Below are 57,671 nucleotides of genomic sequence, written 5' to 3' on the forward strand. Positions count from 1 at the left end.
GCAAGAATTTTTGCTGTGGTGAAACGTGAAACACCTTATGTAGATCTGATGAAATATGCTGCTTAAGAGCTAGTAAAAAATATGAAATTAAACTTGTTTAAGTCATAGAATACGCAAAGGTTTTTAAGATAGAAGAGGCCTCAAAGTTTATTCTGCTAAAGCAGAATTATATTAATTTCATGCAAAGGCGCGAAGACGTAAAGTGGGGGCCGCAAGAGATTCTTCGTTCAGAATGACAGGCGCGACTGACGTCCGAGTGAAGCTCGCGTGAGGGATAGAGGCGTCATCCTGCGGAGGCGGCACGCCCGAAAGATAGTTTCCACTCCTGCCCTTTAGTCCTCACCCTACCCTCTCCAAAGGAGAGGGAGCCGGGACGTAACACTCTTACCTAAAATCCCTGCCTTGATTTTTACGCGAAAAATTTAAGGCCAAGCTTCACTCATGAGCGGTTAACATTGTGTTTAATCGATATTTTAGCCAGCATGAGTGTAGCTGCTCCCCTCTCTTTTGGAGATGGGCCGGGGGTGAGGACAAAAAAACCACACAATCCTAAAACTATGTGGTCCTGTTATAATACGTTGCGCTTCAAATAAACAAATTAACGCATCAACCTATAAACTTTTTAGTAAGCAAGAAGCTCCTTCAGCGCCCCTTCAAACCTGCCTTTCGACAGGTACTGGTCTTCCAGCGCCTTGGTGAACGGTATGGCGCTCTCGAGGCTGCCTACGCGTTTCACAGGGCCGTCGAGGTACTCGAAGCATTCCTCCATGATCATGGCCGAGATGTCGCTGGCCACGCCGCCAAACAGCGTATCTTCCTGCAGTATGATGACCTTTCCGGTCTTCTTCACCGATTGGAATATCGTTTCCGTATCGAGCGGCTGCAGCGTGCGCAGGTCAATAAGGTCGGCTTTGATGTCGGGGTTCTTGTCCAGTGTTTCCAACGCCCAGTGTACGCCCGCGCCAAAGGAAATCACCGTTACGTCCTCCCCTTCCCTGAGCAGTGCTGCCTTGCCGAAAGGTATGGTGTAGTAATCTTTAGGCACGTCCTGGTAAGCGCTGCGGTAGAGCGCCTTATGCTCAAAGAACATCACCGGATTCGGGTCGTTGATGGCCGTCGCCAAAAGGCCCTTGGCATCATACGGGAACGCCGGGTACACCACCTTGAGGCCGGGGGTTTTGGTAAACCACGCCTCGTTGGTCTGTGAGTGGAACGGCCCCGCCTGAACGCCGGCACCGCAAGGCATACGCACTACCACGTCGGCGTTTTCCTGCCAGCGGTAATGCACCTTGGCCAGGTAGTTCACGATCGGGTTAAAGCCCGTCGATACGAAGTCGGCGAACTGCATCTCGATAACCGACTTGGCGCCGTTGATCGAAAGCCCCATGCCTGCCGACACTACGGCCGACTCGCATATTGGGGTGTTGCGCACGCGCTCCTTGCCGAACTGTGCCACAAAGCCGTCGGTGATCTTGAACGCCCCGCCATATTCGGCGATGTCCTGCCCCATGATCACGAGGTTGTCGTGGCGCTCCATCGACTGCCTCAGCCCCTGCTGGATGGCATCGATCATGCGTATGTTTTCCGTTTCCGGTGAAGGGTTAACCTCTTCATGCTGATACGGTTTGTAAACGTCATTTAATTCTTCGCTCAAACTGGCTTCAATGGCCGGTTCGGCGGAAGCCTGCTGGTAGTTCTCGTCGATTTCCTTTTTCAGTTCCGCGCGGATGGCAGCGTCGGCATCGTCGGTCAGCACGCCTTCGGCTTTCAGGAATTGGCGGTAGTTCTCCACCGGGTCCTTTACGGCCCAGGCATCCATCAGCTCCTGCGGCACATACTTGGTACCGCTCGCCTCCTCATGCCCGCGCATCCTGAAGGTCTTGAACTCCAGCAGCACCGGGCGCGGGTTTTCGCGCATCGATACGGCCAGCTCGTCCAGCTTCGTATATACCTCCAGTATATTATTCCCGTCGATGATGTGCGACTCCATGCCGTAGCCTATGCCTTTGTCGGCCAGGTTCTCGCAGCGGTACTGCTCGTTGGTTGGGGTCGAAAGGCCGTAGCCGTTGTTCTCGATGATGAACATTACCGGAAGTTCCCACACGGCGGCAATGTTGAGCGCCTCGTGGAAGTCGCCCTCGCTGGTAGCGCCCTCGCCGGTAAACACCGCGGTCACCTTACCCTCCTTGCGGAGCTTGTGCGCCAGCGCGATACCGTCGGCAACGCCAAGCTGCGGGCCCAGGTGCGATATCATCCCGATGATCTTGTACTCCTGCGTACCGAAGTGGAACGAGCGGTCGCGGCCCTTGGTAAAGCCGTTGGCCTTGCCCTGCCACTGCGAGAACAGGCGGTACAGCGGGATGTCGCGGCCGGTGAACACGCCCAGGTTGCGGTGCATGGGGAGGATGTACTCGTCCCTGTGCAGCACGGCGGCAACACCTACCGAGATGGCCTCCTGCCCTATGCCGGAGAACCATTTGGACACTTTGCCCTGGCGGATGAGGATAAGCATCTTCTCCTCAATGAGCCTTGGTTTTAATAATTTGGTATATAAATCGAGTAATTTCCCGTCGGATAACTGTTTTCTATCGAAATTCATCGCTGTTTTTTGAATAATCGTTAAAGCAGGTCAAAAGTAATAAAATAACAGGAAGTAGGTGAAAATGTTATGGGATTTTATTTTTGTTAAAATTGTAGGAGAATTTTTTGTAGGTTTATACTCGTCAGAATACTTACTTTTTATCAAAATTTCAAACTGCTAATATGAGAAAAATATTATTTGTACTAATAATAAACATATTTACGACTTTTTCGTATGGTCAAACTATTGAACAGAAAGCAAAAGTTTTTTTAGACAAGTTTAATAAAATGAATAATACCGAAAAGCGCATAGCAAGTAACTTACTCGTATCAGAATTAAACGCAATGGATCCTGAAACGAAAGGGCGATGGCTGTCAGCATTGGGATTCGGAAAAGAAAATAAAGAAAACGTAAAAAAAATATATCCAAAACCATGGACAATTGAGGAGGTTGAAAAAGAGGTCTTAAAAAAAGTTCATTTTGAATTAATTGAAGGTTCATTTATGGAGATGGGATATGATAAATCCAATCTTAATATTTTAGAACTAAAAATTATTAAAAAAATCAGCAATAAAGACTTGGCAGCATCTTATAATAACAATTTGCAAAAAGAAATTGATTCGATTGAGCAATTGATAAGTGATGAAAAAGCAGAGCGTACAAAAATAAAAGAAAAAATCCCGGAAGGCTATGCTGAACGTTATTGGCCTGATGATGAATGGGATGAGAATGGAAAAAAAATCAAGGACACATTAAAACCTCATTATAAGAGATTTCTATATTTAACCGATAATATAAAAACAAATATTAGAAAGTTGCCAGAAATGAAAGATAGTTTTGCAAAAGGTATAATAAATGAAATAGATTGGGAGGATGAAACAATTTCACATTTTTTAGTTGAAGCAATATTACAAGAAAAGGACGAATTGGATGATGCAAAAATACATGTGATGATAATTGCTGATTATAAACCCTATGACTTTTCAAAAAATGATTTCGAGCAGTTTATTTATGCTCGTCTTGTAGAATATGAAAAAGCCGAAGATCAATTTTATAGTCCATATTAACCTCCACCGCTAGCGCGAACTTCCAGTTCGTGACGGGCTGAGTGAGCACAACAACTATGAAAAAAATTACCCTACTAATCATCCTCGCTTTCCTGCTGGCGTCCTGTTCTCAGCACGAGTGCCAGTTATTCGATTACGGGGAAACCAGGATTGATACGCTGGACTATCAGGGCTATCGCCTTTTTACTGATGGCAGCGATACTGTGATGGTGGAGTTCCGGAATTTCGATGCTTACGAAACAGAGAAAAGTACAGGCGGTTTTGCGGCAAAGGGTGAATGTAAAAATGGCTTTAGTACCGAGGTTGTATGCAATACGCTAAAGAGCAGCTTCTGGATGCACTTTTTAAGGACGGATGAAGGCTATCTGTTCCGTATGAATACACCTCATGATAAACATACTGAAGAACTGCATTTTTCGTGGAAGGGCGAAATCGGGGTGAAACTAACAGGCCACTACGGCTTTACCGGTAAAAACAGTCCGATGGATAACATTTATATCAGCGATGGGGAACTCGTCGGCTTTTCAGTCGATACTACAAAAATATGGAGACGGGTTGATTCCACTCGCTAACGCGAGCTTCGGGCTCGTGCCGGACTGAGTAAGCAAATAGGCATCATTTTCCCTTATCATTCTTAAACCTGCCATCAAAAGCGAGCCGTTGTTCTGATATTACCATTATTTTTTTAGCATCGGGATGATTTGGATTAATAAGGTAATTGTATTCCTGCGGTACGATGGCGCTCGGTACTTTTAATACCGCTGCCTCATTTTGCCGTACAAAATCATCACCGATAAACTGTGTTTCAAGGGCAGGCGGCTTAGCATCCCAGTTTTCGGGAAGGGCGTCTTCAGGCAACTCCATGATAATAATGTCATCAGGAATTTCAACCTCCACATAAAACCTGTCTGTAGGAAGGTCTTTTGTCAGGTCCAGGTGTACCGAAACTTCCAGCATGGCAAGCGCGCGCGATTCGGCAGTATACACCATGCAAGTGTTTAGGCTGTTCCAGCGGTAGCCCTCTGTCATAGATGCACCCGTGCCTGTTAATGTGGTTGGCAGGTATTTTTCCCGCTCGATCCTGTAAACCCGCATCAGGCCAGGTTGCCAAATTCAAGCCTGTTAAGGCTGTTCTTCACTTCCTGTATCCCTGTTACCGAATCCAGCAGGCTTTCCGGCGTGTTGCCTCCAAGTGATGTGTTCGGTTTCTTCATCCACCTTTGGAACTTATCTTCTTCACCGTTAAACACCCGTTTACCAAAATCAATAAGTTCGGTCAGTAGCAAAATGATCTCACTTTCACGCTGGCCGAGCAGCGATTTTTCCCTTCGTTTTTTATTATAAGTGGTTTGTGGCAACCCAAAGATATGCAGTACATCTTTTACAGGCATATTGATACTACTGCCAATCACTTCAATGGCAGCGTAAGGCACACCACCCCTCATAATACTTACACGCTCCATTTTGGAAGTCCAGCTATACACTTTCCCTTCGGAAACGAGCTTCCATACAGGAAGCCCTGCTTTTACTTTTCCGGCGCGCTCAACGCTTTTTGCGGGATTGAAGATCTTTCTCTTTTTTTCAGTTTTCATGCAACAACATATTTACTGCTAATATACAACACATTTGTTACATTAGTACAATATTTTACAATTTAATTTTTTTTATATCTAAAGGCGACACAAAAAAATATATACCTTAGCCACACCAACTAATCAATTACACAAAATGAAAAAATTCGCTTTCCTCCTGCTGCTGGTTTCGTTTACCCTGCAGGCTAAATTTTACGAGGCAACAGTTCACATGACAGATGGCACTTCCAGATCCGGGTTTGCCGAGGCACCGGGCCACAAAGATTCCACACTAAAATTCAGGGCTTCCAAAGACGGCGATACCGAGAAAATCGAGAGCAGCCTCATCAGTACGGTCGACATCACTTTTGATAAGAAGACCGAAACGTTCTTCTGCGTTTATCCTGCCGTACAGACGAAAAAAGGCCCGAAAAAGGAAAGCAAGAAAAGATGGTTCGGCAGCGTGTACCAGGGCAAGACCAACTTCCTGTACATCTCGCTGGAAGGGAACATTGCTACCAGCACACCGGGAATGTATTACTACCTGCACACGCCGGGCGACGACTACACGATCAGCTTCCTGTTCGAGCTGTACGGCAACCAGAAAGTGGTGGGCGAAGAGAAAATGTACAAGAGAATGATCGAGGCCCATTTCCCTGACCGTTGCCCGGTTTTGGTGGAAAAAAGCAAGTCGGGAGAATTCAAGACCAAGGACATTAATGAAGTGATCGCTTTCTTTGAAGAAAACTGCGAGTAGCAACAATGGCCACAGAAGCCCAAATCCATAACTACCTTTCTTCCCTCCCCGAGGCGAAACGCAGCGACATGCAAACCCTTCACGACCGCTTCCTGCACCTCCTTCCGGGAGGCAGGCTGTGGTTCCTGGATGGCCGGAACGATGAGGGCAAGGTGGTTTCGAACCCCAACATCGGCTATGGGGAAATTACCATAAAATATGCGGACGGGTCGTCAAAGGAGTTCTTCAGGATTGGCCTGAGCGCTAACACCGCGGGGATATCGGTTTACGTGATGGGCCTTGAGGACAAAGAGTACCTGCGCAACACCCTCGGCGGCAGGCTGGGCAAAGCTACGATTACAGGGTACTGCATCAAATTCAAAAAACTGGCGGATATTAACAGGAGTGTACTGGAGGAAGTGATTATCCCCCGACTCATATAAAGGGACCATTCGTGTCCGGCAACACTCAAATAAGATGATTGTGAATTTGTAAGAATTATAATTTACAATTTCTTTTATCTATCCATTTTACTTACAAAAAAAAGTGTTATACAGTGTTTCCGCCCCTCCGGCGGAAACTGTTGTTTATGGCTTGTCCACAAGTCAAACATCTCGCTGAACACGCAGCAAAACCTAACCTTCTGGCTTGGGAGGCATTAACGGAACGCGTGTTAATTAAAGGTAAATAATATGAAAATACCAGAAATTCCACGTTAAAGTCATAACAATTTATTGATAATTTGCAGGAAAAAAGTTAACTTTTGATTTGTCAGAACAATAAATTAATTTGTAAGTTTATCCTGTAAGAAAATGACATGAAAACCTAGGCTCTCCCCAAATTTTGAGCTTGGGAACAAAAGGCCGAAAACTGTATTTTAAGAGCAACCGTTACAGTCCACGCCTTACTATTGCCGCCCCAAAACGATACTGTATTATTAGTTTTATTGAAGGCCTGACAAAAATCAGGCGCTATTGATAATTTTATTATTGCAAAAACTAATTATGCACAAAATCTGGAACACCCTGCACACTGTTGCCGTTGTCGGCACTGTAGTCGTATTAGTAACGTTTGTTGTGTCCCCGTTTGCGGGATGCGAGGCCGAAACGAGTGATTTTAATCCTCCTTTGGCTTCAGCCAACAAAATTGCGCACACACCGCCACCTTTTGACACATTGAAGTTTCATGCTTTCGACAAAATGTTCTTTGGCGACAAAAGTACCTCCTACAAGAAGTACCACATCATCGACAAAATGAAATATTCGGTTTCGTGTACCAAGGAGCTTCCCGATGGCAGGGTATACAGCCTGCTTTTGGTTGGCGATACCAAAATAGACAATACCGAAAATGCAGAAACGGTGCTTGAGGGGATCAAGAATATCATCACTGTGAAATATCCCAACTATGATATACTTCACCAGTACTACTTTATAAAAGACCCAAAAGAACGCGAAAGAAACCAGGCCTGTTTTTCATTGCGTGATAAGTTAAGGTACAACGAATACCATATTGGCACCTGCTATGAATATGCCGGATACAAGTGGGACCTTGAAAACAAACACATCCAGGTGGGGTATTTCATCAACCAGGGGTCGAAAGATGCAGGCCCTTTAATGAACGACCCACGCACCTATACAATGTATATCGAAATCACGAGTAAGATACTCGAGCAATTGGTACCTGAAAATGAAAACCCTGACCTAAGGAGGAAAATGGAAGCAAGCAAGTTCTAATCCACCCTTTTAGAAATAGACATAAAGCACAAAAAATCCCTCGATTGAGGGATTTCGTTATTAAGGCTTCTCGACTGCGCTCGAAGTGACAAGAGACTATGGTTATTGCTTAAAAAACAAATATCGGCCTTTCGCTCATCATGTCGTTCACTTCGTCGGCGATCTGCTCGAGGTTTTCCTCGTTGGTGTGGTCCACAATTACACGGTCGATGAAGTCAACGATGGTTTCCATGTCGGCTTCTACAAGCCCGCGGGTTGTTACTGCTGCCGTACCTACACGGATGCCGGAGGTTACAAACGGCGACTTATCATCGAACGGCACCATGTTCTTGTTTACCGTGATTTCTGCCTTTACCAGTGCATTCTCGGCTTCCTTGCCCGAAATGCCTTTGTTCCTAAGGTCGATAAGCATCATGTGGTTATCGGTGCCGCCGGAAATGATGTCATACCCGCGGTTTACGAACGCCGCAGCCATAGCCTTGGCATTTTTCTGCACCTGCATCGCATAACGGAAGAACTCATCCGACAGTGCCTCCCCGAATGCTACTGCCTTGGCAGCGATGATGTGCTCCAGCGGCCCGCCCTGGTTGCCCGGGAATACAGCGCCGTCCAGTAGCGACGACATCATGCGGATCTCGCCCTTCGGTGTTTTAAGCCCAAACGGGTTTTCGAAGTCCCTGCCCATCATGATCATCCCGCCGCGTGGCCCGCGAAGGGTTTTGTGCGTAGTGGTTGTAACAATGTGGCAATGTGGTATAGGGTCGTTCATCAGCCCTTTGGCGATAAGCCCGGCAGGGTGCGCGATGTCGGCCATCAGTAGTGCGCCTACGCTGTCGGCAATTTCGCGGAAGCGTTTAAAGTCCATGTCGCGCGAGTAGGCCGAAGCACCCGCTATGATCAGCTGTGGCTTCTCCTGTTCGGCTATTTCCTGTATCTTGTCGTAGTTGAGGCGGCCTGTCTCCTTCTCTACCCCATAAAATACGGGATTGTAGAGCTTGCCCGAAAAATTAACCGGCGAACCGTGCGTAAGGTGCCCGCCATGCGAAAGGTCGAAACCCAATATCTTGTCGCCTGGTTTCAATACCGCGGCAAAAACAGCAGTGTTGGCCTGAGACCCCGAGTGCGGCTGCACGTTCACATAATCGGCACCGAAAAGCGCTTTGGCCCTGTCGATGGCAATCTGCTCGATAACGTCCACCACCTCGCAGCCGCCGTAGTAGCGCCTGCCCGGGTAGCCCTCGGCATATTTGTTGGTCAGTATGGAACCTGCGGCTTCCAGCACCTGGTCGCTCACAAAATTTTCTGATGCAATTAGTTCAAGTCCGTGTATCTGCCTGTCCTGTTCTTCCAGGATAAGGTCGAAAATTTGTTCGTCGCGTTGCATTTTATAATTTTTCGTTAATTTGCCGTCAAAAATACAAAAAACGTTTGGTAAAACGACGGGGGAAACTATATTTGACAATTCAATAAAACAAATAAAACACATATCCATACTATGCCTATAACAGCAAATGACCCATCCCGTAAATCCTGGCTGGACGTACCCAAAGACAGCGATTTCCCTATACAGAACATCCCCTTTGGCGTGTTCATCACCAAAGACGATGTTGTAACCATAGGCACACGGATTGGCGATTATGCCATCGACCTGGGCGCAATGCAGCAGCTGAACTACTTTGAAGGCATCGAGCTGACCGACGACATGTTCATGCAGGACACGCTGAACGACTTCATATCCGATGGGAAAAAGACCTGGAGGCTGGTGCGCAACCGCATAGCCGAACTGTTTGATGCCAACAATGACGAACTGAAAAACAACGAAAACCACAAAGCCATCATCATCTTTAATATAGAAGATGTAGAGATGCAGCTTCCTGTGCTTATTGGCGACTATACCGACTTTTATTCGAGCCGCGAGCACGCCACCAATGTAGGCATCATGTTCCGCGACCCGGAGAACGCGCTGCTGCCCAACTGGCTGCACCTGCCTGTGGGCTACCACGGAAGGTCGTCTACCATTGTGCCTTCGGGCATACCGGTGCACAGGCCGATGGGCCAGACACTGCCGCCGGGTACCGACAAGCCGGTTTTCGGGCCGTCGCGCCTGGTAGACTTTGAGCTGGAAATGGCGTTCATCACTACCGATGCCAACGTAATGGGCGAATCGATACCGGTTGAGGAAGCCGAGGAGCATATCTTCGGGATGGTGCTGTTCAACGACTGGAGCGCGCGCGACATCCAGAAATGGGAATACGTGCCGCTGGGGCCGTTCCTTGCCAAGAACTTCGCCTCGTCGATGTCGCCGTGGATCGTGACCATGGATGCCCTGGAGCCTTTCCGTACCGAAGGGCCGGCGCAAACCGAACCGCAACCGCTGGAATACCTGCAGCAGCAGGGTGCGCACGCGTTCGACATTAAGCTACAGGTGGCCATAGAGCCGGAAGGCGGCGAAGAGACGGTGATTTCGAACTCGAACTTTAAATACATGTACTGGAGCATGGCCCAGCAGCTGGCGCACCACACCGTAAACGGATGCCGCGTGAACAGCGGGGACCTGATGGGCAGCGGCACCATATCCGGCCCGACGCCGGACAGCTACGGCTCGATGCTGGAGCTTACGTGGGGCGGCAAGAACCCCATCACCCTGAAAGACGGCACCGAACGCAAGTTCATCAATGACGGCGACAGCGTAATCATGCGCGGCTACTGTGAGAACGACGATGTGCGGATTGGTTTTGGCGAGGTATGCAGTAAGTTGCTACCGCCTTATAAGAAATAGATCTAAAAATGTAAAAGCCCCGGAAGGGGCTTTTTTTGTGGGCTTAATTTATTAGTGATAAATTTCCAAACTTTTGCGGGAATTACCTGTTTTTGTAAAACAGGTAATTTTACTTACCATAAATCAAAATAAAATTTTATTATTTGCACCGTTAAATAATTTATATAATTAGCTTTAAATATTTATATTTTTAAGCAAATATCTGATATGGAGATCATCAACTTCCAAAAAGTAGATTTAAGCACATATAAAAAATCATTTGATTGTAATGTATACAGCATTCACGTGAAGATAAACGACGTTAAAGGTAGTGCTGATGATATGATAAATATAATATCTGATTTAAGTTGGATTGAAAAACTAGGTGCAGTTGAGAAAAAGACATTTAAAGCTAATTCTGAAAAAACAGTTAAAAAACTTGTTGAAGACATTTTCAAAAAGATTGACTCAAAGGTAACATCAGATTTCGGAGAATATTTAATATCAGATATGGCAGGAAACGCATTACAGAAAGTACATGCACACATAAAGTTTCCAATTGCTGAATTATGGAAATCTAAGGTCACCGGAAATGATGGTTTTGATTTTCATACAGAAAGTCATACAAATTTAATTTGTTTTGGAGAAGCCAAATACAATTCGAATTCTAATCCATACTCAGCAGCTTTACAGCAAGTAAATGGATTTATAAAAGCAAAAAAGGATGATTCTGAGTTATTACAACTACAACCATTTTGTACTAGTGGCTGTATTGACAATTATATAAATAATAATCGCAAAGCTTATATTCTTGCATTTTCACTCAATACAAAAAATTCGAAGTTAGTTTTTAAAAACCTCATTAAAAGCATTGAGATTGACGAGTTATTTACTTTTCCTGAACTATACATTATTGGAATAGAAATATGAGAATAGCTAACTTAATTAATCCAAGCTCTGATATAAATAATACTATTGTTGGAATCTTAGACAGACTTCATGCAAATGGTCCTATATCATTAGAAGATTTAGAATCATTAGCCTATATTAAAAAGTTTCACGAGAATGTATTTACTTTATATGAAAGTAAAGTAATATATCTGCTTGGACTATTTTATAAAGTAAATGCACCAAATAGTATTTTAGAGGAAGTCTATGATATATTTGCGAAAAGTATTATATCAGAAACCGGCAAACCCTTTACACCAGTTCAAGCCGATGCATACAAGCACATTGAGAAGAAAATATTTTTTTCATTTTCTGCCCCTACTAGTGCTGGAAAATCATTCCTTTTCAGAGAGTTAATTAAAAGTGCAAAAGGAGATATTATAATTATAGTACCATCAAGAGCTCTTATAGCAGAATACATCAAAGTGATTAAATCTGATATTTTAAGAAATGTAAATGAGGTTTTAGTTCTACAGTTTATAGAAGATATTAATAAGGCCAAAACCACTCGCCGAGTTTATATTGTTACTCCGGAAAGAGGCAAAGATTTGTTTAAATACTTGGACAATTTTAATATAGAGCTATTCCTCTTTGATGAAGCCCAAATATCTGAAGAACCTATAAGAGGCTTAACATTTGATGCTTTTGTAAGACGTGTACATCGATATTTACCGCATGCTAAAAAAGTATTCACACATCCGTTTATTGACAATCCAAATGCTCAACTACAAAAACATAATTTTACTATTAACGCTGCCTCGAAAACTTATGAACAAAACGCTGTTGGCAAAATATTTTTATCATATAATAACGGTGAATTTAGCTTTTTTTCACCTTATTCAAATACTACAAAATCACATAGAGTAAATAATCATGTTGATGAAGTTGAACAAATACTTAAAAATAAAGGAAATGTCCTGATTTATATAGCAAAGTCAAAAATCTACAGTGGCGAATATTTGGATATTTTCAAGAAATACATTGATTTATGCCCACCAATTATTAATTCAGCAGCATTATCATTAATAAATGACTTAAGAGAATATATTGGTGCGTCAAAATATCATTCTAGAAATCATTCAATAATGATTGATTTAATTGAAAAGGGGATTGTTATTCATCATGGATCCATACCATTAAAAGCTCGACTAATTATTGAAGACTTTGTAAATAAAAATTTTGCAAGAATATGTTTTGCTACCTCTACCTTGATACAAGGCATAAATATGCCATTCGATATCGTATGGATTGATAATTTTAGATTTGAGGGTAGCGATGATCAAAAAAACTTAAATTTAAAAAATCTTATTGGTAGAGCGGGAAGAACAACTACAAAAAAAAATCTTTTTGACTTTGGGTATGTGATAATTAAAGAAAGTAGTTTATCAAAATTCTGTAATAGAATGCAAAACAAAGCAATGCTAAAAACTACATCCCTCCTAGAAAGTGATATTTCCGATATACCTGACGATCAAAAAGACTTAGTTACAGCAATAAAAAACGATACTTTCAATAATGAACTCAACATTACAAATGAACAAATAGAACGGTTAAATAAATCAAACATTGATAATCATATAAAAATTATACTTGACGGTATGCTCATAAATAAAAGGGCATTAAAAGCCAGCGAATATTATGATTTAGGACAAAAAAAACGGGAAGAAATAAAATTGGCTTTTAAAAATATATTTTTAGCACATTTAAGAAAAGACATTCTAACAAAAGCTGAACAAATTATATTAAGCACTTCTATTCCAATCTTATTATGGCAAATACAAGGAAAATCATTTCGAGAAATTGTATCGTTAAGATTAGCATATTTATCTCAGGAGAAGGAAAGAAAGAAAATTCAATCTGACCTAAAAAAAGGAAATATATCAAAGAAAGAAGCAAAAAATCTATTAAAAAAGTTATTTATTAAAAGATCGAATATTGCGACTTCACTACCCGACTCTAATGCTTCAAGTGCTACACTTTTTAAAAATGATACTCCTGTTTCTAAAATTCAATATGATTTAGTCGTTTTTGATACTTATGATTATATAGATAAAGTTATTTCTTTATCATTATCTGATCCATTATCAGCAGCATTTCAATTATATTACGAAAAAACAAATGATGAAAGAGCAATATATATGAAAAACTATATTAAATATGGAACTAATGATTTGACCGAAATTTGGCTTTTAAAATATGGCTTTAGTTTTGAAGAGATTGAAGAGATTCGCCCATATATCATTAGCATTGATGAAAATAGCATAAAATTTAATCCTTTTATTAATCTCGTAAATAGAAGAATAAAAAGGATTATTGAACGATATATCTAAGTTGAATAATTTTTCTTTTACAACTAACTTGTACCACTAACATTTGCTTAGTAGTCGTAAAGTATGTCTCCAAATCCTCACCCGTACCCCTCAAATTCTAAATAACATCCTCCATCCACGTAATTTCTCATGGCTAAAAAGGCAGCTTTGCTACATTTACTGCAAAAAACAAGCATGAAAAAAATTACCTTACTAGCACTACTGCTTTCGGGCATGGCCGCCGGCGCACAGGAATTCCAGTGGGTGCGCACCCCCGGCTCTACGGTAAACTTCAATCCTGACATGGTGGGGTACTCCTCTGCCGCCGATGCTTCGGGCAACATTTATTTTACCGGCTTTGCGGGCGAGCCTTATGCCTACAACGACATGATGGGCAACCTGTACTTCAACAAATATGACAGCAACGGAGGGTTGGTATTTTCTACCGTGATTGGCGGGAAAGCCTGCAACCACAACATGGTAACCGACTCGCAGGGCAACGTGATCCTGTCGCTGGGCTATGTGGGCAACATTACGATGGACGGCACTACCCTATCCACAACCGACCAGGGCGACCAGTTTGTACTGGCAAAATTCAGTCCGCAGGGCACGCTGCTGTGGCACAAGCCAATAACCACCGCGGAGGAGTTTACATGGACCTCAGAAATGAATGGCCTTACCGTGGATGCCAACGACAACATTTACATCGGCTACGGCAACTTCATGGACAGCTTCATCGACAAATATTCGCCCGATGGCGCAAAGCTGCTTTCGGTTGCAAACGAGAATGTGAGCCGCATCACCTCGGTAAGCATTGACAGCGAGGGTAACATCTATGCTGCCGGCTCGTGCGCCGAATTCAATGCTTTCTTTAGTGGTGTTTCTGTACCTACCGACATGCAATACAACACATTCGTCATAAAATACTCCCCTCAGGGCGCATACCAGTGGGTCAGGTTTGTAGAGGACATCACCTGCCCTGCGCCCCAGGTGGTGGCACGCACGCCCAATGAGGTCTATTTCAGCTCTTACCTTTTCGGTTCCTTTGAATTTGGCACCACCACTACCGAAGGGCCGCTGGATGGCATGTTTGATGACTTTTTCCTGGCTAAGCTTGATGCTTCCGGCAACTACCAGTGGGTGCGGGAGGTGTTGGGCAATGGCAGTGCTGCACAGGGTAACAGGAATTTTTTGGCCCTTGATACCGACGGCAACGTGTACTTTACCGGCTTTACCACAGGGACAATAAATTGGGGTAACGGCATTACGACAGTAAGCTCGCCCATGAACAGGGATGCCATTGTATTGAAATACAATCCGGAAGGTACTGTAATGTTAGCAAAAACTGCCGGCGGCACAGGCTATGACAATGCGGCCGGCATCTCGCTCGACACCTCCGGTAACATCTACCTGACGGGCATGGTTAATGGGCCGGCAGCGTTTGATGAGTTGGAAATTACAGGCGACGGGCAGTTTAACTACATCCCCTACCTTGCAAAGCTGTCCAACACCACTATGGGCGGCAGGGACATAGGGGCAAACGGCATATTCCTGTATCCCAATCCTGCTTCGGGCCAGGTTTTCCTTGAGGGCATCAATGGCACTGCAAGCGGGGCTATCTTTAATGCCATCGGACAGCAGGTCATGGCTTTTGAAACGGACGGCACATCGCCCATTACTATTGACCAGCTCCCATCGGGTATGTATCTTTTGAAGGTGTCTGGGGGGGCAGCGGTGCGATTTGTAAAGCGCTGAAACACATGACTATTAATATTAAATTAATATAACAAATACTGAAGCCTGTGTGATTATTTTGTAATTGTAAAGTATTTTTTAATAAAAAATAGCCTACTTTTGGGGGCTATTTTTTTTATGCCTGCATAGTAACGGGACACGGGGTGCAACTCTTAAATAGAGGTTAATCTTTTAATAAATGTTACTTAAGGGCAAAACACCTTAGTGTAAATAGTATCTAATTTTGCAGAGAAATCCTTGCTAAAAGAACAGTCTAAAAGAACAATTTATGGAAAGAAAAATTACCTTCATCAGGCTTATTTCATTACTCGCACTGGCATTAATGATAACGCCCGGAAGCTATGCGCAGGTGTACCAGCATGACTTTGGTACAACTAACATAACTGCACATCCTTACAATGTAGCCCCGGCTATATTAAACCCGGATCTCTCTTCATCCTCATGGACCAACAGTACCGGATCATGGACCAGCTTTGCAGGTTCTGCAGGCCAGGCCATAGCGCTGAACAACAGTTCTGGCAACCCCACTATAACGCTCACCTTCAACGTAGCGGCCGGCAAGACGCTGGACGTTACATCGTTCAGCTTTTGGAGGCAGCGAAGCAATTCGGGTGCCCAAAACTGGACTATGACCATCAACGGGATTAACGTTGGTTCGGGAACAATAGCCCAGGGTGGCGGCGTGAATACCGGTAACATTACTGTGGCCAACCCTGTAAATGGCATTACCGGCACTGTAACGGTGGTAATTACACTAAGCGGTGCTTCGGGCAGCGGTACTTTCAGGCTGGACGACTTTACTCTTAACGGTACAGTAAATTCAGGATGCACCGCACCTGTAATTTCGTCGTTCTATCCAACTTCCGGTCCGGCAAATACACTGGTGACCATTACAGGAAGCGGGTTTGAGGCAGGAACGACTTCAGTGAAATTTGGCGGGGTGGAATCGGCAGGCTTTACTGTAATTTCAGATACCGAAATTAAAGCCATACTGCCTTCCACGGCGGTTACAGGCAACGTTACCGTGACTACCAATGCCTGTGTGGGGACATCGTCTTCCTTTACAGTCATATCATCCAACTGCCCAACGTTTGCAGCTCCTACAGAACTTTTTATCTCTGAAATTTATGATGCTCCTTCCGGTGAGGGTGGAGCCATCGAACTATATAACGGCACATCCGGCCCTATAGACCTTTCGCAATACAGCATCGTTCGCCACGGTTCTGTGGGCGGTCCGGCTACCTTTACGCTGAACCTGACAGGTACGCTTGCGGCAGGCGGCATCCATATCGTGCGCACGAACACGACAGTATGCGGGCTTACGGGCACGCCGGTAAATATGCTTCCTACAGGCTTTAATGAAGATGACGAACTGGAGCTTGTTAAGAACTCTTTGGTGATCGACAGGGTAGTTACTCCTGATAACGTAGGCTTCAGCATGATACGCAACAGTAATGCGGCAGTGCCCCAGACAACTTTCAATGCTGCCGACTGGGCTATTTCAAACACTGAAGACTGCGCCAACCTTGGCATACACAATATCACTTCATCACCTTCAGACCATATTTCTGCACAGCCACTGAGCGCTGCCATCTGTGAAGGCGACAACGTACAATATACCGTTACCCTGAGTTCTGTTTCAACTTTTACCTATCAATGGAAAATGCTGAATGCATCAGGCAACTGGGTAAACATTACCGACGGGCCTAACTTTTCAGGAAGCACTACTACAGAGCTTACCGTAATTGATGCACCAATGGATTTTAATGGCGCACAATTCTACTGCCAAGCTACCTCTGCAGGATGTACCCTTATAAGCAACGCGGTGCAGCTAACGGTATCGCCGCAGCCTTTGGCAGTTTTGGTTCCTGTAGTTCCAACGTGTACCATACCTACCGGCGGAATACTTATCATGCCTTCTGTAGGCGACGGCCTTACCTATAGCATTGACGGCGTGAATTTTCAAACAGGGCTGGCTTTCAACGGCCTTGCCCCGGGAAGCTACACACTTACAATAAAATCTTCAGCCAACTGTGTGTCCATAGTGCCATTTGTGGTAGCTCCGGCCCCACTGGCACCTGCGGTAGCCGACGTTACCGTAACCCAGCCCGGCTGTACAACCGCAACAGGGAGCATTACTGTAAATACGCCTGTTGAATTGGGCCTTACCTACAGCCTTGACGGTACGAATTTCCAGAACGGAACTACATTTGCCAACCTGTTGCCGGGTGATTATACAGTGACTGTTATGACAGCGCTGGGATGTACATCGGTAACAACAGCAATTACAATTCAGGATGCGCCTGCGACACCGGCGGTAGCTACAACTGCCGTAACACAGCCGGACTGTACCACGGCCACGGGAAGCATTACAATATCAGCCCCGGTTGGCGCAGAATATACTTACAGCGTTGACGGTACAACATTCCAGGCTTCCCCAACATTTAGCGGGCTGGCTCCCGGTACGTATACCGTTACTACGCAAAATACTGACGGATGTACATCGGTTACAGGAAACATTACCGTAAACCCGGCTGTGATTGTCCCTGACGTAGCGACTGTTACTGTGACACAGCCCGACTGTACTACCGCTACAGGAACTATTGTAGTTACATCACCTGTTGGAGCCGGCTATACGTACAGCGTTGACGGTACAACATTCCAAAGCTCAGCTACTTTTGCTAACCTTGCACCGGGTAGCTACACTGTGACTACAGAAAGCGCCGACGGATGTACATCTGCTACAACTTCCATTACTATAAATGTTGCTCCTGCTACACCTGACGTTGCAACGGTTACAGTGACGCAGCCAACCTGTACTACACCGGGAAGCATCGAAGTTACTGCACCGGCCGGCCTTGAATACAGCATAAACGGCACCACATTCCAGACAGGTACAACATTTGCCGGCGTGGCCCCTGGTACTTATACCATAACTACCCGCAATGCCGACGGATGTACATCGGTAACAGCCCCTGTAACCATCGACCCTGCACCGGGATCGCCGGCTACTGCAACAGCCACTGTAACCCAGCCTACATGCAGCCTTACATCGGGAACTGTAACAGTAACCGCACCTGTAGGAAATGACTATACATATAGCATTGACGGCACCAACTTCCAGGCATCGACAACCTTTGCTAACGTTGCACCCGGCAATTATACGCTTACCACCCAACTGAACGGATGTACTTCTACCACATCGGTAACAATAAACCCTGTACCGGCTTCGCCTGTAGCGGCAACATTTACCGTAACACAGCCAACCTGTGCCACCCCGGCCGGTACTATTGAAATTACTGCACCGACAGGCGCAGGCCTTACCTACAGCATTGACGATACGACATTCCAGAACGTTACTACATTTACCAATGTCGCTCCGGGTACATACACCATCACAACACAGAATGCCGATGGCTGTAAATCGACTGTTACGGCAGTTGTAGACCCGGCACCGGGAGCTCCTGCTGTTGCAGCTACGACCGTTACGCAGCCTAACTGCAGCGGTGTGACAACCGGAACAATTGAGATTACAAGCCCTACAGGCGGTACTTATACCTACAGTATTGACGGTACCAACTTCCAGGCATCGACAACCTTTGCAGGGCTCGCGCCGGGCAACTATACTGTTACAACAGATAATAGCGGCTGCCAGTCGGTAACCGGAACCATTACGATAAACCCTGTACCGACAGTCCCTGTTGTGGCCAACACTACGGTTACACAACCTACATGTGCCGCACCTACAGGTACTATCGTGGTTAACGCACCAACCGGTGCAGGATTCACATATAGTATCGACGGTACAACTTTCCAGAGCGGCACTACATTCGCCAACCTTGCAGGAGGAGCTTACTTTGTTACCGTAATGAACGCCGGCGGATGTACTTCGACTACAGGAGTTATCAATGTTGACGATTCGCCTGTACCGGCTGCTGCCCAGGCCAACCTGACACAGCCTACCTGCTTTACAGGCACAGGGCGTATAGACGTGACTTCGCCTACAGGCTCGGGCTTTACTTATAGCATAGACGGCACTAATTTCCAAAACGGAACGTCGTTTATCAACCTTGCTCCGGGAAGCTACACCGTTACTGTAACCAACATCGAAGGCTGTACATCAACAGCATCGTTTACCATCAATGCCCAACCTGCGAATCCGGCAGCTCCTACCCTGACAGCTGTTGACGCTACTTGCGATATGGGAACAGGATCGGTATCAGTAACTGCTCCTGTAGGTACACAATACTCTTATAGTATCGACGGCGGTTCAACATGGCAGGATGAGGCCAGTTTTGAAGGCCTTGCACCGGGCAGCTATAGCGTAATCGTTATGACTGATGCAGGTTGCGAGTCGGGAGAAACTACGATAACAATTTCTGAGCCTGTAAACAACATCGTGATCACAGGAACACAAGGTTGTGAAGGTTCCGGCTTTGATACTACTTATGTGCTGAATGCATCGGTAAGCGGTACAGATGAAAACACAGCAACGATTGTATGGAAGGATGCAGCAGGCAACGAGATCGCTACAGGGACATCATTTGATGCCACAGCTTATGCCGATGCCAATGGTATAACGCCGGCACAATACCCGCTTGCCTTTATGCTTACCGTGACTACACCCGGAGGATGCATCAGGAGCCAGATCTTTGAAGTGGATGGCACCTTCTGCGGCATACCAAGGGGTATATCGCCAAACAACGACGGTAAGAACGACAGCTTCGACATTTCGGGCATGGGTGCGAATAAGGTTTCCATCTTTAACCGCTATGGCGAAGAGATTTACAGCAGGAACAATTATACCAACGAATGGAGCGGGCAATCGAACAGCGGCGATGAGCTGCCAACGGGCACCTACTTCTACGTAATCGAAAATTCCGGCAAAAGCAGGACCGGATGGGTTTATGTAAACAGGGAACAATAATTTTTTTCTTCCAGAAGTTGGAAATCCCCATTGCGAAAGCGGTGGGGATTTTTTTATGCAAACTATTTTACTTTACGATTTATGTGTAACTTTATGGTTCATTCGAAATGCATGGGAAACATTCTAAAAATATCTTTGCTGTTTCTTTTGTTTTCCTTTTCGGGAAAAGCACAAACTTCTGTAGAGGACACCCTCACAGCATCCTATCGCTACAACAAAGCCAGGGCTCTCTATATAAAAAGCTTACATAGCAAAAGTTCAATGCATTTGAATAAACTTGGTGCCGAGTTTCGTGATAAGCTCAACTTTTTTGGTGATAGTACAGTTCTTGCCACCAGGGAAGGTGCTTTAAAATGGATAAAAGAAAACCTTGAGCGTACCGACTTCGAAACTTATGAGGCCGCCGTTAACGAATATGAGGCAATCGGAGTTGCATCGGCAAATCAGGTTAAAGATAACAGTGAGTTTTATGACTACATAAAATATTGCGCACTATATCACAAGGAATACAGCCTGCTACCCGATGTATGCCTTGATGTCCATAGTTCAAATCCGGAACTATTAGACCTTTATAAAAAATATGAATGATGAAAGCCGGGCTGTTGCCCGGCTTTACTTTTAAAATATATCCGCATCACCCTTGCCTTCCCTAACGACAACCGGTTCGGGGCCGGATAGGTCGATGATAGTTGAGGGAGTGTTGTCACCATAGCCGCCATCGATCACGGCATCCACAAGGTTTTGCCATTTCTCAAAAATCAGCTCCGGGTCGGTGGAGTATTCCAGTACCTCATCGTCATCGTGTATAGAGGTGGAAACAATGGGGTTGCCCAGCTGGCGTACTATTTCGAGTGCGATGTTGTTATCGGGCACACGGATACCTACAGTATCCTTCTTTTTAAACTCTTTTGGCAATTTGTTATTGCCCGGAAGGATGAACGTATAGGCGCCCGGCAGTGACTTCTTCAGTATTTTGAATGTGGGTGTATCAATCTGCTTCACGTAGTCGGAAAGGTTGCTCAGGTCGCTGCATACAAAGGAAAAATTGGCCTTTTCCAGCTTGATTCCCTTTATTTTGGCAATGCGTTCCAACGCCCTGCTGTTGGTGATGTCGCAGCCCAGGCCGTACACGGTATCGGTCGGGTAAATGATAAGGCCCCCCTCGCGGAGAATCTTTACCACTTTGGCAATTTCTTTCTCATTGGGATTCTCGGGGTATATTTTTATGAATTGCGCCATAATTCTTTGCTTCTGTTTAAAGCCTTAAAGTTACGAAACAATCAGGAAACAGGCGTTAAGGCAAACTTAAACATTGCATTCCCCTACTCTACCACCACGATCTCATATTTTTCAAGAAGCCCTTTCAGCCCTTCCTGCGAGAATCGTGCGCGTCGCAGCTTGTTCCGTTCAGGGTCGATGGAGTAGTTATAGCTTGTCGTAAAATCGGCTTTTTGCGCAATGGAGTCATGGAACACCGCCTTGTGCAGGTTGCAGTTATCAAACAGCACTTCGGTAAGGTCGGTACTCATGAAATCGACAGCAATGAGGGAGCAATCGGTGAATATGGTTCCTTTTATCTTCAGGGTATAGAACTTGGCATAATCCAGCGTGCTGTTTTTGAACTCTATAGAAAAAAACAGCTTGTCGACCATCGAGAAATTCACCCCGGTAAAATTGCAGTTATCGAAGAACGCGCCCCTAAGCCCCACATAGTTGATCTTCGCCTCACTGAAATTGCAGCTGATAAAATTGCAGTCGATAAAGGCCACGCCGGTAAAGTTGCATGCGGTAAAATCGCATTGCGTAAAGGTACAGCGCTCAAAATCCTTGTACATGATGTCGTCCTGATTGTATATTTTCCCTGTTATCTGCTGGTCGATAATGTAGTTTTCCATGGGGTAAAAGTATTGATTTATGGAACGCGGATGACGCGGATGTTGCAGATGCTCACGGATTTTTCCCTTTAGCCATGACAGCAGCGGCATCCCCGACGAAGGAGGGATACAGCGTATGGCAGGACTAACGATGGCAAAAATGCGCTTAGATGGCTGCTTCTAAAAAATCATCTGCAGTACTGATGGTAAGATTTGCAGCAGGGTTTGAGTGAGCGGGCGCTGCTCCCCTCTCCTTTGGAGAGGGGCCGGGGGAGAGGACTTTTTCATCCGCTTTTTACGTTACAAATCTCGACCAAAATCGCTATTTTTGCAATTATGAAAATGGATATCCACAAGTATATAAGCCAGTTGAATGATGCCCAGCAGGCGCCAACTTTACAGAAGGACGGCCCCATGATGGTGATAGCCGGTGCGGGTTCGGGTAAAACAAGGGTACTCACCATACGCATTGCTTACCTGATGAGCCAGGGAGTGGACGCGTTCAACATCCTGGCGCTGACCTTTACCAACAAGGCGGCCAAGGAAATGAAGAAGCGTATTACCGAAATCGTAGGCCCCGAAGCGAAAAACCTTTGGATGGGTACGTTTCACTCGGTATTTGCGAAGATATTGCGGATTGAAGCGGCTAAGCTCGGCTTTCCGTCCAACTTTACCATATACGATACGCAGGACAGCGTGCGCCTTATCTCATCCATCATCAAGGAAAAACAGCTGGACAAGGACGTCTACAAACCCAAACAGGTTTTGGGACGCATATCCTCATATAAAAACAGCCTGATCACGGTTAAAGCGTACTTCAATAACCCGGAGTTGCAGGAAGCCGACGCCATGTCGAAAAAACCGCGGCTGGGCGAGATCTACGAAGAATATGTAAACCGCTGCTTTAAGTCGGGCGCGATGGACTTTGACGACCTGCTGCTGCGTACCAACGAACTGCTGAACCGTTTCCCCGATGTGCTGGCCAAATACCAGGACCGTTTCCGCTACATTCTCGTGGATGAGTACCAGGATACCAACCACTCGCAGTACCTTATCGTTAAAGCATTGTCGGACCGGTTCCAGAACATCTGCGTGGTAGGCGACGACGCGCAGAGTATCTACGCATTCCGTGGGGCGAACATCAACAACATCCTGAACTTCCAGAAGGATTACGACAATGTTCAGGTGTACCGCCTGGAACAGAATTACCGCTCGAGCAAAAACATAGTGGAGGCAGCCAATGCCATCATCGATAAGAACAAGACCAAGCTGGACAAGGTGGTTTGGACGGCCAACGACGAAGGCCACAAGATAAAAGTGCACCGCAGCTTTACCGATGCCGAGGAAGGCCGGTTTGTGGCCAGCACCATCTTTGAAGAAAAGATGCGCAACCAGCTGACGAATAACAAATTTGCAATACTGTACCGCACCAATGCGCAGTCGCGCGCCATGGAAGATGCCCTGCGCAAGCGCGACATACCGTACAGGATATATGGCGGCTTGTCCTTCTACCAGAGAAAAGAGATTAAGGACGTGCTGGCCTATCTTCGCCTGGTGATCAATCCGAAGGACGAGGAGGCACTGATACGGGTTATCAATTACCCTGCGCGCGGTATTGGCGACAGTACGGTAGAGAAGCTTACCGTTGCGGCCAACCACTACAAGCGCTCTATTTATGAAGTGATGGAGAACATCGACAAGATCGACCTGAAGCTGAACAGCGGAACGCGCAACAAGCTGCAGGATTTTGTCATCATGATCAAGAGCTTCCAGGTTATCAACGAAAACCAGGATGCCTTTTACCTTGCCGAGCACGTAGCCAAAAAAACCGGCCTCATACAGGAGCTTAAAAAAGACGCCACCCCCGAAGGCATTGCGCGCATAGAGAACATCGAAGAGCTGCTCAATGGTATACGTGATTTTGTGGAAGGACAGCGCGAAGTGGACGGCGCCAGGGGAGCATTGGCCGAATTCCTTGAGGACGTTGCCCTTGCTACCGACCTTGACAAAGACACCGGTGACGACGACCGCGTAGCCCTGATGACGGTACACCTCGCCAAGGGGCTGGAATTCCCGTATGTATTTATCGTGGGGATGGAGGAAGACCTCTTCCCGAGCGCCATGAGCCTTAACACCCGCAGTGAACTGGAGGAGGAACGCAGGCTGTTTTACGTTGCCCTTACCCGCGCTGAGCACCAGGCCTACCTAACCTATGCACAATCACGCTACCGATGGGGCAAACTGGTAGACAGCGAGCCGTCACGCTTTATTGAAGAGATTACTGATACCTTCCTGGAATACCTTACACCCGCGGAAAACAGTTACCGCTATAAGCCGATGATCGATGCCGATATTTTTGGTGATGTGGACAAGTCGAAGCTGCGCCAGGTAAAACCAACCAACACCCCGCCTCCGGCATGGGTAACATCCAATGACCCGGCACCAAGCACCAGCATCCGCCGACTGAAGCCTGTGGACGGGCGCAGCTCAGTAAGCAGCACGCCAATGCCCGACACCAAACTGGTTCCCGGCAACATAGTGATGCACGAACGCTTTGGCAAAGGTGAAGTGCTCAATCTTGAAGGCGTGGGCGCCGACAAGAAGGCTGAAATACGATTTGAAGTTGGGGGAATTAAAAAACTGTTGCTGCGTTTTGCGAAGCTGGATGTGATCAGTTAATTGGTTTCGGGTTTAGAGTTCGGGGTTCAGGGTTGCCTGGTGTTATGGAAATAGCCTTGTTTTATGTAATGGTAGAGACACAATGACTTGTGTCTTGCACGATGTTATTAGGCAATAAATGCCACAGCCTCAACCTCCAGTAAGTAATCAGGGTTGCCCATGCCTGCTACGAACAATGCCGTAATCACGGGCTGGTTTTCATTATCTTTAAAGAAACGTTGCGATGCCTCAAACCCTTTGCGGATGTCCTGCCCCTGGGTAATATAGATATTCATTTTGATGATGTCCCTGAAGGTAGCGCCTGCTGCCTTTAGTGCATTTTCGATATTCAGCATTACCTGCTCCGTTTGGGCGGCAATGTCGCCTTTTCCGATGATTTCGCCCTTCGGGCTAACCGAATTCTGCCCACCGATATAAATGGTTTTTCCATTGCCGGAAGTAGTAACCACCTGCGAAAACGCGGGGCTTTTCATCAGCGTGTCAGGGTTTAGGAACTGTATGGCCATGGTATTTAATTTTGTTGTTCAACATAATTTGCCAGCTTGTCGAGCGACTGGCGCGTACCCTCTTCATTATCTTCCGGCTTTATGCCCGATGGGATGTCATCAAAAAGCAACGTGATTAAAGTATCCTCTTCTTTAGGTTCAAAGTATACGGTCATTTTCATTTCGCCGGTAAAGCTTTCATCCTCCGAATCAAAAACAGTAACCAGAATAATCTTTTGGTTAGGGATGATTTCGAGGAACCTGGCTGTAAAGCGGTCTTCATGATCACTGGTTTTACCTGAAAATCCAGTTTCCTCTTCGGCATAATACAACGACATTTCATAACCTCCTCCTGTAGAAAAGTCGAATGAATGGATTTTGCCCGTCATGCCATCGGGAGCCAGCCATTGTTCCAGCGCTTCGGCGGAAGAAAAGGCATTATAAACTACTGTGACCGGCGCCTTGATATGCTTTATGTTTTTGGTAGATTGCAAAATCATTAGTCTTTGTTTAGTGTCCCATAACTGTTGTGGTACTCTTTCCCTTCTTTAGGCCGGGTAAACTTCAGTGCCGACCACACTTCATTCACGCTCAATGCAGTGCTTTCCACAAAACCGAAATCATACCCGATCCTGATGACCTCCTTAATGTTCAGGTCGGTGCCGAGCTGCTTTGCCTTGGGCCATGATACCCATAACATACTATTTGGGGCAAGGTACCCCTTCAGTTTAGGGAAAAATTGTTCCAATTGTTGTTGGTTTTTAGCAAAAAGATGAATGTAGTCAAACGTGCCGATAAGCCTTTTGATGATTTTTAATTCCGGCAGCCTAATGCCGGCGATGGCATTTTCGTCCGGATTTGCGATATAGGCCCGCGAATGTTGCTTTACACCCATTTTTTCGGCTACAGTCCTTTCCATAACTTAAAGGTAGCAAGCCCATTCTAAATAAAAATCGCTTTTAACTATTAATTATCAAGGCAATACATATTGTCAAATAGTTCCAAAGATATTAGGTAAATATTTTTAAATGCCTTACATTTGTACTATTGTCAACTATGTTATGAGTAGGCAATATTAAAGACCCAGGGGCTTCCACCCACGGGTCTTTTTCATTTATAGCAATATCACTTCGGGTGTGGCCGGGAAACTTATTTTTGCTGCCGCTTCACCATCTCGTTGATCCAAATCGGGGCAAAGGGCGACGTACACCCTTTCGACACCGGATAATCCCTGTAAATGCCCAGCTTCTCCCCTATTTCCAGTGCTCTTTGTCGGAATCCCGGGTGGTTGATACCTATGTTGGCCAGTGTCGTGTTCATTGTCCACTGTACTTCGGGCGGTGCGGTTGGCATTTCTTTTTCGATGCGGCTGAGAGTGGCATCAATGTCGATGCCTTCCGGTTCGCGGGCCACCCTTCCTGCCATGAGGCTCCAGCCCGATCGTGCCGCCCATTTATTATCCGAGTCCATCCATTGCTCCCTGAACTGCTCTTTATCCGGAAAATCCTTCAGCACATAGGAATTGAACCAGTCAGCCTCATGCACAAAATCCATCGTGTGTGCCATGCGGCTCACTTCCTCTGCCGACAGCTTTTTCGGGTTGACGATAAGCGTGGCCAATAACCTTGCTTCAACATAGCCTGTATCCCAAAGCTCAAACGCCAACTCGTGGTTTACCTTTATTTTTTTGGCAATGGGCCGAATATCACCGAGTTTTACGCCAAATTGTTTTACCGCTCCATATTTGGCATTGTGGGTAAAGGTGCTCTCATTGCGCAGGGACTCGAGGTGGGTAAGGATTTCAGGTACTCTCATAAACTTTTAAGGTTGATCATTAATTAAACTTTCGCTTCTTCCCTTTCGAACAGCGCATTGGTCCGCCGTACAGATTCCATGTCTTTATAGTCCAGCCACTCCTGGCCTTTCCGTTTGCGCATCCAGTTATCGTAATAGCGTATAGCCGCTACATTCAGTAAGCCTTTCCACAGGTTGACAGGACTGCCGGCCAGTGAGCGCAGGCTCAGCGAAAAACCAGGAGTGAGGTATTTCATGTAATGCCACCATCCCTCGGGCATATAAAGCATCTCTCCGTGCTGCAGGTTGGTAATATAGGGCTTAACCTTCCTGAGTGCGGGAAATCTTTCAAAATCGGGGTTGTCAAAATCAATGTCTTCATTGCAAATCCATGAATACGGAAGGCGATACATGTACTTTGTCTCTTTCGGGTCGACAAGTACACATTGTTTTTTGCCCTCAAAATGGATATGGAAAATATTCGGAAAGTCGATATCATAATGCATAAAGACTTTGGCATCCTGCCCACCGAAGAATACCAGCGGCAGGCTTTTTATCAGCCGTAAACCCAACTTCGGCCACTTCATATCTGCCTTCATGGCAGGAACGTCTTTCATGAGGTTATATAAAAAAATGCGCAGGTCGGTAGGGCCTTTTTCCAGGATGTCTATGTACTCCGACATTGTCATGGTAAAGTCGGGTTCGTTCACTTTTTTGGTGTAATCTGTCTTCCTGCTGTCATATAGCGGAACAGTCTTATCGCCTGCTAGCTCTCTAAGGAATTTAAAATTCCATTTGCTGAAGGCGGGCCAATCCTCAATTTGGTTCGTAATGACAACCGGCTTTTGAGGCTTGTAATAGTTTTCTATAAACTCTTTTTTTGTAAGCTTCTCAACCCTTTCTATTTCAATATAATTAAAGCCCATATCGTTTTATTTGTATCGGGAAAGGTACAGGAAATAAGGAAGCAGAACAACATCGCTAAAAAAAAATCCCCCGAGGACGGGGGATGTAAATCTAGAGCTTACTTATATAACTCCCATAAATATCCTTAAACTGGTAGCCTTCGCTAAAACGGTCCTTGCTCAGCTTGTTGTTCTCTGCCAGTCCCCACAGAATGAATTCCTTCATGAAGTACATATCTTCTTTCGGTGTATCGGGCTGGTATTTCTGAACCAACTGCTTCAAAGGGATAATGCTGTCCAATAGCTTATGATACTCCTTATCAGTGGTATCGTCTTCCATCTCCACACCGCTTTCGTTAAAGAACCAGTCGATGAGCTCCTGGTATGGACCTTTACCGTCATTCTTTTCCAGCTTTTCAATTTTCGGGAAGTAGTCAGCAAATACCGTTTTTACCGCGCTGCCAATCAGGTGTTCGGCAACGGCTGCCGCGCCTTCCTGCTCCCCTTCATATACCAGCTCCACCTTACCAGTTATGGCAGGGACAATGCCCATGAAATCGGCCAGCCTTACCGTGGTTTTATCCTCGCCCGAGCGTAATGCCCTTCGTTCCGCCGTACTCAGCAGGTTTTCGAATGCCGTAATGCTCATGCGCGCGCTCACGCCGCTCTTATAGTCTACAAAGTCACTGTTGCGTGCCTCGAAGCCTATCTGCTCCAGCAGATCGCGGGCAAGTCCGGGTACGTGTATCGTTTCGCTCTGGCGGCCATCCAGGTTGGCTTCCTGCTCAGTGATGGTGCGGGCTATCTTAACCGTTTCAGGGTAATGCGTGAGTATCTGCGAGCCTATCCTGTCTTTTAATGGGGTCACGATGCTGCCGCGGTTGGTATAATCCTCAGGGTTAGCGGTAAACACGAACTGTATGTCAAGGTTGAGCCTTACCTTAAACCCGCGTATCTGAATGTCGCCTTCCTGCAAAATATTGAACAGCGCTACCTGTATGCGTGCCTGCAGGTCGGGCAGTTCATTGATTACGAATATGCATCTGTTGGCCCTCGGTATCATCCCGAAATGGATCACGCGGTCATCGGCATACGACAGCCTCAGGCTCGCGGCTTTTATCGGGTCGATGTCGCCAATCAGGTCGGCCACAGTAACATCCGGCGTAGCGAGCTTTTCGTAAAAGCGCTCGCTGCGGTGCAGCCAGCTTATTGGGGTGTCGTCGCCTTTTTCGGCAATCAGCTCTTTGGCGTAGCGCGAAATGGGCTGTAACGGGTCATCATTAATCTCTGAGCCTTCCACTACCGGGATGTACTCATCCAGCAGGTTGACCATTAATCTTGCCAGGCGGGTCTTGGCCTGTCCCCTAAGCCCAAGCAGGTTGATGTTGTGGCGCGATAGTATGGCGCGTTCCAATTCGGGTATTACCGTATTCTCGAAGCCCCAAACACCGTCAAATACTTTTTCGCCTTTCTTTATCTTGTCCCGCAGGTTGCCACGCAGCTCATCCTTAATGGTTTTGCTTTGGTAACCTGCCTTTTTTAATTCACCTAATGTTTTTATGTTTTGTGTGTTCATTGCTTTGTCTATCATCTATTATCTAAGTCTATTATCTAATAATCGCTATTTCACCCTCTTTTTCCGGTTCGCCTCATAATCCTCAAATATCATTTCGCCAAGCCCTTTCAAACCTGTGTAAAAAGCCTTGCCCTGGTTGGCCTCTGTAAAATGCTGTATGAACTCCTGCAGGTACGGGTCGCGGGCAATCATGAATGTGGTTATGGGAATGTGCAGCTTGCGCGCCTGTTGTGCCATAGTGTAGCATTTGTCTACAATGTAATCGTCAAGGCCGTAGCTGTTCATGTAGTAGGTACCATCGGCCTGGCGCACGCAGCTGGGCTTGCCATCGGTGATCATGAATATCTGCTTGTTGGTATTACGCTTTCGCCGAAGCAGGTCCATTGCCAGTTGCAGCCCGGCCACCGTGTTAGTATGGTAAGGGCCAACCTGCAGGTACGGCAAATCCTTGATTGCTATGGGCCATGCATCGTTGCCGAATACCAGTATGTCCAGGGTATCTTTCGGGTAGCGGGTGGTTATGAGTTCGGCCAAAGCCATGGCGACTTTTTTGGCGGGGGTTATGCGGTCTTCTCCATACAATATCATGCTGTGGCTGATGTCGATCATCAGTACCGTACTCATCTGCGCTTTGTATTGCGAGTCTTCCACCACAAGGTCATTTTCAAACAACTGAAAATCATCGATACCGTTGTTTACCTGTGCATTGCGCAGGCTTTCGGTAAGCGATATCCTTTCCAGGCTGTCGCCAAAGCGGTATTCGCGGAACTCACCCGTATGCTCGTCGCCACTGCCGGAATATTTTGTCCTGTGGCTGCCCGAACCGGCACGTTTGAGGTTACCGAATATCTGCTCCAGTGCCTGTTGGCGTATGGAACGCTCTGTCTTTGATGTTATCTTGAGCCCGCCTTCACCATCCGGCTTTATCTCCTCACGGATGTAGCCTTTCTTTTTGAGGTCTTCAACAAAGTCGTCTATGGTATAGTTTTCATCGGTAAGGCTATATTCCTTGTCGAGTTGGCGCAGCCAGTCCAGGGCTTCATCAAGGTCGCCCGAAGTATAGGTGATAAGTTCGGTAAATATCTCAAAAAGCTTGTCGAAGGGCGCTATATTCGGGGCTTCGTAAGTGCGGAACACGAAACCTTTTTTCCTTTCTTTTTCCATACCCCTAAATTACCAATTTACAGTTTAGGAATTGTAAAATGTAATATAATTTTTTACAGTAGGAGCCTTCACCCCCGCTCTCTTCAAAAGAGAGGAGCCGGAATGGACTTCATAAAACTTACACTTACGCAGACAAATGCGTGCCGCCCAGGTAATGACCGTTAATATCCCTGCTGCCTATATCAAGGTAATCACGCATTACGAGCTGGTAATTATCCGATGTGTCTATAACTATTTCATGGTTGGCTACCTGCATCAGGTCGGCTATTTTTTGGAGTATGGTATTTTTACTATGCACTTCTTCCTTATTCAGCATCAGGTAAAAAAGCAGGTAGGTTTCAAAGTCGCCGCTCGCATGGGCATGCGTACGCACTTCTTCTGATATGCCTGTATCCTGCCTCACAGATACAATATCAGATTGGCCATTACGAATAGCCTTATCAGCATAATGCCAAAAATTCTCAGGACTGTACCTGCCCTCTGCAAATTTCAGCTCTTCACTGCCTGGCAGCTGAAGCACTACAAAATACGTCTCCATAGGTAAGGGTATTTATTACCTTAAAGATAATAACAACAAATGGAGTTATGATATTAATTACCAGCTATTTAACAAAATAGTTAAAGTTTTATTTAATAAATAATTACTTATTTAAACTGTAATTAATGCGTTATAGAACAAGGAAATTTATGCCCAGGTTGAGCGCATTGCGTACCGAATAAACTTCCGGAACGGTATTGTCTTTATAAATGCTGTTGAAACCTGTCTGGAAATCATATTCAATGTACAACTTTATAAATTTTGATACAGGTATCTTTGCCCCAATGCCAAAGGTAATCCCGAAATCCGTATCCCGGAAGGCCTCCTTTACATCGGCATCAAAGTTCTCCTCCCCGGCTTCCATCAAAAAGCCTGCATAAGTTCCAAAGTTCAGGTACCAGTTGCGTTTCCCTCCAAAATGCCAGCTTAGCATTACCGGGACAGTAATATAATTCAGGGTTACCTCTGCATTCCCCACTTCACCGCCCCTGAAAAACAGCGTACCGTTCTCCCATCCCTTAGAATCGTATATTACCTTGGTCTTTACACTCCAGCGGTTGGCAAAATTATAATCTGCTGAGGCAGAAAAATTCATGCTGTTATCCGTTTGAGCATCATACCGGTTATTTTCATAATTTACGGTTGAGCCACTCGTGCCAATGCCAAAACCCAATTCAAGGTCGCCTTTCACCTGCCCCACTGATACCGCACTAACAAGGGAAATAAGTACTAAATAAATATTTTTCATAGTGTATTTTAAGGTTACTCTTCCAGCATTTTTGCAAGTGCTTTCACTATATCCGCACGAAAGTATTTGAAAAGCCCGGTTGGCGGCTCGCCTACAGGAAGTACCATAAGCTTAAAGTATTCAGCGGGATAAGTAAAATTATCCTTATCCCTTTGATAATCTTCCATTCTCACAATAGTGATATGCAATGCCTGCTCGCCGGTTTCCGGATCATAGGCCGCCTCAATCGCATCTTCCCCATATGCAGGTGTTTTTTCTATTTTCTCACCTGAAATAAACTTGTTAAACCCATCGGTAACCGCAGCCATGTCAAGTTTAGCATGGTTATCCCTGCCATTAATGTTTACATTGCCGTCCCTGTCGATATAGACTATCTTATCCGCCAAGCTGTCTTCAGCTATCTTCGACCAGACAAAAATATTTATACTGTACAGTTGCTTATCCTTAGGTATAGACTGCCCGTTACAGATTACAGGAAAAGTAAACAGGAAAAGCAAAATGGCTTTCATAGTTATTTTTATTTCAAATATATAGGTTTTACTGACTGTTTTTTAAATAGGCAAAAAATATTTATCATTTTATTTGTATACATCTAAACAAAATGTATATTTGTACTATGTATAGTAAAGAACTTACCAAAGGAACACTGCTGCCGATTATCCTGAAGCTCCTCAGCCAAAGCGATAAAATGTACGGCTATGAGATAACTCAAAAAGTAAAAGAACTCACACGCGGCAAAATAGATATAAGCGAGGGCGCTCTCTACCCTATCCTGCACAAGCTGGAAGCCGACGGTATACTGGACACGGAAAAAGTCTACATAGGCAAGCGCGTACGCAAATACTACAAAGTAACCGGTACCGGCAAAAAAGCCGTACAAGACGTTACTGATGAGCTTAATGACTTCATAGCAACACTTTCATTGATATTTAACGAAAAACAACTTGCAAAATGATACTTACCGAAGAGCAAATAGAATATATTGCCAACAACCTTCAGTTTTATGGCCTGGCATCAGATGAACTGCGAAGCGATGTGCTGGACCATATATGCACCCATATAGAATCCGGTAATTTTAAAGATTTCGACACAGCGTATAATAGTGCGATACAGCAATTTGGCGGGTACCAGGCTTTGGGCAGCATAGAGCGCGACAGGTATCTCATGGTATCACTAAAGGGCACCCTGCTCAGGCAAAAGCTGGTTAATGTTACAGGCTGCATGTCTGCAATGTTGATTATGATTGGGATATTGTTCAAGTTTATGCACTGGCCCGGGGCAAGCATTACATTTTTTGTCGGTTGCCTGATATTTATACTTGCGTTTTTGCCACTTTACTTTTACCAGCGATACAAAAACTACCATAAAAAGATTATCTCACAATGAAGCAGCTCATATCATAAGCAACAAGGCTACGGTCTTTCTTTTTTGGAGTTAATACATTTAATTAAAATGCATTTTTAATATACAACAAATTCATTAACCGGCTGCAAAGCCATAAATCTTTACCTTATGAAAAAAAGTGTTTATGTATTCGGTTTTTTAGCAAGCTTTCTGCTTAGCTCCGGTATTATGTTTAAAATGATGCATTGGCCGTCGGCCAGCATCCAGCTCATCGTTGGGTTCATAGTACTCAACTTCGGTTTCCTGCCGGTATACTTTTACCAAAAAGCAAAGGCAGCACAATAGTTTTCCGTTTTTGAGTTGAGTTGATTATGGGCTTCGGCCCATTTTTTATTGATTGATCGTATCTTAATCTATCGTTTCAATCTGCCACGGCCGCTGCCTGCCGCCAAAGTTCCTTGCTTCTATGTAAATCTTTTTTACATTCGGAAAAGCCTCTTTTATCCTTTCCTCCAGGCCATTTATCGATTCAAACAATGCCTCAACAGTCATTTCTTTTTGGAACTCTACATCAAGGGCCAGCAGAATCTCATTGGGCGCCAGGTGCATGGTGAGCGGAAAGTAGAGTGTTTCCACGCGCTTATCGGCATTTACCAGATCGTAGATACCTTTCACAATTTCTGCATTCGCGCTTTCACCAACTAACAGCCCCTTGCTTTCTTTAACCATTGTAATGGCCACCAATATCAAAACTACACCTATAAGCATGGACGCTATTGCATCAAACATAGGCTCTTCAAAATAATGGCCCAGAAATACGCCTGCGAGGGCAATAAGCAAGCCTGCAATAGCTGCGCTTTCTTCATAGATAACTGCAAATAGCCCCGGATCTTTACTCATGCTCAGTTCTTGAAAAAAACTGAATTTCCCCTTCGTCTTGTTGAATTCGCGAACGGCATAAATAAGTGAAGAGCCCTCAAAAAGGATAGATACCCCGAGTACAATATAGTTCCAAAACGGGTCACGCATTTCCACAGGATGCTGCAGGTGGGTTACTCCCTCATAAAGTGACATTCCACCTCCGAGGGAAAAAACAAGTATGGCCACTATGAGCGACCAAAAATAAATTTCCTTGCCATGGCCAAAGGGATGCCCCCTGTCCGGGGGTCGCTGGCTGCGCTTCATGCCCAACAGGAGCAAAAGAGAGTTGCCGCTGTCGACAGTACTGTGGATGCCCTCGCTTATCATTGCTGAGCTGCCTGTTACCGACGCGGCAATAAATTTTACGATTGCAATGCCAATATTGGCCGCCAGTGCACCGTAAATAGCTATTTTAGAATTTCCTGTCATGGGCTTAAAAAAATCCCCAACATCATATGATATCGGGGATGAAACAATAACTAAATGAATACTTAGTTCGTATATCTTTCGTTGCTTTCTTCAAAATCCTCATCGTCACTGGAAACAGACTGGTTTTGGTCTTCGTCCAGGTCTACATTATCATCAAGCAGGTAATCGTCCTGGTTAAAAGCATCAGAATTGCGGCTGTTTCCACCTTCGTCATTCCATTGCCTTTTATTGCTGTCACTGCCAAAATCGGCATGATCAGAGTTTAGTGTCGGATCAGTATCTTCGGTATATTGCACACCGGGTTGTTCCATAGCAAGATATTTATCTGTTCCTTCGGTAGCATCGTCTTCAGTAGTGCTGCCTCCTGATGCATTCCTTCCGGCATTCAGACTGTCACTCCCTGAATTGTCATTATGCAACGCATCCCTGCCGGAACCATTATCCTGTCCCAGCGGATTACCCAACTGTTCATTTTCAGTGTTTTTTTTCCGGTCTTCCATAGCAATGCAGTTTAAGTTAGAAAAACAGCACCATGCTGATTTCGTTTAGCTTTGTAAGCTTCAAATTTGTCTTTAAAAGGTTCCTAAGCAGCAGGCTGCAGGAAAGCTCTTCTTCTTTAGCTTCTTTTTCAAATTCGGCAACTGCGTCCCTGTAAGACACAGCGTTGTGTGCGTTAAGGCTTTTGTCATGTGTATAAGTATGTTCCATGGCACAAAATATTGTATAGGTTAATAGGCGTTTTATGTTCTCCTAAATTACTCACTTAAATCGTAATTATACTATAAAAGAGTATTAAATTAAAGCCAAATCTTTTAATATTGCCGGTACTTCTGATAACCAATACCTTAGGAATTACTAATAACAATTCTTTTTCCGGTTATTTATTCCTTGCTTCATTCCCCTGTTACTTTACAGGATTTAAAAAAACTATAAGTAATATTTTTTTCTTATATTTACAGAAAATAATAGCCTAAATTATGAAACGTTCCGGCTCTGCCGACCTTCCGCTCCATGGCGGGCACGTACCTCCCTGGCTGTCTGAAAGAATGGCTAAGCTGGGCCTGGCTATTGTAGAGACCATTGCCATGGAGTTCTCAACTTCAGCCGTTATCAGCAAGCTGGCAAATCCTTTCTGGTTTCAAAGCTTTGGCGCTGTAATGGGTATGGACTGGCATTCGTCGGGCATTACCACATCTGTACTCGGAGCTTTGAAACGTTCCGTCAACCCGCATGCAAAAGAACTTGGCATTTACATTTGCGGGGGTAAGGGAAAACACTCCATGAAAACGCCGGAAGAGCTTCTGGCTGTAGGCAATCGCACCGGGCTCGACGGTACAAAGCTTGCAGGCTTGAGCCGGCTGACCGCAAAGGTAGACAATACCGCCATCCAGGATGGGTTCCAACTCTACCAGCACAATTTTATCGTTAACAGCAAAGGCGATTGGTGCGTGATCCAGCAAGGAATGAATAACACTTCGGGCACAGCAAGGCGCTACCATTGGCACAGCGAAAACCTTCAGTCATTCATCAACGAGCCCCACACATTCATTTACGGGGAAAATCGTGGAAGGATACTTAATCTTACCGCAGCAGAGGCAGCATCTACCCGCGAAAAATCACTTCTCATCGTAAACGAGCATCCCGATAAAATTATAAGGGAAATCGTCCATCTTACTATGCCTTCCCATCACGATGTCCGAAAGAAGGATGTAAATATGAAACGCCTTGGGGCGATGTTGTGGCTCGCCCATGAAAAAAAACCTGAAGATTTTAAGGAACTGCTGATGCTGAAAGGTATGGGGCCAAGAACGTTACAATCGGTAGCCCTGGTAAGCGAGATAATTTACGGCACTCCTACCCGCTTTGACGATCCAGCACGTTTTTCCTTTGCCCATGGCGGCAAGGATGGCCACCCCTTTCCTGTGCCGGTTAAAGTATTTGATGAAACAATAGCTACTTTGCAAACTGCCATACACCGCGCTAAGATTGGTAATAGCGACAAAATGCAGGCTATCAAAAAACTGTCAGAACTTTCATGGCAGGCCGAGAAGGATTTTACACCGAATGATAACTTCGATGCAGTTATTCAAAAAGAGCGTGATGAATCATACAAATATGGTGGCCGTACCGTTTTTGGCCACGCAAAGCCAGCCAAAGGGGCTGACGGATGTCAATTACAGCTTTTTTAATGCTATCGGCTCCTCGTCGTCCTCGCCTTCCTTATACTTATGGAAAATCCGGCCAATCATGACAGTTAAGCGGTTTTTATAGTCTTCTATTAGCCACTCACGGTAATTCTTGGTGGTCTTGGAGAGGAGTTTTGAGTACTTTTTAACGCGATATTCTATGTCGCCATCGAGTAGTTTTGCCAACTTACGCGCTTCAGATATAGTATCTGCATTCTCAATACACATGAATGCATGCTGGCGTATGGAGTGTTCAATCACCGTTTTGGGCTTATGCTTTTCTTCCATCGCTTTCCTGAATTCTTCCTCCACGTCAAAACTCACATCTATGGTCTTTTCAAATTTTGCACGTATTTCGTCGGTCATGGCGTACACATGATAGCTTTCTATTTCGGCATCGGTACGGATGTTCTCCAGGAATTGTTCGGGGTTTTTAAAGATATACTGCCAGTCTATCGGATCACTCCATAGCCCGAAGCGCTGGGCATTGTTGCCAAGGTCGATTACGGTAAAAATATCCTTGCCGGGCAGTTTACGCGATCCGCGGCCAATCATCTGGAAATACAGCGTCAGGGAGCGTGTGGCCCGGTTCAGTATTATTGCCTCTACGGTGGGCTCATCAAAACCGGTAGTCAATATGGATACCGAAGTCAGTATCGCATCAGGTGTTTTATGGAACCAGCTTAATATCTTTTTACGCTCAATGTCGGGCGTTCGGTTGTCAAGGTGCTTTATGGGTAAGCCAGCGGCTTTAAAGGTTTCATATACATAGAGCGAGGTATTGATACCATTATTGAAAATAAGGGTCTTTTTCCCTTTTGCCCGCGAATCATAAGATTGCAAAAGCAAATCCTGCATGGATGAACGGGAATACAGTTCGTCTGATGAGCTGACAGTATAATCACCATTAATGCCCAGCTTCAGCGAAGTTAGCTCCACATCATAACCATACATAACAGCTTTTGCCAGATAGCTTTTATTGATAAGCGACTGAATAGGCTCTCCCACAATAAGCTCATTATATGTCTCATACATTGGCAAATCGATATTAGAACTCAGGGGGGTTGCCGTTACGCCAAGAAACAGGGAATCTTTAAAGTAGGTGAACAGCTTGCGGAAAGAGTTATAATGGGCTTCATCAACAATTACAAGTCCCACATAATCCATATGAAACTTTTTATCCTTCAGCCGGTTGTTGAGCGTTTCTACCATAGCTACATAACATGAATAGTCATTGTCATATGGCAGGTCCTTAACAGCACTGTCAATGATAGTATTTTTTACACCAAAGCTTTTCAGCATCTGCGAAGTCTGCTTGCTTAGTTCGATCCGATGGGTAAGCACAAGTACTTTGCGGTCATACTTTTCTATAAAACGGCGGGCAATTTCTGAGAAGATCACCGTCTTCCCTCCCCCCGTGGGTAGCTGGTAAAGCAGGTGGTAGTTACCGGGCTTGCCTTCAAACTTCTCAAAAATGGCGTCTATATCTTCCTGTTGGTAGTGGTACAGTTCTTTCCTGTCTTCAGCGTCGTCTCTTTCCATGTGTTGTGTCAATCCTCAAAAATATAGATTTACATCGATTTATTTGTTTACGAAATCATAAAGATTGTTCTTTAATTTAAAAATATTACAACATTTTACAATATGATTATTATTCAGTGATTTATCCTTAAATTTGAAAAAATGAAGGAGGGATTTATGCTGAATTATGACAGTACTTCAATTCCGGAAGCTACGGATATCCAAAATGAAATGCGGCACAGTGTTTCATTAGTAACCGATACGCGCAATATCACTACGATTGCGGGGGGCGACATATCGCACAACAAAGATACCGACACGATATATGCCGGCATTGTAGTCCTCTCCTATCCCGCTATGCAATTATTATCCTACTCGCTAGTAATCGCCGAAACAAAATTCCCTTATGTACCCCAATACCTCGGCTTTCGGGAAGTACCGGCATTACTGAAAGCCTGGGAACAGCTTCCTCAAAAGCCCAATGTGATCGTACTCGACGGCCAGGGTGTAACCCACCCAAGGCGCATGGGCATCGCCTCTCATTTTGGCGTATTGGCCAACCACGCTGCTATAGGATGTGCCAAGAACATGCTCTTTGGCAGTTATTCCCCACTGGGTCTGGAGAAAATGAGTACAAGCCCTATCAGCAGCTACAACGAGGTCATGGGATATGCTTTACGTACCAAATCCGGTGTAAAGCCCGTATATATTTCGCCGGGACATAAGGTCTCGGTAAAAGACAGCCTTGCAGTAATGAAAAAATGTGTGCTGAAACATCGGATTCCCGAACCCACCCGCCTGGCACATGAAAAAGTTAACCTCTTCAGGGTTGGAAAACTGAAAGAAGGGTATCATGAAGAGAATGTTCAGGGAGTATTATTTTAAATCTATTGCCCGGCAATTAATTAAACAGGAAAAACTGCTTTGAAATAACACTGTTACAGGACTTAGTGCCAAACTTTTCAACCAACCTAAAAATTCAATACCTTTGCCGTTCAATTTTTTATAATGAGATTACACAGGAATTTAGTTTTTACGGTTATCGATTCACTCGGTTTTATCTTTAATGATGGCGAATATGCCGATAAAGTTGTGGCGCGCGCCCTGAAGAAAGATAAACGCTGGGGCAGTGCCGACCGCAAATTTGTAGCCGAAACCATATATGAAATAGTACGCTGGAAAAGGCTTTATGCCGAAATTGCCGAAGTCAGGGAACCATATGACCGTGATAACCTATGGCGCATTTTTGCCGTATGGGCAGTGCTTCGCGGCATAACCCTGCCGGACTGGAAATATTTTGAAGAAACTCCCGTACGCCGCATCAAAGGCCGTTTTGACGAGCTTTCGAAAGTGCGTAAGTACCGTGAATCCATTCCTGACTGGATGGACGAACTGGGCGTAAAAGAGCTTGGAGAAAAGAAATGGGAAAAGGAACTTTCTGCACAAAACGAACAGGCTAAGGTAATCCTCCGTGTCAACACACTCAAAACAACGCGCGATAAACTGAGGGCAATACTCATGGACCTCAATATTGTTACTGAAGCGCCGAAAGAATATCCTGATGCACTGATATTAAAAGAGCGTGCGAATGTCTTCCTTACCGATGCTTTTAAGGAAGGGCTGTTTGAAGTGCAGGATGCATCTTCTCAGCTTGTTGCACGATTCCTTGAAGTGGAGCCGGGCATGCGCGTGGTAGATACCTGTGCCGGTGCCGGCGGAAAGACCCTGCACATGGCATCGCTAATGGAAAATAAAGGCCAGCTCATAGCCATGGACCTTTATGAAAGCAAACTAAAGCAACTGAAGCTCCGTGCCAAGCGCGATGGCGCTTTCAATATTGAATACCGCATTATCGACAGCACCAAAGTTATAAAGAAACTACACGAAAAAGCCGATCGCGTGCTTATTGACGCGCCGTGCAGCGGCCTCGGTGTACTCAAGCGTAATCCGGACAGTAAATGGAAGCTGCAGCCCGAGTTTGTAGACAACATCAGGAAAACGCAGGCAGAAGTTTTGGAAAGCTATTCCAAAATCGTGAAACCCGGCGGAAAACTGGTGTATGCCACCTGCTCAGTACTTCCATCCGAAAATGAGCAGCAGGTAAAACATTTCCTTACAACAGAAATAGGCAAGGAATTCACCTTTGTAAAAGAGAATAAAGTACTGGCTTCAGAAAGCGGCTTTGACGGATTTTACATGGCCCTGCTTGAACGAAAAAAATAACATTCACTATTTACGATGTTAAATTCCAGGCGATATTAAAATAATCGTCCTACATTTGACATCCAAAATTTTTACAATGAAAAGAATTACTACTTTTTTGCTGGCCACAATTACCGGTTTTGCGTTTGCCCAGGATGGTGCACCTGCATCGCCTTACTATAATGGCTTTAACTTTAACCAGACCGGTACAGCACTCAAAAATGCATTGGCCACAAAAATTACCAATACACACGTTGACCAACTTACCTATTCTCAATTATGGGATGCGTTGAAAATCGTTGACCGTGACCCGGATGCCCCGTCTACAAATGTATTACTTGTCTATGGCTTTAGTTCCGGACTTTGTCCTGCCGCCTCTTCGAGCGACAACGACCATAGAAGAAGGAACAAGGAAAGCAACGGTGGCGCTACAAGCTGTGAGTGGAACAGGGAACACGTTTACCCGCAATCATTAGGCAATCCTGATCTTGGACAGGATGGTCCCGGTGCTGATGCCCATCACCTGCGCGCCTGCGATGTAGACCGTAACGGGCAGCGCGGTAATAAATTATATGTGGATGGCAGCGGCAACTCAGGTTCGGTGGGTTCTGGATGGTATCCCGGCGATGAGTGGAAAGGCGATGTGGCAAGGATTCTCATGTATATGTACCTGCGTTATGGCAACCAATGCATCCCAAAGGTAGTGGTTAACGGAGCTACTGTATCTACTGATAACAACATGCCTTTACTACTTTTGGAATGGAATGCCGAAGATCCTGTTACCCCTTTTGAAGACTACAGGAACACCTATCTTGGCAATGCCAACAATGCTTACGGACAAGGCAACCGCAACCCTTTTATTGACAATCCTTACCTTGCCACCGTTATATGGGGCGGGCCTGTTGCACAAGACCGTTGGGGCATAGCCGGCGTAGAGGATCTTTTGGCTACAAGCCTGGCTGTTTACCCTAACCCTGCGGTGAACAATGAGGTAAATATCTATTCGGAAGCTGAACTTGACGAAATACAGCTTATCAACCTGAACGGGCAGCTGATACAATACATCAAAAAACCTAAAGGCGAAAGCAACACCTACAGGATAGAAGACCTTCCGCAAGGCTTCTACCTGCTCAGGGTTACAGCAGACGAAAAGACAGCCACGAAAAAAATAGTGGTTAACTAATACCAAAAAAGCTGTCCTTACGGGCAGCTTTTTTCATTTCAATATTTCAGCTACTAAGCAGCTAAGAACCTCAATATCTTTATTAGGTTTTCAATTTCTTCTTCCTTGCCGCGGGGAATAATACATTGTTCAGGATAAGCCTGTAGCCCGGTGAATTGGGATGCAGGTCGAGCACTGTAGGTGCATCCCCTACCCTGTGCTGGTAATCTTCAGGATCATGGCCACCATAGTAGGTAAACATACCTTTGCCCTTAGTACCGTGGATGTAGCGTGCTTCACCAGTCTGCTTGTTCTCGCCCATAACCAGAACATTTGACTTCACCTTATCAGAATAATAAGCTGTAGTCTGACCCATGAATCCCTTGACAAGCATGGTATGATTCTGGCACAGCATCGATGGGATCGGATCCCACTTTGCGGAATATTCCATTAGCGTAAAATAATCATTATCAGGAAGTATGGCGCGTTTATTTGTAGTATCGATGTCCGAAAACTCGTATACCATAGGATTGCGTTCCAAAATAAAATCTTTAAAGGCAAAGGAGTTATTATAATCAATTTTCGACTGGTAGTTGGCCTCACTGGCATCGCCGTCGAACATAGGTTCGCAAATGTCCACACCTTCTGCCGAAAGCGCGATATCAAAGCTGTCCGTAGCCGAGCACATGGCAAACATGAAGCCGCCCCCCACAACAAAGTTCCTGATCTTTTGGGCTACGGCAAGTTTTTCATCCGAAACCTTATCATAACCCAGTTTGGAGGCAAGTACTTCTGCCGCCTTCTTCTGTTCAATGTACCACGGCGCATTGCGGTACATCCCAAAGAATTTGCCATACTGCCCCGTAAAATCTTCGTGGTGCAGGTGTAGCCAGTCATACAGCAACAAAGCATCACTCAAAACCTCCTCATCATATATGGGTGTAAAGGGTATTTCGGCATAGCTAAGCACTAACGTTACCGCATCATCCCAGGGCTGCTTGCCATCAGGCGTATACACTGCAATCTTGGGCGCTTTCTCAAGTACTACATTTTCCATGTTTTGAGAGGGGCTGCTTATCTCGTCAAGAATGCTGTTTGCCTCACTGTCGCTTATCACTTCAAAACTCACGCCGCGTATTTGGCATTCGCGCCTTATCTCATCCGCATCGGGCAGCAGGAAGGAGCCCCCCCGGTAATTGAGCAGCCAGTTGGCTTTATAACTTTTGTCAAGTGCCCAATAGGTGATACCATAGGCTTTAAGGTGGTTTTGCTGCGTGCTCTCGTCCATCGGCAGCAGTATCATCGAAGCTTTAGCGCCAGATGAAACGACAAGCAGGAAAAGTATAAGGATTTTCTTTACTGGCATTTTCTTATTCTTATGTATTTTCAAAGATAGCAAATAGATAGTTCTATCTATAACTTGAAGAAAGGGAAATTATTATTCATTGACCATCTTGGATAATTGAACCCAACAAAAAAGCGCATCCTTCAATGCGCTTTCTGTTTACTCTTTTATCGAAATCAATTCGGCGCCGTGCACCACCATTTCCAGGATTGTTTCATTCAGTTCAAATTCGTTAGTCGTTTTTCCCATAATGTCGGTATTAGTTTTAGTATGTTTTTAGAATGGCACATCGTCGTCGCCATCATTACTGTTCATGTTGCTGCCAAAGGCTTCATTGGCCGAAGGCAGGTTTTTGGTGATAAACGCAGTGTTGTCGTTCATGCTCGAAGGCAGGTCAGTAAAAGGCGAACCAAAATCATCAAGGTTATCGAACTTACCAAGGCTTCCGATGAACTTCAGCCTGATATTGTCAAGCCCGCCGTTACGGTGCTTGGCCACAATAAACTCGGCCTGGCCCTGTGTTGGCGACTGCTCCTCATCGTCCCACTCTTCGATCTTATAGTATTCCGGGCGATAGATGAACGATACGATATCCGCATCCTGCTCAATCGCACCCGATTCCCTAAGGTCGGAAAGGAGTGGCCTTTTGCTCGACCCACGCGTTTCCACCGCACGCGAAAGCTGCGAAAGGGCGATAACCGGTACTTCCAGTTCTTTTGCCAATGCTTTAAGGTTTCGGGAAATGGTCGAGATCTCCTGTTCACGGTTCCCCCCACCCTTTCCGCTGCCACCGGCCGTCATCAGCTGGAGGTAGTCGATGATAATCATCCTGATGCCAAACTGCGATGACAGCCTCCGCGCCTTAGCCCTGAGGTCAAAGATCGATAGTGAAGGCGTATCGTCAATATAAAGCGGTGCTTTTTCAAGGTCTTTTACCTTGATGCTCAACTGTTCCCACTCGTGTTTTTCAAGTTTACCGGTACGCAGCTTTTCTGACGAAAGCCCTGTCTCACTGGAAATCAGACGCGTAATAAGCTGGACAGATGACATCTCCAGGGAGAATACTGCCACCGGGTGGTTGAAGTCGATAGCAATATTTCTGGCCATGGAAAGGACGAACGCGGTCTTACCCATACCCGGCCTTGCCGCAATAATGATAAGGTCGCTTGGCTGCCATCCCGAAGTGAGCTTGTCCAGATCATGGAAACCTGTAGCAATACCGCTAAGGCCTTCTTTATTAGCAATCTCCTCAATGCGCTTTTTAGCCTGAATAACGAGGCTTTGAGCGGTTTCAGAGCTACGCTTGATGTTGCCCTGTGTTACTTCATACAGGCGTGATTCAGCCTTGTCAAGCAAATCGAATACATCGGTAGTCTCGTCATACGATTCCTCAATGATTTCGCTGGATATTTTTATAAGGCTGCGCTGTATATATTTTTGAAGTATGATACGCGAGTGGAACTCTATGTGAGCCGATGAGGATATCTTTTGCGTAAGCTGTATCAGGTAGAAATCGCCGCCTGCCAGTTCCAGCTTGCCCATTTTTTTGAGCTGCGCCGAAACGGTTAATAAGTCAATGGGCTGGGTATCGTTGAAAAGCGCTACAATGGCTTCAAAAATATGCTTGTGGCCGTCTTTATAGAACGCATCAGGCTGGAGGATGTCGATAACCTCATCAACCCCCTTTTTGTCGATCATCATAGCACCCAATACCGCCTCTTCAAGGTCGAGCGCCTGCGGTGGCAGCTTGCCTTTCTCGAGGTTGATAATGGTTGCCTTATCAACTTTTACGGGGTTTATATTCCTGATATTTTCCATATTGCGAATGTAAATAAATTTGAAGGGAAAAGGTTAAGTAATTGTTAAGTGTAATCGTTCAAAAAGTGTTGAAAACCTGTTGATAAACAAGTCTTTCCTGTTGAAAACCCAAAAAAAATCCGAAGCAGCAAGGCTTCGGACGTTTTATGCATTTCCTGCCCTGTTATTCCTTGTACTCACCCATTTTACTGTATTTATCCATCCTTTGTGCTACAAGCTCGGATGTTGATAAATCTTTGAGTTCGTTATAGCCTTTCAGTATGTATTCTTCTACGCTTTTAAAAGCGGTTTCCCTGTCGTAGTGCGCTCCTCCCAGTGGCTCAGGGATTATGTCGTCGATCAGGTTTTGTTTTTTCATGTCATACGATGTCAGCTTCAATGCCTCGGCGGCCTGCTCTTTATATTCCCAGCTCCTCCAAAGGATTGATGAACAGGATTCTGGCGATATGACCGAGTACCATGTATTCTCCATCATGTACACTTTATCGCCAACGCCTATACCCAATGCACCTCCTGATGCACCCTCTCCTACTATTATAGTAATAATAGGGGTTTTAAGACGTACCATCTCAAGAATGTTCCTTGCAATGGCTTCGCCCTGCCCGCGCTCTTCGGCTTCAAGTCCAGGATAAGCTCCCGGAGTATCCACCAAAGTCACAACCGGTATGCCGAATTTTTCAGCCATCTTCATCAGCCTTAAGGCCTTGCGGTAACCTTCAGGGTTGGCCATACCGAAATTGCGGTACTGCCTCGTTTTGGTATTATAACCCTTCTGCTGGCCGATGATCATGAATGACTGTCCGCCAATCTTACCCAGCCCGCCTATCATCGCCTTATCGTCTTTGAAAGCACGGTCTCCAAACAGCTCCAAGAAGGTATTACCTGTAAGGGCACGCACGTGGTCCATGGTGTAAGGACGGCTCGGATGCCTTGACAGCTGTACCCTTTGCCATGCAGTAAGATTCTTGTATATTTTTTTCTTGGTCTCTTCGAGTTTTTTTTCGATCTGCTTGCAGGTGTTGGACACGTCGACATCACTTTCCTGTCCAATGATCGTACACTTATCCAACTGGTCCTCAAGCTCCTTGATAGGGAGTTCAAAATCTAAATATTCCATAGTATGGGCAGATTTTCATTTTTGGTTCGAACTACAAAGATAAAAGTTTCATTTGGTATACAAACCCGCAATGGCTAATTACTTTCACTTTTAGGCTTATTTTTAAGTATCCCGTTGATAATCACAGTACTCAAAATAACCAGTGCGCCTACATAAAATGCAGTCCCCATTTTTTCTTTTTCGCTAAAAACGATAAGTGCAAGAATAATCCCATAAACCGGCTCCATGTTGATGGTAAGCATTACAGTATAGGGTGATATTACCTTCATTACGTGTACCGAAGCAATGAACGCATAGGCCGTACAAAACGACCCTAATATCCCCAGCCACATCCAGTCCTCAGCGGTAAGCGTAAAAAACTCCACTGTGAATTTACCCGCAAAAAGCAGATAAAGCGAAAAGAAAAATATGCCTCCTGCAAGCTCGTAAAACGATATGGCTACCGGGTTATATTCTTTTGCAAATTTACCATTGATGATAGAGAAAGATGCAGATAAAAAGGCTGATGTCAATGCCAGCGCTATGCCCCAGTAATGGCCCGGGCCTGCAGCTCCGCCTGCCAGTATTTCCAAGCATTGCGAAGGGTTGTCAATAATTTTTGGGATATGCTCTCCATAAATGATAATACACAAACCCATCACCACAACAAGCCCCATTACAATTTCCTGCCCGATGAGCCTCCTTCCATATACTACCGATTCGAGCAATGTAGCAAACAGCGCCCCTGTTGAGAGGCAGGCTAATGTTATGGATATATTGGAGACTTTTATGGCCTCAAAAAATGTAAACCAGTGCAGCGCGATGATCAAACCGGCAAGTATGAACCACAGCAGTGCTTTAGCCGAAACTTTCATGGTGGTTTTCGTGGCGATCGCAAAAAGAAATATCAGGGCAACTGCAATGCACATCCTGAACCATACCAGCGGAAAGGCATCAAGCGTGATGAGCGCCCCCAACACCGCCGTAAACCCCCACACAAATACGATAAAGTGAAGGTGGATGTAGCTTTTTATATTATCGGCGGGCATTGCGCAGCAGGAATATAGCTAATATGCCAAATGTAACATTCGGGATCCATACCGCAACAAGCGGCGACATGCTCGATTTTTCGGCCAGGGTGCCGAAAACCTTATCAAAGAATATAAAAGTAAACGCCAGCCCAATACCCATCGCAAGGTTAACCCCCATACCCCCACGCCTCTTCATAGATGATACTGCCACGGCAATAATCGTCAGGATAAATGCTGAAATTGGAATACTGTATTTCTTATACTTTACCACGAGATAAGCATTAATATTACCAGACCCCCGTTGCTTTTCACTGTCAATGAACTTATTAAGCTCAGAGAGCGTCATGGTCTCGGCGGCATAGATCGTTGGCGTAAGGTCATCCGGCTTAAAGTTGAACCTGAACTTCTTCTCTGCAGCCGACTCGATTTTGTCCTCCATCTTGCCAATGGTACGCTTGGTGTAATTGGCCAGTGTATAGGTGCTGTCCGCATCGTTCCATTTGATGGTCGAAGCATTCATTTTCGACACCATCTGGTTGCCTTTGAAGGTCTCAAGGCTAAAGTTTACGCCCATCTTCGACATATAGTTGAAGCTGCTCACATAAATATATTCATTGTCGCTTATCTGCTTGTAAACATCGGTATTCTTGCGTACTTCAGCGCCTTTCTTAAGGTAAGTAAAACGGAAGTCGTTGAAGCCCTTACTGGCTTTAGGTACAAAGAAAAAGCCCATCAGCAATGCCAGTATCGAAATGATGGTAGCCCCTACTATATAAGGCCTGAGGAAGCGCATGTAAGAAATGCCCGAACTCAAAATCGCTATGATCTCGGTATTATTGGCCAGCTTGGATGTGAACCATATCACCGAAAGAAACAGGAATATGGGGAACAGCATGTTGGCAAAATAGATGGTAAAATCGCCATAATAGCCCATTACCTGCAGGAACGGCACCCTGTTCTCCAGTATGCGGTTAATCTTTTCCGACACGTCGATAACGATCCCTATGGGAATGAACATCAGCAGCATCACAAAGAATGTTGCCAGGTAACGCTTCAGGATATACCAGTCTATTATTTTCACGCTTATGTTATTGTTTTACAGCCTGTTGCTCATTTGTTTTACCATCTTGTCCTTCCACTCACGGAAATCTCCCGCTAAGATATGCTTTCTTGCCTCACGAACCAACCACATATAGAAACCGAGGTTATGTATCGTCGCTATCTGCTTGCCCAGAAACTCATTAGCCGCGAAAAGATGGCGCAGGTAAGCCTTGGTATATTCGGTATCAACAAAGGTTATGCCCATTTCGTCGAGGGGCGAAAAGTCGTCCTCCCACTTCTTGTTCTTGATGTTGATGGTACCATGTGCCGTGAACAGCATCCCGTTGCGGGCGTTGCGCGTGGGCATTACACAGTCGAACATATCTACACCTAAAGCAATGTTTTCCAGTATGTTAATCGGAGTACCCACTCCCATAAGGTAGCGCGGCTTGTCCTCCGGGAGGATGCTGCACACTACATCGGTCATCGCATACATCTCCTCGGCCGGCTCTCCTACCGAAAGCCCGCCTATGGCGTTGCCCACAGCCCCTGCATTGGCTATGTATTCCGCTGATTCCCTGCGCAAATCGGTATAGGTGCTCCCCTGCACTATGGGGAAGAACGACTGGCTGTAGCCGTACTTGAACGGCAGCTTCTCCAAATGGCTGATGCAGCGGTCCAACCACCTGTGCGTCATGTGCATAGAGCGCTTGGCATAGCGGTAATCGCACGGGTACGGGGTACACTCGTCGAAGGCCATGATGATGTCGGCCCCTATGGTACGCTGTATTTCCATCACGCTTTCGGGGGAAAAGAAGTGGTATGACCCGTCGATATGGGACTTGAACTTCACGCCCTCCTCCTTGATCTTGCGGTTGGCCGAAAGCGAATACACCTGGTAACCACCACTGTCTGTCAGGATGTTACGGTCCCAGTTCATGAATTTGTGGAGGCCGCCCGCCTTCTCCAGTATGTCGGTTTGGGGGCGCAGGTACAGGTGGTAGGTGTTCCCCAGGATGATGTCGGGGTTGATGTCGTCCTTAAGCTCGCGCTGGTGCACGCCTTTTACCGAGGCTACCGTGCCAACGGGCATGAATATTGGGGTTTCGATGGTTCCGTGGTCGGTGGTGAGGGTCCCGGCCCTTGCTTTCGACTGGGGGTCCTTTGCTAACAGGTCAAATTTCATATTCCTTTTTTACGAGGGGCAAAGATAGGGAAAGACAGGGAGATTTTCAGGCCATTGAGGGAGACTTTTAGGTAGTAGCAGGCAGATATTTGAGCCGGGTTATGATGATTTTAGGGGGTGTGCCTGATGATTTTTGAGAAACCCATTTTTTGGCCCGGAATACGGAGCGAAAAATTGCCGTTTTTCGCTCTCGTAAATAATGTGATTTTGGGTGGTTTGTTTGAAAACAATTTTGAAACAAAAAGGGATGGGGTGTGTTATTGTAAGGTGACTAAATAGGAGTTTATATTACAGCGATGAACATGACGCTTGCGTGGGGGCTGGGTGATGCTCCCAACCCTTGCTTTCGACTGGGGGTCCTTTGCTAGTAAGCAAATTTCATTTTGCTTTTTTAGAGGGTGTAAAGATAGGGAAAGGATTTTAGGTTACGATGAATGACAGATTTTGATAAGTAGACATGAAAAAATACATAAATACTATCATGATTAGAATAATAAAATATTTAAGGTTGCTAATACACCGCTAATTTTTTCTTTTCCTACTATTTTTTATTTGAGATAGGTCAATTGTACCAACTATTTTTGGTGCTTTAATAATTATTCTGTCTCGTTTTTCTGACAATTCTTCACGTATCTCTTCTACTGGTAAAACTTGTTGAGTTTCTTCATTGTCAATGACATTATTGTCAATCTTATGATTTGAACTTTCCAATATTTGATTTTCTTCGGCATCTCTTCTAACATCAATTGCAAACAGACCATCATGCCTAAATCCAATAAAAAAATTAACTTCTGAGGTTTCTTCTTTACCTTGTATAAAATTACCTACATGCGGCACAAAAAATGCTTCTAAACCAGATTGTAAAATAATTTTTCCTTGCTGTCTGCTATTTATAAGTGATATAGTCCCCTTGACTCTTTCTAAATCTCCATCATTACTTGCTCGAAGTTTATGATTTATGAGACAGTCTATACCATCTTGACGTCCATAAAACTCAAATGAAAATTTGTCGTATTTAGATAGTTCTCTGCATTTAGCGATATATTTTACCGCCTCTTTTTGATGTTCACTACTAAAAGTATCGCCAGCTTTGATAGCCATACACGCGTTTAGAACATATAGATAGTAAGCTGATTCTAGATGCAGTATTTTCGCATCTTCACTATGGTCATACCAGATTTTCAGACGCGAAATAATCTCTTCAATTGAAATACTAATATTTGAATATCTAACTAATTTTAGCCATAGTCTCAATGTATATAAATTACCTGGTTCTTGCAAAATGTTGTCATCAAGATTTTTTTGAAAATCTTTGATTTCATCTATTGTTAATAATGACCACGCAGTATTTATTTTTGATCGATCTCCTTTTACTTTACCCATCAATATAGAATTAATATACATCAATCTTAATCGCGGCCTGAAACTCCTGTCAGCTTTTTCAATCAAAGTTTTGTACATTTGAATTGATGTTCGGTAATCGCCCAATAGCTCGAATGAACGACCTTCACTAGACTCCAAATAGTTTTTGGACTTAAGAATTTTATTGGTTTTGCCTAATGTTTCTTGCTGTTCAATAACAATTTGAGCCTCATCTATGAGTTCAACTAATCTTTCATATTGCTCTAGATACCATATGTATTTAGAATTCGTTATAAATGAATCTTTTTTATCTATACCCGATAATTCACGACCAAAATCTATCGTTAAAATAATTGTTTGAATTTGTGCAATATATGCGTGAATATTATATGGATTTATTGAACGGCTTTTATTAAAATAGACGTTAGCTTCTTCTGTTAAGTCTTTAATTTTTTTCTCATCAACAATTTCTGAACTTCCATCTTTACTGTAATTTCTTCTAAGAAGTTCTATATGCCTACGTTTACACATACCACCAATATGTTGTAGATTATAATCGGATTTGGCGTAATCCAATGAGCTAACAATATATTTTTCTGCTTCGGCAAATTCTTCTTCTTCTTCCGCAGTCTCATAAATAAATCTACCTAAATGGCCTAAAAAATGACTTTCTGTAGGATATGCATCAACAAGAGCTAATAGAACAGATTTCATTTGTTTTTTATTAGCAATGTCTCTTAATAAGTAAGAAAATTGCTCAGTAGACACATTAGTATTCCACTGCTCTTCCACTCCTAATAGATCTTCATTATTTCGTTCGAGAAAAATACTTTTTAATATATCTCTAGTTTCTTCGACTAAATATTCATTATTTTCTTTAATACTTTTTATGAAATCTAAGCAATACAAACATAAATTATCTTTCCAATTTTCAGAATTATCTGCTCCTAAAACTATTTCTAATACTACGGTGGCAAACTTACTAAACCTCGGTCTCCAATATTCTGTATACACTAAATTATCTTGATCATATTCTTGTATTAATATTTTTCGTATATATTGTTCTGCAACAGATGTTTGACGCAACTCTTCGGTTAAGCTTTTATTAAATAGTGACCTAAAAATTAATTCTGAAACATTTTTTTGTGAATAATAGTATACTAACGAAACGTAAGCCGTAAACCGAACTTGGTGTTCTTTCATCTTTTGAATATATGACTGAAGATAATTTATTAGCCTTTCTGAGTTATATTCTTCTTCATTAACAGCTAAAGCAAAATCTATAACTTCCGATGACAATGGAGCTTGTTTCGATAGTATCTCAAGAGTGGTTTTATGCTTAGCATATTGACCAACTTTTGACAAAAATCTATTACGCTCATTAATATCTGACATATAATCATTTAGGTAAAAAGACAAATCTGTTGCACGATCAATTTTCAAAATTCTTCTTACGTAAACAAAAAGTACATTTAATTTGTTTGCATTACAAATTCTTTGCAAATCTTCCAAATCATTTAATCCTATATCTGAAGCTTCTACTATGGCCAAAATTGGCCTATTTACTTTATCAATAAATAAGGATAGGGATCTAAAAGTATTTACTTTATCATATTTTCCAATAATTACTACCGGAAATTGACTTCTACAATCAAATGCTAACCTATTTCCTAAAGTTGTTCCACCTGCCCCAGGTTTATGTAATAAGTCAAACTTTACAGATCTTTTTAATGAGGATAATTGTGATTGAATTTTCGCAAGGAGTTCATCATATTTAGATCTTCTAGCCTCTATATCGATAGATAACTCATACCAAGTTACTTTTTCTCCTTCAAAAAAAGGTGGAACTAAATCACTGAAATCCTTTATGTTATTTAATTCGATATTTTGATAAACTACTTGTAAATCATTATCCAATAATTTACTGTAAATGTTTGATATGTCTATGAATGTTTGTTCTTCAAGTCGTGTACGAGCCGGAACTAAAATTTTTTCATTTTCACTGTTATTCTTCTCTATAACATTTGACAATTCACTTATAAAATTTTGATGCGATAAATTGAAAACATTATATTTAATATCAAATTTATCAAATTCATGAATTTTACTAATAATGTCTTGATCAATTGATAAAAATATATGTTGCACCAAGTCTTTTGACACATTTTCAATTTCTGATATAGCGCGAACAATTTCTTCTAAATAATTTAAATCATCCCACAGATAAATTATAATGTAACGACTAAGAGATTTAGAGAAATATTCAGTAAATAAGTCTTTTAGAAAAATATGATATTTTGCACTACGCCAACTTTTAATATCTTTAGTAACAGAATCGGAAATGCTTTGTAAACCATTTGCAAATAGCCAATTCACGTTTCCATGAGTTCCTGAACCTACAATATTTTTAAGCCCTTTTTGTTTAATAGTTAATGGTAATATGCGATCTTTATATATTACTTCAAAAGCTTGATATAGCCCTTCTTTTTTTGTGTTACTATCAAAATCAATGATAAATGACCAATTGATTCTAGACAATAATTCTATATGATTTGATTTAACCGAAAATTTTGGAGGCGCTACTAAGATATATTTAGAATGATGCGAAAAGTTATCAACATGTAGGAGCAATTGATCCCAGTCATTTGACGTGATGGTTTGGATCTGCGCCTCGTTAATTTCGCCATTAAAAGCTTGTTGTAGATCATTAGGGACAGTTTCAGAAATATAATCATATAAGAATTTTGTTAATTCAAATAATTGTTGTTTACATAAATCAGCACTTTGTTTAAAATCTATAGGTTTATTAGGGTTATGAGCAGAAGGATTACATTTTTTTTGAATATCAATTAATCTAGAAAAATTACTTGCGTTAGTAATTTTTGAATCTTTAACAACATCTAAAAGATCTTGATATTCAATATTTTTTGCAGGAATGATTGAGATCTGATTTTTATGATCCCAATTGCCTAAAATTATTTCCTCACCTTCATTATCACCAAAATGCTTAATAATAATACATTTCATTAAAGCTTCACCTGCTTTTCTTAAATCACCACAGCAATGCTCATACTGTTTTTTAAAATAGAAATTTAGAGCAACGAGTAAATGATTCTTATATTCACTACTTTTTCTTGCTAATAATGGAGATAGTGCCATTTTTTAATTATTTTATGCTAATATATAAATTTTGTTAATTTTATTTCAATATCAGATTTTATATTCTTCTAAAATGATTAAGGTTATTGCAGTTAAAGGCGATGGCGGGACAGGCTTTTAGCAATAAGTGCTTAGCCAGCTGCTCCTAAAAACTGTAATTTTTACCCCCCCCCCGCCTTTCAGGTACCCCTCAAAAGCAAAAAGCCTCACCCCTACTCTTAACCCATAAAAAAAGCCCATGGATGTCCACGGGCTTAGTAATTATAGGGTCAGCGTCTATTTCAGCGCATCAAAACCTTTTTGCAGCTTGTTGAATTCCTTCCTGTCGGCCGGCGATGCTACAAGCGCTTCCACTTTAGGGAGCTGTAGCGCGGCATCGTCCTTGCGTTTGTGGTAGATGAGGAAGTCGGCATAGTTCCAGTTGTTCAGGAAGTACGACTTTATGGCGATGCTTTCCTTGTAGTTGGCCTCGGCATTGGCAAGGTCCTTATCCATCAGGTAGCACGAACCCAGCTGGTCGTGCAGGAACGCCCTGTCGGTATCGTCCCACTCCTGTGCCAGGGCATCTTTATAAACATCAATGGCGTCCTTGTACTTGCGGCCCATGATGAGCTTTCCTGCCTTGTTGATATAGGGTGTCGTCCTGCTGCTGGTTTCAGGAGATGACGACGTGTCTGACGTTGCCGAACCGGCCACAGCCAGTTCACCGCCGAACACCGAATTTGCAAGGTATTTCGCCAGCTTCTCGTCGCTGTCGGTCTCGTCAAAAAAGTCCTGCAGCGGCTTGTAGTTGCCTTCGTTCAGCACCACGGTAGCGTTAACTGAGTTTTTCAGCTTGTCATACAGCGGGTCGATGAGCTTGTTGCCGGAAACGTTCATTTCGGCGAGTACCTTGCGCAACAGGTCGAGCACTGCCAGAAGGTGCGCCTTGTGCTCGGCGTTTACATGGTCGTTCAGCGGAATGACGAAAGCCTGGCCCAAAGCCCTCAGGGCAGCGTTGTTTTCGCCTGCGGCAAATTTCTGCTGTGCGTCGGCCAGTTTTTCCGGCGCTTTTTTCAGGTTGTTCTTAGCCGCGAAGAGCGAATAGATAATGAAGAGGACTACTATGCCTCCCCCAATGTATACATAGGTCATTTTTTATGGTTTTATGCCTTAACAGGCAGGTTATAATTTTTACTTTATGTGATGCTTAATACTTCACATCCGTTATGTTGGCGCCTTTAAAAGTGGCATCGGTGGTGTTGGCACCGGTAAAGTCGGCACCTGTAAGGTTGGCGATTTCAAAGTCGGCATCATCCAGTTGCGCCCCCCTGAAGTTCGCTCCTGTCAGGTTCGAACCTGTAAAGTCCACGCCTCTCAGGTCGGCCTCTTCAAAATTGGCACCCTCAAGGAATGCATTGGTAAACAGCGACCCGCTAAGGTCGGCATAACTGAAATCAACTCCCCTGGCAATGCACGCTGTGAATTCCGATGACGGAAGGTCGCATTCGCTGTACGGGATGTGCGGCGGAATGGTCTTGCGGCCCACTTTGTACTGCTTGCCTTCCTTAACATTAGTCACATAGATATTAAGCGGCATCCCGCCTACGTGCATCTGCTCAAAATGGCCGTTTTCGCCACCGGCAGCAAGGAAGGTGTGGTGTTCGGCTGTCATTTCCTCGTCCTCTTCAGCGGTCAGTTCCCTGCCGGAAGCCATGCTGAAGATCAGGTCCATATTGATCTCATCTTCCCTTGGCGCCACATCCGATAGCGGGAAGAGTTTGGCGAACTTGTTATCTGCTCCCTTGACTACATACGTCAAAGGAATCTTATTGCCCTCACCCGAAGCTTCAAATTTCGCCATCATTTCGATGCGTACCTCTTTTATAGCCTCCTCCCCTTCTTCGTTTCTCAATTTGTACGAAGTAAGCCATTCGTTGGTAAACGGCTTCACGTTTACCAGCAATATCTCCTCAAGGTTCAGCTGCAATTTCGCAGGGACGTTCTTCGACGGCATATTGAGGAACGCGCCAAAATCATCCGGTGCATACTGCCCGTGGTTGAAGAAGGTGCTGATGTCATTGCTGGCGCTCATACGGCCTTTTATGCACCACAGCTCTACATTATCCTGCCTGAACTCGATAGTGATATGCTCGTTTTTCTCAATATGTGCCTTGATGTCGCCGTGCTCAATGGCTATCTGGGTAACGCTGTTGAGCAGTGCCACGCAAAAATGGTCGTAAATATCTTCGTAGGAAATGTGGCCGTCGAACTCAATGTACATTTCGGCGCCAATGCCGTTGTACTCCAGGTTGGCGTCGGAGCGTTCGGACGTATATACGTCGCTCAAACCGTCTGTTATGACGATAGTGGAATCTTTGGTATAAATAACACGCAACACTTCCGAGGTGTGGTAGTGGCTGCCTTCGGGCCAGCTGTTGCTACGGAAACCGCCTACGCTAAGGTATATCGGCACCGGAAGTACCGTACCCAGGGTTTTATAAAATTCTGTCCTGATGCGGATGGCTTCTTTTTGGGCATCCATGCGTTTTTTGTATTCCGGGGTCAGCTCGATGGTTTCGTTGGCAGGTTCGAGTTCCGGAATGCCGTACTGCGGAAAGCCGGGTTTGGACTGTATTACGAAATCATCGCCCTCCAGCTTGTAGTAGAGCTTTTCTACATTGCCGCCAAGGGCATTGTACAGGCACTTTATAAGATTAGTATCTGCCGGGGAAGAGCCCGAACGGGTACGGGTAGAAAGCACGGTGGTCTCGTCGGTATAAACACCCAACTCGTCGGCTTGCTGCTCAAACCTGATGATGGCCTCGGCCTTTACGAATTCAGGATTATCGGTGGTGTAGCGCACGGCATCTGCCTTGATTTCGTTTTTTAAATCGGCCAAAAGGTGCGGTACATCCATCACGAGCCTTTCCATAGGCTGTCCTTTTATATAAGTAAAGCGTATCTTGGTATTTTCAGGAAGCCCGTAGTACAGGTCGCTGATGTCGAGTTTGCCACGCATGTTGCGAATCACCACATCAAGTTCTTTAAGGCCCTGGGTAATTACGTCATCTGGATTTTGTTCAGCATGCCACGGGGTATAGTTCTTTCCTTCATGCCTGAGGAATACGCTGCCGCCACTGCTGCCGTATTTTGATTTGTAAAATTCCTGATGGTAGGTACGCCCTTCTTTTAAGTGCGGCTCAAGGTGCGCAGTGATGCGCTGCATAAGTTCCAAATGTTCTGCAGATGGGTTCATTCTATAGTATTATCGGTTATTGGGCCGAATTTAGTCAATTTGGCTTTAAGAATATATTATGAAGTCGAATATTACATTAGCAAATGAACATTCGTTGGGTTTTGGGAGATAAGCGTTGATTTCCGGCTGTTTTTTTTACCACAGAGTTCTTAAGAATTATACGAAGCCCACAAAGCGGTGCAATTAAAAAGCAGAAATTGAAAAGATATTCGTGCTCCATTACGGTGGAAAAATAAAAACAATATCTCACTGAAAATCAGGCATAAAAATGTAAGATAAATTTTAAGCTAAATCGTTTTCGTATTTTGGCACGGCATTTGGATTATGGTAATCAGGAACACAAATTACAAGTTCCGGCGGAAGCCGAAAAGCACAGAGTAGGCACCACATTAAATTTTAAATGTCATGAAAAAAATTACCCTTTTAGTTGCCGGATTACTGATGAGCGGTAGCCTGGCCCTGGCGTCAGAATCAACACTTTT

The 57,671-nt window shown here is 44.4% G+C and carries 49 protein-coding genes (1 of these 49 running past the window's edge); 20 read left to right on the top strand and 29 right to left on the bottom strand.

The genetic code is table 11. The features are described 5' to 3' along the window. Positions 1-622: 622 nt before the first annotated feature. A complete protein-coding gene (locus OGH69_RS12725; protein ID WP_265174861.1) occupies positions 623-2,599 on the bottom strand; it encodes an alpha-ketoacid dehydrogenase subunit alpha/beta in 1,977 nt (658 codons plus the stop codon). A 164-nt stretch (positions 2,600-2,763) separates the two neighbouring features. Between OGH69_RS12725 and OGH69_RS12730 the strand changes: the two genes are divergently transcribed. Together OGH69_RS12730 and OGH69_RS12735 are read left to right on the top strand one after the other, a co-directional pair. Then, positions 2,764-3,648 (top strand): hypothetical protein, encoded by an 885-nt coding sequence (locus tag OGH69_RS12730; protein WP_265174862.1) that lies wholly within the window; start codon positions 2,764-2,766, stop codon positions 3,646-3,648. A 56-nt stretch (positions 3,649-3,704) separates the two neighbouring features. Then, positions 3,705-4,220 carry a hypothetical protein gene (locus OGH69_RS12735; protein WP_265174863.1) on the top strand — a complete coding sequence of 172 codons (516 nt, stop codon included), beginning with the start codon at positions 3,705-3,707 and terminating at the stop codon, positions 4,218-4,220. 43 nt (positions 4,221-4,263) lie between these two features. Here the strand turns inward: OGH69_RS12735 and OGH69_RS12740 are convergent, their stop codons facing one another. Both OGH69_RS12740 and OGH69_RS12745 read right to left on the bottom strand, forming a co-directional pair. Beyond that, positions 4,264-4,743, bottom strand: coding sequence for an RES family NAD+ phosphorylase (locus OGH69_RS12740; protein WP_265174864.1), 480 nt, complete (start codon positions 4,741-4,743; stop codon positions 4,264-4,266). Then, complete coding sequence (locus OGH69_RS12745) at positions 4,743-5,240, bottom strand: MbcA/ParS/Xre antitoxin family protein (RefSeq protein ID WP_265174865.1); 498 nt, start codon at positions 5,238-5,240, stop codon at positions 4,743-4,745. Before OGH69_RS12745 ends, OGH69_RS12740 begins: the two co-directional genes overlap by 1 nt. Positions 5,241-5,376: 136 nt before the next feature. Between OGH69_RS12745 and OGH69_RS12750 the strand changes: the two genes are divergently transcribed. The 3 genes from OGH69_RS12750 (at position 5,377) to OGH69_RS12760 (ending at position 7,688) form a co-directional block, all read left to right on the top strand. Continuing rightward, entirely contained in the window at positions 5,377-5,976 is a 600-nt protein-coding gene (locus OGH69_RS12750) for a hypothetical protein (RefSeq protein ID WP_265174866.1), read from the top strand. Between the two features lie 5 nt (positions 5,977-5,981). Next, positions 5,982-6,398: a DUF1801 domain-containing protein gene (locus OGH69_RS12755; RefSeq protein ID WP_265174867.1), complete on the top strand. Its 417-nt coding sequence runs from the start codon at positions 5,982-5,984 to the stop codon at positions 6,396-6,398. A gap of 561 nt (positions 6,399-6,959) precedes the next feature. Continuing rightward, positions 6,960-7,688: a hypothetical protein gene (locus OGH69_RS12760; protein ID WP_265174868.1), complete on the top strand. Its 729-nt coding sequence runs from the start codon at positions 6,960-6,962 to the stop codon at positions 7,686-7,688. Positions 7,689-7,797: 109 nt separating this feature from the next. Here the strand turns inward: OGH69_RS12760 and glyA are convergent, their stop codons facing one another. Beyond that, positions 7,798-9,072: a serine hydroxymethyltransferase gene (glyA, locus tag OGH69_RS12765; protein ID WP_265174869.1), complete on the bottom strand. Its 1,275-nt coding sequence runs from the start codon at positions 9,070-9,072 to the stop codon at positions 7,798-7,800. 111 nt (positions 9,073-9,183) lie between these two features. Here glyA and fahA point away from each other — a divergent pair, with 111 nt between their 5' ends. The 6 genes from fahA (at position 9,184) to OGH69_RS12795 (ending at position 20,973) form a co-directional block, all read left to right on the top strand. Further along, the gene (fahA, locus tag OGH69_RS12770) at positions 9,184-10,467 is read left to right on the top strand and encodes a fumarylacetoacetase (RefSeq protein ID WP_265174870.1); all 1,284 of its coding nucleotides are present in this window, start codon (positions 9,184-9,186) and stop codon (positions 10,465-10,467) included. A 207-nt stretch (positions 10,468-10,674) separates the two neighbouring features. Further along, positions 10,675-11,376 carry a Hachiman antiphage defense system protein HamA gene (locus OGH69_RS12775; RefSeq protein WP_265174871.1) on the top strand — a complete coding sequence of 234 codons (702 nt, stop codon included), beginning with the start codon at positions 10,675-10,677 and terminating at the stop codon, positions 11,374-11,376. Continuing rightward, positions 11,373-13,724, top strand: coding sequence for a DEAD/DEAH box helicase (locus tag OGH69_RS12780; protein ID WP_265174872.1), 2,352 nt, complete (start codon positions 11,373-11,375; stop codon positions 13,722-13,724). The genes OGH69_RS12775 and OGH69_RS12780 overlap by 4 nt, the downstream gene beginning before the upstream one ends. A gap of 174 nt (positions 13,725-13,898) precedes the next feature. Beyond that, positions 13,899-15,458, top strand: a complete 1,560-nt coding sequence (locus OGH69_RS12785; RefSeq protein WP_265174873.1) for a T9SS type A sorting domain-containing protein — start codon at positions 13,899-13,901, stop codon at positions 15,456-15,458. Between the two features lie 268 nt (positions 15,459-15,726). Beyond that, the gene (locus OGH69_RS12790; RefSeq protein ID WP_265174874.1) at positions 15,727-20,385 is read left to right on the top strand and encodes a T9SS type B sorting domain-containing protein; all 4,659 of its coding nucleotides are present in this window, start codon (positions 15,727-15,729) and stop codon (positions 20,383-20,385) included. Positions 20,386-20,496: 111 nt separating this feature from the next. Then, positions 20,497-20,973 carry a hypothetical protein gene (locus tag OGH69_RS12795; protein WP_265174875.1) on the top strand — a complete coding sequence of 159 codons (477 nt, stop codon included), beginning with the start codon at positions 20,497-20,499 and terminating at the stop codon, positions 20,971-20,973. Positions 20,974-21,003: 30 nt separating this feature from the next. On the opposite strand, the gene OGH69_RS12800 is transcribed toward OGH69_RS12795, so the two are convergent. After that, positions 21,004-21,624: an L-threonylcarbamoyladenylate synthase gene (locus OGH69_RS12800; RefSeq protein ID WP_265174876.1), complete on the bottom strand. Its 621-nt coding sequence runs from the start codon at positions 21,622-21,624 to the stop codon at positions 21,004-21,006. Between the two features lie 83 nt (positions 21,625-21,707). Next, positions 21,708-22,280 carry a pentapeptide repeat-containing protein gene (locus OGH69_RS12805; protein ID WP_265174877.1) on the bottom strand — a complete coding sequence of 191 codons (573 nt, stop codon included), beginning with the start codon at positions 22,278-22,280 and terminating at the stop codon, positions 21,708-21,710. Between the two features lie 321 nt (positions 22,281-22,601). Between OGH69_RS12805 and OGH69_RS12810 the strand changes: the two genes are divergently transcribed. Beyond that, positions 22,602-24,938: an ATP-dependent helicase gene (locus OGH69_RS12810; protein ID WP_372339340.1), complete on the top strand. Its 2,337-nt coding sequence runs from the start codon at positions 22,602-22,604 to the stop codon at positions 24,936-24,938. 107 nt (positions 24,939-25,045) lie between these two features. Here OGH69_RS12810 and OGH69_RS12815 read toward each other — a convergent pair whose 3' ends face one another. The 10 genes from OGH69_RS12815 to OGH69_RS12860 form a co-directional block, all read right to left on the bottom strand. Then, positions 25,046-25,444, bottom strand: a complete 399-nt coding sequence (locus tag OGH69_RS12815) for a RidA family protein (RefSeq protein WP_265174879.1) — start codon at positions 25,442-25,444, stop codon at positions 25,046-25,048. Positions 25,445-25,449: 5 nt separating this feature from the next. Continuing rightward, positions 25,450-25,923: an SRPBCC domain-containing protein gene (locus OGH69_RS12820; RefSeq protein WP_265174880.1), complete on the bottom strand. Its 474-nt coding sequence runs from the start codon at positions 25,921-25,923 to the stop codon at positions 25,450-25,452. After that, positions 25,923-26,342: a hypothetical protein gene (locus OGH69_RS12825; RefSeq protein WP_265174881.1), complete on the bottom strand. Its 420-nt coding sequence runs from the start codon at positions 26,340-26,342 to the stop codon at positions 25,923-25,925. The genes OGH69_RS12820 and OGH69_RS12825 overlap by 1 nt, the downstream gene beginning before the upstream one ends. Positions 26,343-26,572: 230 nt before the next feature. After that, positions 26,573-27,238, bottom strand: coding sequence for a DNA alkylation repair protein (locus tag OGH69_RS12830; protein WP_265174882.1), 666 nt, complete (start codon positions 27,236-27,238; stop codon positions 26,573-26,575). 23 nt (positions 27,239-27,261) lie between these two features. Further along, positions 27,262-28,143, bottom strand: coding sequence for a cupin-like domain-containing protein (locus tag OGH69_RS12835; RefSeq protein ID WP_265174883.1), 882 nt, complete (start codon positions 28,141-28,143; stop codon positions 27,262-27,264). Positions 28,144-28,234: 91 nt separating this feature from the next. Then, on the bottom strand, positions 28,235-29,698 hold the full coding sequence (locus tag OGH69_RS12840) for a sigma 54-interacting transcriptional regulator (RefSeq protein WP_265174968.1): 1,464 nt from the start codon (positions 29,696-29,698) through the stop codon (positions 28,235-28,237). Positions 29,699-29,743: 45 nt separating this feature from the next. Beyond that, positions 29,744-30,862: a vWA domain-containing protein gene (locus OGH69_RS12845; RefSeq protein ID WP_265174884.1), complete on the bottom strand. Its 1,119-nt coding sequence runs from the start codon at positions 30,860-30,862 to the stop codon at positions 29,744-29,746. A gap of 124 nt (positions 30,863-30,986) precedes the next feature. After that, positions 30,987-31,400, bottom strand: coding sequence for a hypothetical protein (locus OGH69_RS12850; RefSeq protein WP_265174885.1), 414 nt, complete (start codon positions 31,398-31,400; stop codon positions 30,987-30,989). A 130-nt stretch (positions 31,401-31,530) separates the two neighbouring features. Beyond that, a complete protein-coding gene (locus tag OGH69_RS12855; RefSeq protein ID WP_265174886.1) occupies positions 31,531-32,148 on the bottom strand; it encodes a porin family protein in 618 nt (205 codons plus the stop codon). Positions 32,149-32,162: 14 nt separating this feature from the next. Then, the gene (locus OGH69_RS12860; protein ID WP_265174887.1) at positions 32,163-32,657 is read right to left on the bottom strand and encodes a hypothetical protein; all 495 of its coding nucleotides are present in this window, start codon (positions 32,655-32,657) and stop codon (positions 32,163-32,165) included. A gap of 107 nt (positions 32,658-32,764) precedes the next feature. Between OGH69_RS12860 and OGH69_RS12865 the strand changes: the two genes are divergently transcribed. The 3 genes from OGH69_RS12865 to OGH69_RS12875 all read left to right on the top strand — a co-directional run bounded on the left by OGH69_RS12865 (position 32,765) and on the right by OGH69_RS12875 (position 33,837). Next, on the top strand, positions 32,765-33,103 hold the full coding sequence (locus OGH69_RS12865) for a PadR family transcriptional regulator (protein WP_265174888.1): 339 nt from the start codon (positions 32,765-32,767) through the stop codon (positions 33,101-33,103). Further along, entirely contained in the window at positions 33,100-33,534 is a 435-nt protein-coding gene (locus OGH69_RS12870; protein ID WP_265174889.1) for a GldL-related protein, read from the top strand. The genes OGH69_RS12865 and OGH69_RS12870 overlap by 4 nt, the downstream gene beginning before the upstream one ends. Before the next feature lie 126 nt (positions 33,535-33,660). After that, entirely contained in the window at positions 33,661-33,837 is a 177-nt protein-coding gene (locus tag OGH69_RS12875; protein ID WP_265174890.1) for a GldL-related protein, read from the top strand. Between the two features lie 63 nt (positions 33,838-33,900). On the opposite strand, the gene OGH69_RS12880 is transcribed toward OGH69_RS12875, so the two are convergent. From OGH69_RS12880 to OGH69_RS12890, 3 genes are all read right to left on the bottom strand, one after another. Continuing rightward, positions 33,901-34,842 (bottom strand): cation diffusion facilitator family transporter, encoded by a 942-nt coding sequence (locus OGH69_RS12880; protein WP_265174891.1) that lies wholly within the window; start codon positions 34,840-34,842, stop codon positions 33,901-33,903. A 62-nt stretch (positions 34,843-34,904) separates the two neighbouring features. Further along, complete coding sequence (locus tag OGH69_RS12885; RefSeq protein WP_265174892.1) at positions 34,905-35,342, bottom strand: hypothetical protein; 438 nt, start codon at positions 35,340-35,342, stop codon at positions 34,905-34,907. A 16-nt stretch (positions 35,343-35,358) separates the two neighbouring features. Further along, on the bottom strand, positions 35,359-35,550 hold the full coding sequence (locus tag OGH69_RS12890) for a hypothetical protein (RefSeq protein WP_265174893.1): 192 nt from the start codon (positions 35,548-35,550) through the stop codon (positions 35,359-35,361). Positions 35,551-35,819: 269 nt separating this feature from the next. Between OGH69_RS12890 and OGH69_RS12895 the strand changes: the two genes are divergently transcribed. After that, positions 35,820-37,031: a DUF763 domain-containing protein gene (locus OGH69_RS12895; RefSeq protein ID WP_265174894.1), complete on the top strand. Its 1,212-nt coding sequence runs from the start codon at positions 35,820-35,822 to the stop codon at positions 37,029-37,031. Here the strand turns inward: OGH69_RS12895 and OGH69_RS12900 are convergent. Further along, positions 37,017-38,570 carry a DEAD/DEAH box helicase gene (locus OGH69_RS12900; protein ID WP_265174895.1) on the bottom strand — a complete coding sequence of 518 codons (1,554 nt, stop codon included), beginning with the start codon at positions 38,568-38,570 and terminating at the stop codon, positions 37,017-37,019. The two genes, OGH69_RS12895 and OGH69_RS12900, sit on opposite strands and share 15 nt — an antisense overlap. 141 nt (positions 38,571-38,711) lie before the next feature. Between OGH69_RS12900 and nfi the strand changes: the two genes are divergently transcribed. From nfi to OGH69_RS12915, 3 genes are all read left to right on the top strand, one after another. After that, entirely contained in the window at positions 38,712-39,434 is a 723-nt protein-coding gene (gene nfi / locus OGH69_RS12905) for a deoxyribonuclease V (RefSeq protein ID WP_265174896.1), read from the top strand. 123 nt (positions 39,435-39,557) lie between these two features. Next, entirely contained in the window at positions 39,558-40,772 is a 1,215-nt protein-coding gene (locus OGH69_RS12910) for an RsmB/NOP family class I SAM-dependent RNA methyltransferase (RefSeq protein WP_265174897.1), read from the top strand. A gap of 76 nt (positions 40,773-40,848) precedes the next feature. Further along, entirely contained in the window at positions 40,849-41,934 is a 1,086-nt protein-coding gene (locus OGH69_RS12915) for an endonuclease (RefSeq protein ID WP_265174898.1), read from the top strand. Positions 41,935-42,016: 82 nt separating this feature from the next. On the opposite strand, the gene OGH69_RS12920 is transcribed toward OGH69_RS12915, so the two are convergent. The 9 genes from OGH69_RS12920 to OGH69_RS12960 form a co-directional block, all read right to left on the bottom strand. Further along, entirely contained in the window at positions 42,017-43,279 is a 1,263-nt protein-coding gene (locus OGH69_RS12920) for an asparagine synthetase B (protein ID WP_265174899.1), read from the bottom strand. 255 nt (positions 43,280-43,534) lie between these two features. Next, positions 43,535-45,076: a replicative DNA helicase gene (gene dnaB, locus OGH69_RS12925; protein WP_265174900.1), complete on the bottom strand. Its 1,542-nt coding sequence runs from the start codon at positions 45,074-45,076 to the stop codon at positions 43,535-43,537. 163 nt (positions 45,077-45,239) lie between these two features. After that, positions 45,240-46,193 (bottom strand): acetyl-CoA carboxylase carboxyltransferase subunit alpha, encoded by a 954-nt coding sequence (locus OGH69_RS12930; RefSeq protein ID WP_265174901.1) that lies wholly within the window; start codon positions 46,191-46,193, stop codon positions 45,240-45,242. A gap of 74 nt (positions 46,194-46,267) precedes the next feature. After that, the gene (locus tag OGH69_RS12935) at positions 46,268-47,221 is read right to left on the bottom strand and encodes a DMT family transporter (RefSeq protein ID WP_265174902.1); all 954 of its coding nucleotides are present in this window, start codon (positions 47,219-47,221) and stop codon (positions 46,268-46,270) included. Continuing rightward, on the bottom strand, positions 47,208-48,284 hold the full coding sequence (locus OGH69_RS12940) for an LptF/LptG family permease (protein ID WP_265174903.1): 1,077 nt from the start codon (positions 48,282-48,284) through the stop codon (positions 47,208-47,210). Before OGH69_RS12940 ends, OGH69_RS12935 begins: the two co-directional genes overlap by 14 nt. A 15-nt stretch (positions 48,285-48,299) precedes the next feature. Further along, positions 48,300-49,430, bottom strand: coding sequence for a tRNA guanosine(34) transglycosylase Tgt (tgt, locus tag OGH69_RS12945; RefSeq protein WP_265174904.1), 1,131 nt, complete (start codon positions 49,428-49,430; stop codon positions 48,300-48,302). A 522-nt stretch (positions 49,431-49,952) separates the two neighbouring features. Further along, entirely contained in the window at positions 49,953-53,951 is a 3,999-nt protein-coding gene (locus OGH69_RS12950; RefSeq protein ID WP_265174905.1) for a hypothetical protein, read from the bottom strand. Positions 53,952-54,227: 276 nt separating this feature from the next. After that, a complete protein-coding gene (locus OGH69_RS12955; protein WP_265174906.1) occupies positions 54,228-55,085 on the bottom strand; it encodes a hypothetical protein in 858 nt (285 codons plus the stop codon). 55 nt (positions 55,086-55,140) lie between these two features. Then, positions 55,141-57,189: a pentapeptide repeat-containing protein gene (locus tag OGH69_RS12960; protein WP_265174907.1), complete on the bottom strand. Its 2,049-nt coding sequence runs from the start codon at positions 57,187-57,189 to the stop codon at positions 55,141-55,143. Between the two features lie 405 nt (positions 57,190-57,594). Here OGH69_RS12960 and OGH69_RS12965 point away from each other — a divergent pair, with 405 nt between their 5' ends. After that, on the top strand, positions 57,595-57,671 hold the 5' portion of the coding sequence (locus OGH69_RS12965; RefSeq protein ID WP_265174908.1) for a hypothetical protein. The gene runs 553 nt beyond the window's last position; only the first 77 of its 630 coding nucleotides appear in the window; its start codon is at positions 57,595-57,597; its stop codon lies off the right edge, out of view.

This window comes from Flavobacterium sp. MFBS3-15, from assembly GCF_026107645.2.
Taxonomy (GTDB): domain Bacteria; phylum Bacteroidota; class Bacteroidia; order Flavobacteriales; family Flavobacteriaceae; genus Flavobacterium.

Excerpts from the sequence above, each read along its gene's own strand:
- OGH69_RS12850 (WP_265174885.1), bottom strand. The coding sequence starts at position 31,400 with ATGGAGACGTATTTTGTAGTGCTTCAGCTGCCAGGCAGTGAAGAGCTG.
- OGH69_RS12775 (WP_265174871.1), top strand. The coding sequence starts at position 10,675 with ATGGAGATCATCAACTTCCAAAAAGTAGATTTAAGCACATATAAAAAA.
- OGH69_RS12840 (WP_265174968.1), bottom strand. The coding sequence starts at position 29,698 with ATGAACACACAAAACATAAAAACATTAGGTGAATTAAAAAAGGCAGGT.
- OGH69_RS12880 (WP_265174891.1), bottom strand. The coding sequence starts at position 34,842 with ATGACAGGAAATTCTAAAATAGCTATTTACGGTGCACTGGCGGCCAAT.
- glyA (WP_265174869.1), bottom strand. The coding sequence starts at position 9,072 with ATGCAACGCGACGAACAAATTTTCGACCTTATCCTGGAAGAACAGGAC.
- tgt (WP_265174904.1), bottom strand. The coding sequence starts at position 49,430 with ATGAAATTTGACCTGTTAGCAAAGGACCCCCAGTCGAAAGCAAGGGCC.
- OGH69_RS12825 (WP_265174881.1), bottom strand. The coding sequence starts at position 26,342 with ATGGAAAGGACTGTAGCCGAAAAAATGGGTGTAAAGCAACATTCGCGG.
- OGH69_RS12835 (WP_265174883.1), bottom strand. The coding sequence starts at position 28,143 with ATGGGCTTTAATTATATTGAAATAGAAAGGGTTGAGAAGCTTACAAAA.
- OGH69_RS12875 (WP_265174890.1), top strand. The coding sequence starts at position 33,661 with ATGAAAAAAAGTGTTTATGTATTCGGTTTTTTAGCAAGCTTTCTGCTT.
- OGH69_RS12910 (WP_265174897.1), top strand. The coding sequence starts at position 39,558 with ATGAGATTACACAGGAATTTAGTTTTTACGGTTATCGATTCACTCGGT.
- OGH69_RS12725 (WP_265174861.1), bottom strand. The coding sequence starts at position 2,599 with ATGAATTTCGATAGAAAACAGTTATCCGACGGGAAATTACTCGATTTA.
- OGH69_RS12815 (WP_265174879.1), bottom strand. The coding sequence starts at position 25,444 with ATGGCCATACAGTTCCTAAACCCTGACACGCTGATGAAAAGCCCCGCG.
- OGH69_RS12790 (WP_265174874.1), top strand. The coding sequence starts at position 15,727 with ATGGAAAGAAAAATTACCTTCATCAGGCTTATTTCATTACTCGCACTG.
- OGH69_RS12750 (WP_265174866.1), top strand. The coding sequence starts at position 5,377 with ATGAAAAAATTCGCTTTCCTCCTGCTGCTGGTTTCGTTTACCCTGCAG.
- OGH69_RS12885 (WP_265174892.1), bottom strand. The coding sequence starts at position 35,342 with ATGGAAGACCGGAAAAAAAACACTGAAAATGAACAGTTGGGTAATCCG.
- OGH69_RS12820 (WP_265174880.1), bottom strand. The coding sequence starts at position 25,923 with ATGATTTTGCAATCTACCAAAAACATAAAGCATATCAAGGCGCCGGTC.
- OGH69_RS12795 (WP_265174875.1), top strand. The coding sequence starts at position 20,497 with ATGGGAAACATTCTAAAAATATCTTTGCTGTTTCTTTTGTTTTCCTTT.
- OGH69_RS12735 (WP_265174863.1), top strand. The coding sequence starts at position 3,705 with ATGAAAAAAATTACCCTACTAATCATCCTCGCTTTCCTGCTGGCGTCC.
- OGH69_RS12800 (WP_265174876.1), bottom strand. The coding sequence starts at position 21,624 with ATGGCGCAATTCATAAAAATATACCCCGAGAATCCCAATGAGAAAGAA.
- OGH69_RS12920 (WP_265174899.1), bottom strand. The coding sequence starts at position 43,279 with ATGCCAGTAAAGAAAATCCTTATACTTTTCCTGCTTGTCGTTTCATCT.
- OGH69_RS12805 (WP_265174877.1), bottom strand. The coding sequence starts at position 22,280 with ATGGAAAACTACATTATCGACCAGCAGATAACAGGGAAAATATACAAT.
- nfi (WP_265174896.1), top strand. The coding sequence starts at position 38,712 with ATGAAGGAGGGATTTATGCTGAATTATGACAGTACTTCAATTCCGGAA.
- OGH69_RS12935 (WP_265174902.1), bottom strand. The coding sequence starts at position 47,221 with ATGCCCGCCGATAATATAAAAAGCTACATCCACCTTCACTTTATCGTA.
- OGH69_RS12930 (WP_265174901.1), bottom strand. The coding sequence starts at position 46,193 with ATGGAATATTTAGATTTTGAACTCCCTATCAAGGAGCTTGAGGACCAG.
- fahA (WP_265174870.1), top strand. The coding sequence starts at position 9,184 with ATGCCTATAACAGCAAATGACCCATCCCGTAAATCCTGGCTGGACGTA.
- OGH69_RS12730 (WP_265174862.1), top strand. The coding sequence starts at position 2,764 with ATGAGAAAAATATTATTTGTACTAATAATAAACATATTTACGACTTTT.
- OGH69_RS12960 (WP_265174907.1), bottom strand. The coding sequence starts at position 57,189 with ATGAACCCATCTGCAGAACATTTGGAACTTATGCAGCGCATCACTGCG.
- OGH69_RS12845 (WP_265174884.1), bottom strand. The coding sequence starts at position 30,862 with ATGGAAAAAGAAAGGAAAAAAGGTTTCGTGTTCCGCACTTACGAAGCC.
- OGH69_RS12915 (WP_265174898.1), top strand. The coding sequence starts at position 40,849 with ATGAAAAGAATTACTACTTTTTTGCTGGCCACAATTACCGGTTTTGCG.
- OGH69_RS12855 (WP_265174886.1), bottom strand. The coding sequence starts at position 32,148 with ATGAAAAATATTTATTTAGTACTTATTTCCCTTGTTAGTGCGGTATCA.
- OGH69_RS12900 (WP_265174895.1), bottom strand. The coding sequence starts at position 38,570 with ATGGAAAGAGACGACGCTGAAGACAGGAAAGAACTGTACCACTACCAA.
- OGH69_RS12755 (WP_265174867.1), top strand. The coding sequence starts at position 5,982 with ATGGCCACAGAAGCCCAAATCCATAACTACCTTTCTTCCCTCCCCGAG.
- OGH69_RS12860 (WP_265174887.1), bottom strand. The coding sequence starts at position 32,657 with ATGAAAGCCATTTTGCTTTTCCTGTTTACTTTTCCTGTAATCTGTAAC.
- OGH69_RS12810 (WP_372339340.1), top strand. The coding sequence starts at position 22,602 with ATGGATATCCACAAGTATATAAGCCAGTTGAATGATGCCCAGCAGGCG.
- OGH69_RS12745 (WP_265174865.1), bottom strand. The coding sequence starts at position 5,240 with ATGAAAACTGAAAAAAAGAGAAAGATCTTCAATCCCGCAAAAAGCGTT.
- OGH69_RS12865 (WP_265174888.1), top strand. The coding sequence starts at position 32,765 with ATGTATAGTAAAGAACTTACCAAAGGAACACTGCTGCCGATTATCCTG.
- OGH69_RS12895 (WP_265174894.1), top strand. The coding sequence starts at position 35,820 with ATGAAACGTTCCGGCTCTGCCGACCTTCCGCTCCATGGCGGGCACGTA.
- OGH69_RS12785 (WP_265174873.1), top strand. The coding sequence starts at position 13,899 with ATGAAAAAAATTACCTTACTAGCACTACTGCTTTCGGGCATGGCCGCC.
- OGH69_RS12740 (WP_265174864.1), bottom strand. The coding sequence starts at position 4,743 with ATGCGGGTTTACAGGATCGAGCGGGAAAAATACCTGCCAACCACATTA.
- OGH69_RS12780 (WP_265174872.1), top strand. The coding sequence starts at position 11,373 with ATGAGAATAGCTAACTTAATTAATCCAAGCTCTGATATAAATAATACT.
- OGH69_RS12890 (WP_265174893.1), bottom strand. The coding sequence starts at position 35,550 with ATGGAACATACTTATACACATGACAAAAGCCTTAACGCACACAACGCT.
- OGH69_RS12870 (WP_265174889.1), top strand. The coding sequence starts at position 33,100 with ATGATACTTACCGAAGAGCAAATAGAATATATTGCCAACAACCTTCAG.
- OGH69_RS12950 (WP_265174905.1), bottom strand. The coding sequence starts at position 53,951 with ATGGCACTATCTCCATTATTAGCAAGAAAAAGTAGTGAATATAAGAAT.
- OGH69_RS12830 (WP_265174882.1), bottom strand. The coding sequence starts at position 27,238 with ATGAGAGTACCTGAAATCCTTACCCACCTCGAGTCCCTGCGCAATGAG.
- OGH69_RS12760 (WP_265174868.1), top strand. The coding sequence starts at position 6,960 with ATGCACAAAATCTGGAACACCCTGCACACTGTTGCCGTTGTCGGCACT.
- dnaB (WP_265174900.1), bottom strand. The coding sequence starts at position 45,076 with ATGGAAAATATCAGGAATATAAACCCCGTAAAAGTTGATAAGGCAACC.
- OGH69_RS12955 (WP_265174906.1), bottom strand. The coding sequence starts at position 55,085 with ATGACCTATGTATACATTGGGGGAGGCATAGTAGTCCTCTTCATTATC.